Below are 57671 nucleotides of genomic sequence, written 5' to 3' on the forward strand. Positions count from 1 at the left end.
GCAATTGCGCAAACAACACTTTCAAAAGAGCTGGATATTAAATTCGAGATTTTACCCAACTCAATTGAAGACACAGAGCTTGGGGTTGCAGTTTCATTTATAGAAAATGATGAAACCAATACAATACAGGTAGATTATGTTTTAACGGCAACAGGTCGAAGTTCAAATTTATCAACTCTTGCGTTAGAAAATATAGATGCTTCATTTTCAGATTTAAAAAATCTACCTATTCATAAAAACTCAAAACAACTCGCTAATTTTCCAATATTTATTGTTGGAGATGCATTTACACAAACGCCATTACAACATGAAGCAGCGCATGAAGGGAGGAATGTTGTTTCAAGCTGTTTAAATTTCCCAAAAATTCAAGATTTAAATACGCTGGCACCGCTGGGTATTGTCTTCTGTAGCCCTGAAATGGGAATGGTCGGTCAAAATTATGCTGCACTGTCTAAATCAAATATAGAATTTATTACAGGATTCGTTTCTTATGAAAAACAAGGGCGAGCATTAGTTTTAGGAAAAAATAAAGGTGCAATTGAAGTTTATGTGGATAAAAAAACCAGAAAGTTGCTTGGTGCTGAGCTTTTTGTTGAATCTGCAGAACATATGGCACATTTACTGTCTTGGATGATCGCTGAAGATCTCACTATCGATGAAATATTAAGCAAGCCTTTCTATCACCCCACATTGGAAGAAGGCATAAGAACAGCTTTAAAACATGCAAGACGACAATTAAATTTGAGATAAAAATTCCTTTCAGTTAAAAGCTCTACCACAAGGTAGCGCTTTTATTTCTATTCTTAATTTCTTATCATTTCTATCTTTTTCTTTTCTTTATTATTTTCTTTTCTTTACGCATAAAAAAACACCCTCAACAATTAGTTGAGGGTGTTTTAAGAATTAAAAGCTGGCGATGACTTACTCTCACATGGGTAACCCCACACTACCATCAGCGCTAAGAGGTTTCACTTCTGAGTTCGGGAAGGGATCAGGTGGTTCACTCTTGCTATTGTCGCCAGCAAACTGTTATGGACTTTTTCGGGTCTTATGGGTATGCCTTACTTTGTTCCAAATGAGTTTAACAGAAGAACATTTGAGTTGGTTATTGTAACTAGCTTTACAACTAAATCAAGTTTCTTTGATCTTTTATGAATCAAATGATGCTTCACATACAACTGCTTGGGTGTTGTATAGTCAAGCCTCACGAGCAATTAGTATTGGTCAGCTTCATGCGTCACCGCACTTCCACATCCAACCTATCAACGTCGTAGTCTTCAACGGCTCTTTAGAGGACATAAAGTCCTAGGGAAATCTTATCTTGAGGTAGGCTTCCCGCTTAGATGCTTTCAGCGGTTATCCCTTCCGAACATAGCTACCCGGCGATGCGACTGGCGTCACAACCGGTACACCAGAGGTTCGTCCACTCTGGTCCTCTCGTACTAGGAGCAGATCCTCTCAAATTTCCAACGCCCACGGTAGATAGGGACCGAACTGTCTCACGACGTTCTAAACCCAGCTCGCGTACCTCTTTAAATGGCGAACAGCCATACCCTTGGGACCTGCTTCAGCCCCAGGATGAGATGAGCCGACATCGAGGTGCCAAACACCGCCGTCGATATGAACTCTTGGGCGGTATCAGCCTGTTATCCCCAGAGTACCTTTTATCCGTTGAGCGATGGCCCTTCCATACAGAACCACCGGATCACTAAGACCTACTTTCGTACCTGCTCGACTTGTGGGTCTCGCAGTTAAGCGCGCTTTTGCCTTTATACTCTACGCGTGATTTCCGACCACGCTGAGCGCACCTTCGTACTCCTCCGTTACTCTTTAGGAGGAGACCGCCCCAGTCAAACTACCCACCAGACATGGTCCTCGTCCCGGATAACGGGACAGAGTTAGAACCTCAATATTACCAGGGTGGTATTTCAAGGATGGCTCCATAGCAACTGGCGTCGCTACTTCTAAGCCTCCCACCTATCCTACACAAGTAAGATCAAAGTTCAATGTCAAGCTGCAGTAAAGGTTCACGGGGTCTTTCCGTCTAGCCGCGGGTACACCGCATCTTCACGGCGATTTCGATTTCACTGAGCCTCTGCTGGAGACAGCGCCCCCATCATTATGCCATTCGTGCAGGTCGGAACTTACCCGACAAGGAATTTCGCTACCTTAGGACCGTTATAGTTACGGCCGCCGTTTACTGGGGCTTCGATCAAGAGCTTCGCTTACGCTAACCCCATCAATTAACCTTCCAGCACCGGGCAGGCATCACACCCTATACGTCCACTTTCGTGTTTGCAGAGTGCTATGTTTTTAATAAACAGTTGCAGGGGCCTGGTTTCTGTGGCTGCCAATAGCTCAAGGAGCAAGTCCTATCACCGTCAGCAGCGTACCTTCTCCCGAAGTTACGGTACCATTTTGCCTAGTTCCTTCAGCAGAGTTCTCTCAAGCGCTTTGGTCTACTCGACCTGACCACCTGTGTCGGTTTCGGGTACGATTCCTGTGTAACTGAAGCTTAGAGACTTTTCCTGGAAGCATAGTATCAGCCACTTCACGAGTAAACTCGCTTGCTATCAGTTCTCAGCATAGAGCACCCCGGATTTGCCTAAGATGCATGCCTACAACCTTCCACCTGGACAACCAACGCCAGGCTGACTTAACTTTCTCCGTCCTCTCATCGCATTACACAGAAGTATTGGAATATTAACCAATTTCCCATCGACTACGCCTCTCGGCCTCGCCTTAGGGGTCGACTCACCCAGCCCCGATTAACGTTGGACTGGAACCCTTGGTCTTTCAGCGAACGGGTTTTTCACCCGTTTTGTCGTTACTCACGTCAGCATTCGCACTTCTGATACCTCCAGCATGCTTCTCAACACACCTTCATCGGCTTACAGAACGCTCCCCTACCACGTATACAATGTATACATCCGCAGCTTCGGCATATAGTTTTAGCCCCGTTACATCTTCCGCGCAGGCCGACTCGACTAGTGAGCTATTACGCTTTCTTTAAAGGGTGGCTGCTTCTAAGCCAACCTCCTAGCTGTCTATGCCTTCCCACATCGTTTCCCACTTAACTATAATTTTGGGGCCTTAGCTGGCGGTCTGGATTGTTTTCCTCTTGACTACGGACGTTAGCACCCGCAGTCTGTCTCCCGGATAGTACTCATAGGTATTCGGAGTTTGCATCGGTTTGGTAAGTCGGGATGACCCCCTAGCCGAAACAGTGCTCTACCCCCTATGGTATTCGTCCGAGGCGCTACCTAAATAGCTTTCGGGGAGAACCAGCTATCACCGAGTTTGATTAGCCTTTCACCCCTATCCACAAGTCATCCCCTGGCTTTTCAACGACAGTGGGTTCGGTCCTCCAGTTAGTGTTACCCAACCTTCAACCTGCTCATGGATAGATCACCCGGTTTCGGGTCTATACCCAGCAACTAAACGCCCTATTAAGACTCGATTTCTCTACGGCTCCCCTATGCGGTTAACCTTGCTACTGAATATAAGTCGCTGACCCATTATACAAAAGGTACGCAGTCACCGAACAAGTCGGCTCCCACTGCTTGTATGCATGCGGTTTCAGGATCTATTTCACTCCCCTCACAGGGGTTCTTTTCGCCTTTCCCTCACGGTACTGGTTCACTATCGGTCAGTCAGGAGTATTTAGCCTTGGAGGATGGTCCCCCCATATTCAGACAAGGTTTCACGTGCCTCGCCCTACTCGTCATCATTATATGTGCACTTTCGTGTACGGGACTATCACCCTCTACGGTAGCACTTCCCAGAGCTTTCCGCTAATACACATATAACTTAATGGGCTGATCCCCGTTCGCTCGCCGCTACTGAGGGAATCTCAATTGATTTCTTTTCCTAAGGGTACTGAGATGTTTCACTTCCCCTCGTTCGCCTCGCATGACTATGTATTCATCATGCGATACCTACCTTATGGTAAGTGGGTTTCCCCATTCAGAAATCTCCGGATCACAGGATATTTGCCGCCTCCCCGAAGCTTATCGCAGGCTATTACGTCTTTCATCGCCTCTGACTGCCAAGGCATCCACCACATGCACTTAATTACTTGACTATACAACCCCAAACAGTCGTTAATCCCTACAAGGAGGATCAACAATGTGGATTTAACCACTTCTATTTGTTGCTTGTGAACTTAATCACTGTACAGCTTCAATTTAATTCATATACCAAAACGCTTGATTCAGTTTTATCGCTAGTTCTCATTTCATTCCGCTTTAACAATTGCTTGTTAAGCTTCATAAAACGAGTTAAACAATTATTTCAACTCAAATATATTCTGTTAATGATTCACTACCGCCTCGTCAGCAAGTAGTTCACTGTGATAAATCACAGAAGTTAATAAACTCTATAAACTTCAGTTCATTAATTTCTATAATCAATTTCATCTTTCAAATGGATGCCTGCGCGAAGCACAGCTCCTTGCTTAAATTCTCGGACAAAGCGTTGCTTTGTTTTCCCTCAAATTTGGTGGAGACTAGGAGAGTCGAACTCCTGACCTCCTGCGTGCAAAGCAGGCGCTCTACCAACTAAGCTAAGTCCCCAGCTTAAGATCTTAATATATCTGCTCTTCTGTGTTCAGTAGACTTGGTGGGTCTGACAAGACTTGAACTTGTGACCCCACGCTTATCAAGCGTGTGCTCTAACCAACTGAGCTACAGACCCTCAGATACATCAATGAAGAACAACTTGTTGTGGATTCTTACCAATCGTCAATCTTTCGTTAAGGAGGTGATCCAGCCGCAGGTTCCCCTACGGCTACCTTGTTACGACTTCACCCCAGTCATCGGCCACACCGTGGTAAGCGTCCTCCTTACGGTTAGACTACCTACTTCTGGTGCAACAAACTCCCATGGTGTGACGGGCGGTGTGTACAAGGCCCGGGAACGTATTCACCGCGGCATTCTGATCCGCGATTACTAGCGATTCCGACTTCATGGAGTCGAGTTGCAGACTCCAATCCGGACTACGATCGGCTTTTTGAGATTAGCATCCTATCGCTAGGTAGCAACCCTTTGTACCGACCATTGTAGCACGTGTGTAGCCCTGGTCGTAAGGGCCATGATGACTTGACGTCGTCCCCGCCTTCCTCCAGTTTGTCACTGGCAGTATCCTTAAAGTTCCCATCCGAAATGCTGGCAAGTAAGGAAAAGGGTTGCGCTCGTTGCGGGACTTAACCCAACATCTCACGACACGAGCTGACGACAGCCATGCAGCACCTGTATGTAAGTTCCCGAAGGCACCAATCCATCTCTGGAAAGTTCTTACTATGTCAAGACCAGGTAAGGTTCTTCGCGTTGCATCGAATTAAACCACATGCTCCACCGCTTGTGCGGGCCCCCGTCAATTCATTTGAGTTTTAGTCTTGCGACCGTACTCCCCAGGCGGTCTACTTATCGCGTTAGCTGCGCCACTAAAGTCTCAAAGACCCCAACGGCTAGTAGACATCGTTTACGGCATGGACTACCAGGGTATCTAATCCTGTTTGCTCCCCATGCTTTCGTACCTCAGCGTCAGTATTAGGCCAGATGGCTGCCTTCGCCATCGGTATTCCTCCAGATCTCTACGCATTTCACCGCTACACCTGGAATTCTACCATCCTCTCCCATACTCTAGCTTCCCAGTATCGAATGCAATTCCCAAGTTAAGCTCGGGGATTTCACATCCGACTTAAAAAGCCGCCTACGCACGCTTTACGCCCAGTAAATCCGATTAACGCTCGCACCCTCTGTATTACCGCGGCTGCTGGCACAGAGTTAGCCGGTGCTTATTCTGCGAGTAACGTCCACTCATCTTGGGTATTAACCAAAAGAGCCTCCTCCTCGCTTAAAGTGCTTTACAACCATAAGGCCTTCTTCACACACGCGGCATGGCTGGATCAGGGTTCCCCCCATTGTCCAATATTCCCCACTGCTGCCTCCCGTAGGAGTCTGGGCCGTGTCTCAGTCCCAGTGTGGCGGATCATCCTCTCAGACCCGCTACAGATCGTCGCCTTGGTAGGCCTTTACCCCACCAACTAGCTAATCCGACTTAGGCTCATCTATTAACGCAAGGTCACAAGTGATCCCCTGCTTTCCCCCGTAGGGCGTATGCGGTATTAGCATCCCTTTCGAGATGTTGTCCCCCATTAATAGGCAGATTCCTAAGTATTACTCACCCGTCCGCCGCTAGGTCAATTACCGAAGCAATCTCCCCCGCTCGACTTGCATGTGTTAAGCCTGCCGCCAGCGTTCAATCTGAGCCATGATCAAACTCTTCAGTTAAAATCATTAGTGACTTAAGGTCACAATTCTGGCTCATCAATTACTGACAAATTCTCTCAAATAAACTTCGAGTAATTTAAACCAATCAATCAATGATAATATTTCGATCAATCAATCAGTAAAAATCCACACAAGTTGTTCTTCATATTCTCTTAATGATCTTCTTCATGCTTCGTCAGCATCAAGCTAGGTCGGCTATATTACTCTCTATCTCTAGAAAGTCAACTGTGATTTCAAATTATTTTTTAAACTTCCTTTCTAAAACCCAACTTAATTAATTCAACCAAGTCATTGTTTTATCAGAAGTTTTAATCTTCATCACCGCCGATGGATGTGCATTCTACAGCATTCCTAACCTAACACAACCCCCTTTTTTAATTATTTCATTTGTTTGTACAAATATTATCCATTAATCAAATTTATTCACACTTTTTAATCAAATTTGCTTTAATACATATGCAACAACTACTGTTAGAATACGAAAGTGTCTTTAATAATATTATCGACCATTTTTACTATAAGCATATTTCAAGGAATTCTATGCGTCCTTATCACGTACTTTGGGCTTGTTTACTCAGCATTGGTCTGACGAGCCATGTATTTGCTCAAGAAGAATTATCTACCCAAGAAAATTCTGACAATGCTGTTGACTCTGTTTCAGCTGATAAGTTGTCTCAAGAGAATTCTTCTGATCCAGCAATGTCTAAGCATCCAAGAATTGAAGCACTTAAAGAGCTCAAAAACATTACAAAAAATGATTTAAAAGTAAATGCAAATGCTGCTCAACCAGATGCTGTAAAAGACCCCCTACAACCGTTAAACCGTGAAATTTATGCATTTAACGATATGATTGACCGTAATGTCGCTCGACCAGTCGCCATTCAATATAAGCAAAAAGTTCCTGAAGATGTGCGCTCTTCATATAGTCTGTTTCGTAAAAATTTAAGCGAACCGTGGAATGCGGTTAATCAGCTTGCTCAAGGTCGTTTTAAGCGTGCAGCTAAATCATTGGGTCGTTTTACACTGAATACTGTTACTTCTTTAGGTCTAGCAGATCCAGCAACTCGTTTAGGTTTATCGACTGAAGAAGAAAGTCTAGGCATTACACTTGGCTATTATGGTGTACCGAGTGGTCCTTATCTCATGTTACCTGTCTTAGGACCAAGTACACTTCGCCACTCTGTGGATTACGTTGCTGAAAGCTATGCAAACCCGATTAGCTATCCAATGGATGATAACAATCAAACAGGTTTAATTTGGGGAAATCGTGTTTTAGGCGGGATCAATACACGCTCAAAACTATTAGATGTGGAAAATGTATTGCAAGGTGATCGCTATTCAGCAATCCGTGATATTTATTTACAGCGCCTTGCTTTCCAAATCGCAGAGAAAAAAGGCGGTGGTGCAGAAGCTGTTTCTTTTGTTGATGATGACGATGATGATACTGATGATTCATCTGATACAGGCACAAACAAATAATCACAATATTTTGTTAAACTTATTTGCTAGTAATCTCTTTAGTTTTACTAGCAATGTGGTGTTATCTATAGTAAATCTAGTGGGTATCGCTTTTTATATTGATTAAGGATCATTCATTTCTTCTATGTATTTCATTCAACCCAGTCGCCAGATTTCAAGTTTAGAGCACGTATTAAATACGCTTCCAAGCTTGCAGATGATTACCATTGAAGAGATTCATCTTTATGATCCAACCAGAATCGCGATTGCAGATGTACATGATTTTTTAGAATATCAATGGGCACTGCCAACGATTGTCATTGCACAAGAGAATGAAGGTGCTGAGCTTTCCCTAGCATGGGAACTTGGTGCGCTTGCTGGTTGGATATGGACCAAGCTTCCTAGCAACCTTGAAGGTTCGCTCTTTAAGATAGATGCCCAATATAAACGAAACCAAGATAGTCGCGATCTACCCTCTGCTGCAGAATTACAAAAAAAACTCCTCCCCAATCCAATAGACCTGCAAAACTATAAAGTTGAAACCCTTTTTCAGCCTTCAGCTTACTTGTCTGGTGACTGGTATGATTACTGGAAAATCAGTGATAAAGAAATCATGTTCTATTTGGCGGATGTCTCCGGTCATGGCGTAACCAGCTCTTTGTTGACTTCATGGATGGCAGCTTTTCACGGGCGTTCAAAAACACCAAGAGAGTTAATTAAGAAACTGAATGGAATGCTTGTACAAGAGAATATTGAAAAACACATCACTATGCTGGCAGGAATTCTCAACATTGAGACACATACATTAAAGTGGTCAAGTGCGGGGCACTATCCACCCCCTATTATTTTTGAACCCAATCAAGCTCCTCGTGTTTTAAATACCAGTAGCTTTCCTTTAGGACTTACAGAAGACTTAGAGGTTGAAGAATTTGAATGTACTTTAAATAAGCATGCGCGGTTCATTATTTGTTCTGATGGTGCACTTGAACCTTTTTCTGGTGGTTTGAATGAACAATTCGCTCAATTGGTCTATCATTTGCAAAATCAATCATTCCGCGCGCCAGATCACGTCGCAGATGACATTGCCATCCTCAGTCTTCGCAGAATGAATTAACATTATAATCAAATACATATAACTAATTAGACTATTAACTGATATGCAAACGCTTGAGTATAGACTTGCGCTATGTGATAATTTTCCTATCCTTCTCTGCAAATGGCATTTATATGTCAACAGGTCATGTTGAATATGCAAGCTTGAATGGAACGCATATTTTCAAACTTATTGGTGAAGTGCGAGCCCAATCTTGTATTAGTTTAGACAAACTTTTGGCAAGGATTGAACAACAGAAAAACGTCATTGGCGCAATTGTTGATTTAACCCAAACCACATTTATTGATAGTACTGTTCTTGGAATACTTGCGAAACTTGGTTTAAAGTTAAAACAAGTACACCACATCCAAGCAGTCATGCTATCCACAAATCCAGACATTACCACTCTAGCCAATAGCATGGGCTTAGGGCAGGTGTTTGTCATTTTAAATTATTGTGGTGACCCTAAAGTATGTACCAATGCTTTGATTGACGACAATGTGAATCACAGCACCATGTTGTGTACCGTTCTCGATGCACACAAAACGTTAATGAAGCTCAACGAAAACAATCAAAATATGTTCGAGCCATTAGTGAAACAACTTGAAAAGCAGCAAGATACTATGGAATGTGTATCTTCAGATCAGCAAAACGCTTAATCTTTTCAAAATTGTTATGATTAGGGATAGCACATGACTTTACTTTCTGTTGTTCAAATGAATTCTCAAAATGACATTGAAGCTAACTTCAGTGTGATTGAGTCATTGGTGCAACAAAGTAAAGCTGATGGTGCATCTTTGATTGTTTTCCCAGAAAACTTTGTCTGTTTCGCGGCTGGAAAACAACGAGAAACTGCGACACGCTTTGAAGATATTCAAAAGCGTTTAGAGCATTTAGCACATCGTTATCAAATATGGATAGTTGCCGGTACATTACCGTGCCCGTTCCGTCCAGATGGCTCTATCATTGAAGATGGTCGTGTACGTACAGTAAGCTTATGTATTAGCCCTGAACGTACTGAGGCGCGTTATGACAAAATTCACTTGTTTGATGTGCAAGTGGGCGATGCTGTTGGTGGCTATCAAGAATCAAAATTCTTTGAACCAGGCAATGATGTTGTGGTTGCAAAAACACCTTTTGGCAATATCGGCTTGATGGTGTGCTATGACCTACGCTTTCCTGAACTTGCACTGATACTTCGCTCCGAAGGTGCAAATCTTTTAACAGCGCCTGCTGCATTTACTTATACCACAGGTCAAATGCATTGGCAGTTATTACTGCAAGCTCGTGCGATGGACAGTCAATGTCAAGTTTTAGGTGCTGCTCAACAAGGTTGGCACGGTGAGAAACGCCAAACTTGGGGCCATGCTGGGGCAACCAATAGCCGAGGTCAAATTTTGGCAATGTCAAATCAGGAAGGCGCTCAACTGCTGACTGTACCTTTTGATTTAGCTGAACAAGATGCTGTTCGTGCATCAATGCCACTGATACAACATCGCCGATTGATTACTCTCTAATATTTTCCCAAATGACTTTATTTTATGAATATGACAAACAGCGTTATACTCAGTATGAGTCATATCTTTTGAGACAAGCATGCAACAAGACTATTCACATTTAAATCTTGATCATCAAGTTTGCTTTCTTGTTTATTCTACGAACTTGGCACTCAATCAACTGTACCGAAAAATACTTGCACCATTGGGCTTAACTTACCCACAATACTTAGTCATGCTCGTGCTTTGGGAAAAAGATGGTGTAACTGTCTCTGAAATAGGTGAAAAGCTGTTTTTAGAATCCTCTACGCTAACCCCTTTGCTTAAAAAATTACAAAGTCATGGTTTACTTAATAGGGAACGTTCGACCCTTGATGAACGTCAAGTGATCATTAGCCTAACTGAAGAAGGACAGCAATTAAAATTAAAAGCCGTTGATATCCCACTTCAAATCGCTCAAGCCAGTGAATGTAATTTAGACACATTGACCGAGCTTAAAGAGCTCCTTTCAACTTTACGCGACAACATTTCAAAATAATTTTTTATTAAATTTTACACAAACACTACTTGTTTAAATATTTATATCGTATACGATATATTTGAACACAATCAAAGGAAGCATCCAATGTCTTTAGAAAAAGTGGTTTATACAGCACATGCAAAAGCAACAGGTGGTCGTGATGGTCGTGCAACATCATCAGATGGAATTTTAGATGTTAAACTCGCTGTTCCAAAAGAAATGGGCGGTGCTGGTGGTGGAACCAATCCAGAACAACTTTTTGCAGCAGGTTATTCAGCTTGTTTTTTAGGTGCGATGAAATTTGTTGCGAATCGTGATCATTTAAAAATTACCCCAGATGTATATATCGAAGGTGATGTCGGTATTGGTCCTATTCCTACTGGCTTTGGTATTCAAGTGACGTTAAACATTCATTTAGAAGGTTTAGAGCAAGAAGAAGCACAGAAATTAGTCGATGCTGCTCATATTGTTTGCCCATATTCAAATGCGACTCGTGGCAATATTGATGTGACATTGAATGTGATTGTTTAATGTTATGCCCCCTACTTAATTAAAAGTGGAATTTTTATTTTTTAAGTAGGGGCGCACTGTTTTATTTCTCGTTGAACTTTATGAACGAGATAGAATTAATTGCTACTTAAGTCACACACGCAGTAAAGCGAAAGAAAATTCGAATTATACAACCAAGTCATCTCTAACTATTCAGCCGCCTCATTGGTCACACGTAATACTTCTTCCATGGTCGTTTTACCCGCCAATACTTTACGTAAACCATCATCACGAATTGAACTCGCATCTCTACGTGCATATTCTTCAAGTTCGTACTCAGCAGCATTACCATGAATTAAACGACGCATTTGCTCATCAATCGGTACAATTTCATAAATCGCAGTACGTCCCGTAAAACCCGTATGTGAACAATAATCACAACCGTTTGGCACAGGTAACTTTAGATCTGATTCTAAACTTACAGGTTTAAATACATCTTTTTCAAAATCATCTGCTTCACGCCATGTATGGCAATGAGAGCATAAAGTTCGAACCAAGCGTTGTGCAATCACACCAATCAATGAACTGGATAATAAGAAGGGTTCAATTCCCATATCTTTCAAGCGTGTTACTGCACCAATTGCAGTATTGGTATGAAGTGTAGATAAAACCAAATGACCTGTTAAAGAGGCTTGCACTGCAATTTCTGCGGTTTCTAAGTCACGAATTTCCCCCACCATCACAACATCAGGATCTTGGCGAAGCATCGCTTTCAGCGCACGCGCAAAAGTCATATCCACTTTGGTGTTAACTTGGGTTTGTCCAATACCTTCAAGTTGATATTCGATTGGATCTTCAGCGGTTAGAATATTTTTTGAACCATCATTTAAGTCAGAAAGTGCGGCATATAAAGTTGTTGTTTTACCAGAACCTGTTGGTCCCGTAACCAAAATAATGCCGTGTGGACGGTGAACCAATTGAGTCAAGCGATCATAGTCGTTTTTCATCAGCCCCAAATGCGTCATGTTTAAACGTCCAGCCTGTTTATCCAGCAAACGCATCACTACACGCTCACCATGAGATGATGGCAGTGTGGATACCCGAACATCTACCTCACGCCCAGCGAGACGTAAAGAAATACGACCATCCTGCGGAATACGTTTTTCGGCAATGTCCAGTTTTGCCATCACCTTGATACGTGATACCAACAACGGTGCAAGTTCTCGACGTGGTTGTACAATCTCACGCAACTGACCATCAACACGTAATCGCACAGATAATTTCTTTTCAAATGCTTCAATATGAATATCAGATGCACCCACACGGATGGCTTCTGACAACAAGGCATTGATCAGTCGGACAATAGGTGCATCATCCTCCTGATCCATCAAATCTTCTGTTTCAGGAACTTGATCAGCAAGGCTTAATAAGTCGGGATGATCTTCCAAGCCAGCTGCGACTTGTTGTGACTCACCTGTTTCACCTGCATAGCTTGAACTGAGCATTTGATTAAATTCAGTTTCATTGCATAATTGATGTTGTGCAACGCGACCAAGATAACGACGTGCTTCCTGAATCGCAATTTGTGCGGTATCCTGACGACGAACAATAAAAACTTGATCACCTTCATAACGCAACAGCACTCCATGCCGTTTTGCAAAACTATATGGTATTTGTAATTGTTTAAGAACTTGCATTACAACTTATATTAATCATTTAAATTGCTTTGAGTGTACTCTATGCACATGACAGCGTGAAGTCTGTTTGTTAAAGATTTGATGATGATTTTATGAATAGGATGAACACTTTTGTCTAAAAAGAAAGACCATCTTGAACCAGAACTTCCCGATTTAAAGTGGTGGGGAGAACAAAATTTTGAATTGAACCAATCCAAAGCATGGCAGTTTGGTTCAATGATGATGCGCATTACACGCGGTTTACAAGAATGGCGTCTAGAATATTATCGCCCACACTTCCAGTACGACTATGAACAGCAATGGCATAAAATTCATGATGTGAATTTTGGTTTTCCTGAACCCGTGCATGTTGAGCGCTACATGTTTAGAGAAACTCACAAAACATTTCAGTTAATGCCCCGATTGGCTGACCGTTCTGTAGTTATTCGTCCTGTCGATCCTATTTATATTCCAGCAGGACAACGTGGTACGCTGTATATCAGTACCCCCTTATGGATTTCAGGCTTTGTTCAGGCACAGAAAGAGCCACTATTTGATATTCCTGTGATTTTGCCTAAGGATACATGGTTTGGTCCAGATCACCGTACAGGTGAAATGTGTTATGCGACCTCAGTCGATGGTCGTACAGAATTGAATTTATTGCGCCCCCGTGCTTTCCGTGCTGTTACCCCGATTGATTTTCACAATGTCAGCAGTCATCAATTACGCTTCGATCGGATGAATGTGCCTGTTCCTGCATTGCCTTTATTTTATAGTGAAAGTACAGGTCGTTTATGGACCTCACAAATTAAGGTCATTTATGAAGGTAATGATCGTCCTGCTCGCGTTAGAATTGAAAATCGTACCCCACCACTGGCTGGAGAAGTGATTTATGTTCATCCACCACGTTCACCGGGTGGCGCATTATTTAACATGTTTGATTCATTTTTCTAAGGGATGAGGTAAACAATGGCTCAATCCAATATTCCCAAAGACATCGCGGACAGCTTAAAAGGCATTTTCACCAATGTAAATTTAGATCGTTTAAGTGAAATTGCCGTTGCACTGATTCTCTGCTTTGTTGGCTTTGTACTGGCGCGTGTTATTTCCAATACTTTTATTCGAACTATAGGTGCACGTTTTAATGCACATCAACGTTTGGTGTGGCGCAGAGGTATTTTTTATTTTATTTTCTTGCTGTTTGTAATTGCCAGTTTAAAAGAAGCAGGATTTAAACTCAGTGTATTTTTAGGTGCAGCAGGGATTTTGACCGTAGCACTGGGTTTCGCCTCACAAACCTCAGCATCTAACTTGATCAGTGGATTATTTTTAATCGGTGAAGGTTCTTTTGAAGTCGGTGATACAATCCAAATCACCCTCATTCGTGGGCATACGATTGAAGGTGAAGTAATTTCCATTGACCTTTTGTCCGTGAAACTTTTAACCATGGACAATGTTTATGTACGCCTACCCAATGAGCAACTGATTCGAGCACCAGTCCATAATCTATCAAAATTCCCGATACGACGATTGTCGATCACGGTAGCAATTAATTTTAATGAAAATATTAACAAAGTCCGTGAAGTATTGATTGAGGTCGCCAACGATTACCCATTGGTTTTGGCAGATCCTAAACCACGTGTGACTGTGTCCGCGTTTGGTGAATCATCCATTGAAATTTTATTTGCACTTTGGTGTATGCAAGCCAACTATCTACAAGTTAAAGATGAAATTCATGAGCTGATCCGTAATCGCTTTGTGGAAAATCAAATTGAGATTCCTGTGCCTAAAATTGGTTTTGTGGATCGTCCAAATCCAAATGAACCACTGCAAAATGCAGACATTGATGGATATGCCAATCAACAAGATTTAAAGTTAGAGCAAAAACAAGATAAACAGCTTTAAAGCTCAATGGGCAGATGAATCCTTGGTATCAAGCATTCATCTGTCCAATTACAAAACCTTCATCAATTTTTAAACAATGAGCTGATAAATTAGTCACTTCAAAACAACAAAATCGACACAAGCACAATGCAACTCAATCATTATTTAAATTTTGAAGGTCAAACAGAAGCCGCTTTTAACTTTTATAAGTCGTTTTTTGGTGGAGATTTCTCTTTTTTAAAGCGCTATTCAGAATTGCCTGATGTCCAAGTCCCTGAACAAGAGAAAAATTATATTTTGCACATTTCTTTGCCCATTAATGACTTTACTGTATTGATGGGCTCGGATACCACTGAACAGTTCTGTGCACCAAATAGTGCTCCATTCAGCAAAGGAACTAATCATTATATTTCGATTAATTTAGAAGCACATGAAGCGGATGAAGCTCAACGATTATTTACAGCACTCTCTGCCAATGGTCAGATTGAAATGGCTTTGGATAAAACGTTTTGGGGTGCTCTATATGGCGCTTTCACAGATCAGTTTGGTATTCGATGGATGGTAAACTGCCAACTCAATGAAGTTTAATCATCTCATTAAAATATAGCCTATTGATTCGACATGATATAGGCTATAGTTTACTCAAGAAAACGACATCATTTATAACAAATATGATCACAGGGCTTACCCATACACTTCTGATTATTCTCATCACGATTGCAATTTCTATCATTGCTTGGCAACAACGCAATGTCATGAATCGTTTGATTTTCAATATTTCAGCAATTAAGCATGGTCAATATGATCGCTTTTTAACACATGGTTTCATCCACAATGATGGTATGCATTTATTCTTTAATATGTTTACCTTGTATTTCTTTGGACGAAATATTGAATGGTTTTTCCGTGGTTATTTAAGTGGTATGGGCTTTGTCTTATTTTATTGTAGCGCCATCATTATTGCTGCTATTCCAAGCTATTTGCATCATCGGAATTTAAACTCTTATCGAAGTTTAGGCGCCTCAGGTGCAGTCAATGCAGTACTGTTTAGTTCGATCTTATTTAATCCTTGGGGCATGATCTATATCTATATTTTACCGGTTCCCGCAATTATTTTTGGAACAATATATTTGTGCTATAGCATGTATGCGATTCGTTCTGGGCATTCACCACTGATTGACCATCGTGCTCATATTACTGGTGCAATCTATGGTTTCTTATTCCCATTACTTTTAGAACCTTCTCTGGGCACAGCATTTTTTTATAAGTTTATTAATTCACCACTATTTTAAATTTTGCATTCACTCACTGATGTCTAAGCTATGGTTAAGCTTTAGACATCAATATTGGAAAATTGCGCAATAATTGTGAGACCAACAGTAATAAAAGCAATCCCGACCCAGCCAGCTAAATCAATATTTTGACCTAAAAATGTCTTGGCTAATAACGCAGTGGCGATCACCCCAAGCCCAGACCATAAAACATATAGAATTCCAGCTTGCATAAATTTCAACGCATAAGCAGCACATGCAAAAGAAATGATATACAAAACTAGAGCGATGCCTTGATCAAATTTATTGACCAGACCATTGCCTTTAGCAGAATAAAATGTGGATAGAACATCAGTCGCAATTGCGATCAACAGCCAAAATACCCCAGGATTAATTTTTGCAAGTAAGAAAGACATTGTCGTTTTAGTTCAAATCATCATCGTCAAATTTTATCTTGAGTAAACCTCAACAACCAGCAGAATCTTTGGATAAATAAAAAGGTGAATCCCTCGATTCACCTTTTTAGGTTTGAATTTTAAAAACTATGCTTGATCCAACCTAAATGATGTCATGGTCAAAGAACCTGCTACGGCTTGATCATTAAAAATACTCAGCTGATCATTTTCTTCCTGTAAACCTAAAGCATATAACATTGGATAATAGTGATCTGGTGTTGGAATCGACAATAAAAATTCAGGACCCTGCTTTTGCCAATCAATCAATGCTTGATGATTATGACTTAACAAAAAATTCTTCATTTTTGCATCTGCTTCTAAAGCCCAATCATAACCAAAGTGACCATCAAATTTGTCAAAAGCAACTTTTCTAAGGTTATGGACCAAATTACCACTCGCAACAATCAAAACACCTTTACGGCGCAATTGAGCTAGTTCTTTTGCCAAATCATAATGATATTGTGCATCCTGACTGTAGTCGATACTCAACTGTACGACGGGAATATTGGCTTGTGGAAATACATGACATAACACCGCCCATGTTCCATGATCCAAGCCCCACGTATGATCATGATGAACTTCAACACGATGAATCGCAGCAGTTGTTTCTTCAACCAGTGCTTTATTTCCAGAAGCAGGATATTGCATATCAAATAATGCTTGAGGAAAGCCACCAAAATCATGAATCGTTTTGGGTTGTTGCATGGCAGTAACTGCTGTAACACCCTGTGTAAGCCAATGTGCAGAAATACATAAAATTGCTGTCGGTTGTGTCTCCATTTCAGCACCAATACGATTCCACGAACGTGTAAAATCATTGGTTTGAATGGCATTCATTGGAGAACCATGCCCAAGAAACAATACAGGCATGACTTCAGTATTCGGTAAAGTTGCATTCCAACCTTTGAGTAACGATAAATCACCTGTTGTTTGATTGAGCATTTCATTCACCATAATAAATCTTTATTTCATTATGTGATCTTTCAATTCGGTAAAACAGCGACTTTTACAGCATACAACATTGCAAAAATGCAACGATCAATTTAAATTCCTGATTTAACTTTGAACATAGTTTTAGTCGGCATGAAAGCATTCATGTTTAATAATTCGACCAATCATCCAGAAAAAAGCCGAACATATGTTCGGCTTTCTAATTCAAAATCAATGCTTAAAATAATCAAGCGCCGGTTTGATAATGCGCTTTCGGTACTGCTGTAGAGGCTTGATAAGGGTGAGTAAAATCACCTAAACCAGCAGCAGCTTCTTGAATATCTTTACCTTCTTTAATTACAAAGGTATCAAAACCTGAACGCTTCATATAATTCAAAACGTCTTTAAATACATCACCAGTTGCACGAAGCTCACCTTGGTAACCTTGGCGACGCAATAATGCCGCAAAGGAATAACCACGACCATCATTAAACCCTGCAAAATCAATAAAGATTGCATCTAACTGATCAAGCGGAAACTGGTTAGTTTCTGGCGAAGCATCCACAGTGATCAATAGCGCTTTTTTACCTGTTACATTGGCAAGCTGATCCAACTGTTCAACAGTCAACAATACATCACCTTGAGGTAACACACCATCCTCACCAATAATTTGATAAGTATTGTCTGCAATAGAGCCATCTTTAGAGAGGACTTGAAGTGCGGTATTAAGCATATGCACGCTCCTTAAATGGTTTAATGCCGACACGGCGGTAAGTTTCAATAAATGCTTCACCTTCATTACGAAGATCAAGGTAAGTATTTAAAATTTCATCAATAATATCAGGTACAGCTTCCGCAGCAAATGATGGTCCTAAAATGTCACCAATTGAAGCATCGTGGTCTGCGTTTCCGCCCAAAGTAATTTGATAGAATTCCGCACCTTTTTTATCTACACCTAAAATACCGATATTACCGACATGGTGGTGACCACAAGCATTCATACAACCTGAAATATTCAAGTCAATATGACCTAAATTATAAACTGTATCTAAATCATCAAAACGGCGTGTAATCGCTTCAGAAATTGGAATCGATTTCGCATTCGCCAAAGAACAGAAGTCACCACCCGGACAGCAAATAATATCGGTAATAAAGCCAATATGTGCACGAGCCAAATTGTTCTTTTCAAGAACTTGCCACAATTCAAATAAATCTTTTTGCGGAACATCCACCAATGAAATATTTTGTTCGTGCGTAGTACGCAACTCGCCAAAAGTATATTTGTCTGCAAGATCTGCAATCAAATTCATTTCTTCAACAGTCATATCACCCGGTGCAATACCTGCACGTTTGAGTGAAATGGTGACAATACGATAACCAGCCACTTTATGTGCATTGGTATTGATATTGAACCAATGCTTGAATTTTGGATATTCAGCAAATAAGGCACTAAAGTCTTCATCCGCATAATCTTGATAATCAAACGGCATGAATTCTTGATCTAATTTTTCTAAGATCTCGGGTTGTACTTTCAATGTTTTGATGGTTTCAGCAAACTCAGCTTCCACTTTTTCAGCAAACACTTCAGGTGTTAATGCTTTCACCAAAATTTTAATACGTGCTTTGTATTTATTGTCACGGCGACCATGTAAGTTATATACACGAAGTACTGCTTCCAAATATGCAATTAAATCTTCACGTGGTAACCATTCACGAATCATTGAACCAATGATCGGTGTACGTCCTAAACCGCCACCGACTTTGATTTTATAACCCAATTCACCCGCTTCATTTCGAGTTAAATATACACCGATATCATGGAATGAAGTTGCAGCACGATCAATTTCTTCAAGTGCAGACACTGCAATTTTGAATTTACGTGGTAAGAATGCAAATTCAGGATGGAATGTCGACCATTGACGAATCAATTCACAAGTTGGGCGTGGGTCGGCAATTTCTCCAGCCACAACGCCAGCATATTGATCAGTAGTTGTATTACGAATACAGTTTCCTGAGGTTTGAATGGCATGCATTTGAACAGAAGCAAGACCTTCAAGCATATCAGGAACGTTTTCCAGTGCAGGCCAGTTAAACTGAATATTCTGACGTGTTGAAACATGCGCATAGCCACGGTCGTATTCTTTAGCAAGTTCAGCAACTTTGCGCAATTGTTTAGAATTCATTAAACCGTAAGGTACAGCGATACGTAGCATTGGCGCATAACGCTGCACGTATAAACCATTTTGTAAGCGTAAAGGACGATACTCATCTTCAGTGAGTTTTCCAGCTAAATAACGTTCCGTTTGATCACGGAATTGTGCAACACGTTCGTTGATCAGTTGCTGATCAAAATCAGTATATAAATACATGGCGTACAGCTAGTAGTTTCATTATAACGATGGACAATATAACGAGTATTGATCTATCAAAGAAATGCTTTTTTTCCATATTTTATAGCGGTTTTATTGATAAGCATCCTCCAGGGATTGAATTGGCAAGACTTCGCTTAATATCCTCAGCGTTATAATGCATTTGATGTTTTTCTTCATTACTTATCTTTATTTAAGATAATAAAAAAAGAGCATAGATTCTATGCCCTTTTTAACTGATTGAAGACTTATTAAAAGAGGATTAACCATGAAGCAATTTAAATACTTGAGTTAAACACATGATCATCTCTTGGATTCACTCGTAGATAAAGATTTAAAGAGCTAATTTAGGATTGGTCATCCGAGCTTTGCTGTTCAGTATCATTTTCCAGTTTATTTTCAGCAATTTTTGCAGCTTCATATCCTGCAAATGCACCTGCCGCTTTTTCTAAAAATCCAGCATCAGGATCTAATTTATCAACACCTTGCTCAGCAATTACAGCACCTGCAATTTTACCCAATTCATCTAATAATCCGCTCATTGCATACACTCCACAGTGTTTTGTTTGAGTTCTCATTGTATTCAGTCTCATGTTCAACATTGCGGAGACTTTGTTGTATAAACAACAGGCTTATGCGTAAGTACTGCAAAGAATTATATTGTTTGTTGCTAATTAAACCACTGTTAATCTTTTAAGGCTGAAATACTGCGCCATTTCGATGAATCAAATCGCGTTTACTGTTAAATCGTCAAGTAGGTATTTTCCCACGTACTTTCACAGAATTGACTTAAATCTGTTTTCGTATCTACTTCAATCAATTCAACATAGCGACCATGTACATGATCAATTGCAATACAATCATCGATATCTAAAACCCGATCTGTGTGCTGCTTTTGCCAATGGTTGGCAAAATGCTGTTTGCCCTTGCTTTTTGCTTCACTGGCATCTTGGGCGACAACAAGAACATAACGATGCAACTCTCCAAACTCATTTACATCGTAGCCACCTAGGTTAATTAACCACAACTTAGCGTCTAATAGATTCGGTTGAGCATCACTAAAACGGATCTGATATGTCTTATTTTCAAACTCAATGACTTGTAGCTTTTGCCAAGCATCAATATGCAAACCTTGTTGTTCACCAAACCACGCATTTTTTAATTGAGGATAAATTTCTTCAAGTGTGTCTCCAACAGCCAAAACGACATCATGGACTTCTGTATTGGCACGTGCATGGCGACCACCCAACATAACGATAAATAAACTAGACATATGCAACAACTAAATAACTAAGTGAATGTTTGAATAAGTTTTAATAGTAAAATCCCACCCACAGATAATACCGCATTATTGAGAAAATGAATGAGTAACACATGCCATATATTTCTTGTGCATAAGTAGATCAAGTTTAAAAATAATCCTGCACTCATAAAGCTGATTGTTGCGACTAGGTTCCCATCAAAATTATAATAATGAATCAAACCAAATAAAATCGAATTCAGCATGATCAAAACCATGCGCCATAACCACGGCTGAATAAATAGTTTTTGTAATAAGGTATAGCGGAACACGATATCTTCTAAAAGTGCAGTAAATAAAGGTCCAAAGCTGATGAGTAACAAACTCAGAAAAGCAATTTTTTCAGGATCAATAAATGGTCTTTCTTCGTGACTTTCACTCACAGGAAGAAATTGACGTGTGAGTGAGATAATCACTTGTAAGCATATTGCACCCACCACAACCAATATACTTGAACGCCAAAAAGCCTGTTGATATTTTTTCCAATGCGTAAACAACATATCCTTATATAAGCAGCACACTAAAATAAACAGTACGCCTCTTAAAATAGTATCGCCCAAACTGACAGCTATCGAGATTCCAAATATTTTTTCTAAAATAAGACCATTTATAACAATCAATGGGAGAATAGAAACGGCAAAAGTGTCTTTCCATCCCCAGATAATTTTTTCAGGGAAGTTTTCAGCCCAAACTTTTTGTAAAAAATGCATAACCAAGATAATCTTTTATTTTTAGTAGATTTTGCGCAAAAGAACGTAAATTCCAAATACTGTGTATAGAGTGCTTATCATCAAGATATAAAAAAGCCCCTTATAAAAGAGGCTTTCCAAATAAAAATGATGAATTACATTTCCACCATTTCCACACCATCAATACGCGCCACAGTCATTAAATCTTTATCACCACGACCTGATACAGTTGCGATAATAATTTGATCTTTTGACATCGTTGGTGCCAGCTTAGTGACATAAGCCATCGCATGTGAACTTTCCAATGCAGGAATAATTCCTTCAATATGGGTCAAATCACGGAAACCTTGTAAAGCTTCTGTATCGTTAATTGGCACATAATTTACACGATGCATATCTTTCAAGAAACTATGTTCAGGTCCTACACCTGGATAGTCCAAACCAGCTGAAATTGAATGTGTTTCAATAATTTGACCTTGTTCATCAGACATTAAGTAAGTTCGGTTACCATGTAGAACACCAACGTGACCTGCATTAAGTGGTGCTGAATGTTTACCTGTTTCTACACCCAGACCAGCAGCTTCAACGCCATACATTTTCACATCTGGATCATTTAAGAATGGGTAGAACAAGCCCATCGCATTTGAACCACCACCCACACATGCAACCAAGGCATCAGGTAAACGACCTGCCTGCTGTTGAATTTGTTGACGTGCTTCACGACCTATAATCGACTGAAAATCACGTACCAATTGTGGATACGGATGCGGACCTGCAACTGTACCAATGACATAATAAGTTGAGTCAACATTGGTGACCCAATCTCGCATTGCTTCGTTCATGGCATCTTTTAATGTTTTAGAGCCACTTTCTACAGGAACAACAGTTGCTCCGAGCAAACGCATACGATAGACATTCATCGCCTGACGTTTAACATCTTCAGCACCCATAAAGACAACGCATTCGAGACCTAAACGTGCTGCGATGGTTGCTGTTGCAACACCATGTTGCCCCGCACCTGTTTCTGCAATAATACGTTTCTTTCCAGAAAGCTTCGCCAATAATGCCTGACCGATGGTATTGTTGACCTTGTGCGAGCCTGTATGATTCAAGTCTTCACGTTTAAGATAAATCTGCGCACCACCCAACTCTTTCGACCATCGTTCAGCATAATACAAAGGACTAGGGCGTCCTACATAATAAGCGAGATCACGGTCGAATTCTGCCAAAAACTGAGCATCATCTTTCATACGGAAATAGAGCTTCTCTAAATCCTCTAAAGCTGCCATTAAAGTTTCTGACACAAAACGTCCGCCATGGATACCAAAATGCCCGTTTTGATCTGGGAATTGGGTATAGTCAATCACACTATTTTGTTGATTACTTTGCTGATCCACGTTGGACTCCTTGCATAAATCGTTCTACGAGTTGTTGGTCTTTAATACCTTTTGCGGACTCTACGCCTCCGCTCACATCGACTGCATAGGCTTGAGTCGTTTGTATGGCGTTTTCAACATTTTCAGGCTTTAAACCACCTGCCAAAATCAAAGGAATATCAAGTTTAGGGAATTGCGACCAATCAAAACTGTGCCCTGTTCCCCCTTTCAATTCAGGATGCCATGCATCTAAAAGCATAGCACTCGCGCCTGCCTGTTGGTATGGTCGAATTGTCGTAATAATTGCTGAATTGTCTGCGTCAGGTTTGATCTGAATTGCTTTATACCAACGACGCTTATTATATTGGGCAATCTGTTGGCATTGTTGTGCAGTTTCATCCCCATGAAATTGAATAATATCTAAAGGGACAGATGCTAAGACTAGTGCAATATCTTCTGCACTGGCATTCACAAACAAGCCCACAATACTGATATAGGGTGGAATGAGTTGCGCGAGTTGTTGTGCTTGTTCAATTGTCACGTAACGTGGGCTGGGTTCATAAAACACAAAACCAATCGCATCCACACCTGCATTTACGGCAGCATGAATATCCTGTGGTCGTGTAATTCCACAAATTTTGGCACGGGTACGCATAGTTTTGAACTCGAATTTGTTTAGATCAAACTGATTTTTTCAATATTTTGGACAAATCATTGTAAAGCAAATTCCTTCACTTGCGTTAAAGTTATATAGGATTATCTGTTTTACATTGTTTATACACTTAACAAACTTTATACTGCACACAAATGCAACAAGTCTAGCTTTAGGCTTTGGGAAGTTGGTGAAAATCCAACACTGCCCCCGCAACGGTAAAATGAAAATATTATTCTTTATAAGTCTCATGGCTTACACCACTGCAATATTTTGTGGGAAGGTGGAATAATCTGAATTGTTTTAGATTCTATATTTAAGTCCGGATACCAGCTTGTTGTGCCCTTAAACTCAATCATTCACGGGGAGTGAATGTATGGAGCGTATCATGTCTGTTATTTTTAAACCTACAGCGCTTGTAGGTGCTGTCGCTATTGCGATGGGGTTATCTTCTGCTGCATTTGCTGAACAGCAAGACCAGACTTCTAATTCGATAGCATCCTTGTCACCGATTGTTGTGACAGCCACTCGTTCAGAAGAAAGTCTAAAAAATATTCCTGTTCGACTTACTGTAATTGATCAAAAAACAATTGAACAAAACCCATTACTGAATGTTTCAGATGTCATCCAAAGAGATCCTGCTGTTTACATTAAACAAAGTGGTGGTATTGGACAAGTTTCAGAAATTGCTCTTCGTGGTACTAAAGCAGTACATACATTGGTTTTAAAAGACGGTGCTCGTTTAAACAGTCAAAATGAACTTGGTCCTTTATATCCTGCTTTCTTGGATACAACTGATGTTCAACAGATTGAAATATTGAAAGGTCCAGCTTCAGTGCAATATGGTAGTGATGCCATCGGTGGTGTTGTTCAGCTTATTTCAAAAAAACCAGTTAAATCTGGAGCAGAATTAACAGGTATCTATGGTGAAAATAATACTTACAAAGCGATTGCAAAAGCAGACCTAGTGACTGATCAAGGCTTTTATGCACAAGTCGGTGGACAACGTTTAGAAAGTGACGGTACACGTATTTTTGAAAGCCAACCAAAAAATGAAAAAGCAAGCTTTGATCAAAAGGGCTATAATGCAAAATTTGGTTATTCACAAGAAGATATCGTGGATGCTTACGCATCAATCAGTGAAAACAAAGGTACAAATATTTTTAGTAATGATTACATTGTCAACACATCACCACGTGAATTTGAAAATCGTGTGATCAATGCCAAAGTCTCTTATAATATTTTGCCTGAACTGATCGTAAATGCACAATATTCCAATGTTCAAGACAAACAAAATGTTCCAGCTTATGCATCGCATTACAACACAGAGAATAATCAGGGTGATTTAAACTTAAAATGGAAGTTTACACCAAATCAAAATGTCTTGGTTGGTGCAACATATAATGATGCGAACTATAAAAGTAATACCATCTTAAAAAATGATCAAAGTGTAAATAGCACAGGTTACTATTTACAACACCAATTCAAAAATGAGTTGTTTGATACCCAAGCTGGTATTCGTGTAGAAGATAATGAGCGTTTTGGTACGCATACTGTAGGACAAGGTGCCGTACGTTATCATTTCTTACCGAATGCAAGTGTATATGCCAATATCGGAAGCGCTTTCCGTGCGCCAACCTTAAATGAGTTATATTCACAATGGGGTGGTAATGAGAAGTTAGAGCCTGAAGAAAGTACCTCTTATGAACTGGGCTTTGATTATGATTTAACATCAAACATCAGCACAAATATTTCTGCTTATCACACTAGAATCAAAAACTTGATTGTTTACAATTATCCTGCGGGTAATGAGAACATTGATCAAGCTAAATTTACCGGTGGTGAAGCTGAAGTTAAATGGCATCAAGATGATTTGTTCCTCTCTACCGCATATGCTTATGTGAAGACAGAGAATGACAAAGATGGTAATGAAATTGCTTATCGTCCCCGTCAGACTTTAACGCTCACCACGGGTTTAGAAAATACTAATTATGGTATTAGCGCTTCACTCATTGCACGGGCGAAAGCTTATGCAGATGCGGTCAATAAAACTCGTGTTCCTGGTTATGCAACTGTAGACTTAAACGCTTATTGGAACGCAACACCAAATGTTAAAGTCTTTACCAACATTCAAAATGTGGGTGATGTTGAATATCGTGAAGTTTTCAATAATTATCCATCACAAGATTGGTATATCAATAATGGTCGCCAAGCTTCGGTTGGGGTAACTTTCCGTTACTAAAAGCTAGACTCAAAAAAATATCTAAAACAGCGCAGTTTATGGATAATGTTTTGACCGACATTATCCTTTTTTATTCTTTAGCTTTTCATTTTTATCTAGGACAAAATCATGGGACATCGCTTAAGTAAAATTTACACCCGTACAGGTGATTCGGGAACCACTGGATTAGGAGATGGCTCTCGTGTACCTAAAGATGACTTACGTATTACCGCTTTAGGTGATGTGGATGAACTCAATTCGATCATAGGTGTATTACGTTCACAAATCTCAATCAGTGATATTACGGATAAAGCCCATTGGGACAAATCGCTCAGTTTAGTTCAACACTGGCTGTTTGATTTGGGGGGTGAAGTCTGTATTCCCAACTACAACTTGCTGCAACCTGTTTGTGTGGAATTTCTTGAAAATGAAATTGATAAAATGAATGAAGATTTGCCGATGCTAAAAGAGTTTATTCTTCCATCAGGCACCTTGGCATGCAGTTATGCTCATCAAGCACGTGCAGTATGTCGCCGTGCTGAACGTAGCCTCATGACTGTGCATAGCAGAGACCAAAATATTCAAGCCACAGCCTTACAATTACTCAATCGCTTGTCAGATTGGTTTTTTGTTGCCTCTCGTACATTACAACGTGCAGAAGGTGGTAGTGAAGTGCTTTGGCAAAAGAACATCAACGATACAATTTAACTATCTTTGACCATTCATCTATGATTTTTTGACAGTATGATCATGTTTAGTCCTACTGAAAGAATAGGACTAAACACAAATTTTCAGTTAAAGATTAAAGTTTCGTCATCAGTCAAAATAATCTAATGGTTAGGCTTCTATGATGAGATCGATGATCTGAATATCGAGTTTATTCTATGAGAATTATCGGACATCGTGGTGCACGTGGCGAAGCACCTGAAAACACCTTGGGTGGCTTTCAATATATTCATGACTTAGGTATCCGTGCGGTTGAGTTTGATGTGCGACAATTAAAAGATGATGAACTCATTATCATGCATGACGATAATTTCTTAAGAACCACAGGAATTGATCAACCACTTTACCCTTTAGACAGCGCACAACTCGCATCGTTTAACCAAGCCAATATCTGGATGGATTGGGAAAAACAAATGACACCGACTTTGAGGCAAAGTTTAAATATCATGCATGATTTTGAACATATTGAAGTTGAAGTAAAGGCTGTTGAAACCGTACAAGATGCTGAAAAGCTCACTGTTGAATTACAGAAACAGCTCAAAGATTTTAAACATACGGCGGTCATTACCAGTTTTGACTTAAAAATACACCACGCTTTACAACAACAAAAATCAGAATTTAAACGTGGTTTACTGATTGAAGAGGACATTCAGGAACAAGCCATTGAACAGGCATTAGAACTGGGTTGTTGCCAAATTGGCTGGATGAATCAGTTGGCAAGCGATGCAATAGTTCAAGCGACTCAAGCAGCAGGTTTGAATATCAGCGTTTGGACAGTGAATGATATTCAACGTGCTCAACATTTACGTGATTTAGGTATCCAAGGATTAATAACAGACTTTCCAAAAATGATGCAAGATGCATTAGGTCAATTGCAATAATTTAAAATAAATTGAGTCGCATAAAATCGGATTTTCTTTATAGTGTTGGAAGTGATTTAACTCATAACTTTCTTGGATTCAGTCACGACCAAGTATGAAGTTGTGGCACTTATTCTGGGTAAATTTTTTTACACACTTTTGACAATCAAGTACGACTTTTTAATCATTCATTTTTTTCGATCAAATCGCTAAAATCTGTGTTTTATTCTGTTACTGTTTTATACAATACAGATGTACACTAATACTAGTGAACATCTGTTCGCTCATGATACTATTCGTGAATAGTATAGCCTAGAAAAATGCTGAAGCTATGCGTTTAACTTTACCTAATGAAGGTTCTTAGGAGTGCTGTTGGAGATGAATGCTCCCCTACCCAAAGCCCCAATAAATTGGATCGGTGTTTTTGCTCTGGTATTCTTACCACTTGTGGCATTAATTGCGATTCCATTGTATGCCTACCATCATGATTTTAGTATGGCAGCTTGGATTAGTTTATTCGTTTTACTCGGCCTCAGTAGTTTAGGCATTACTGCGGGTTATCATCGCTTGTGGGCACACCGTGCTTATGAAGCGACTTTACCTCTTAAAATTATTCTGATGATTATGGGAACATTTGCTGTTCAAAACAGTATTTTGTTCTGGGCTTCAGGTCACCGTACTCATCACCGTCACGTAGACGATGTTGATCAAGATCCATATTCAATTAACAATGGCTTTTGGTATGCACACATTGGCTGGATGTTACGTAACTATCCTGCTGCTGAATCAAACTATAAAAATGCACCAGATTTGTTAAATGATAAAGTGGTGATGTTCCAAGACAAATATTACATTCCATTGGTCATTGCAGTTCATGCAGCTATTCTCCTTCCATTGGGTTGGGCTGTAGGTGACATCTGGGGCGTATTGCTCTTAGGTGGTTTACTCCGCTTAATCATTAGCCACCATGTAACCTTCTTTATTAACTCTTTATGTCATATGTGGGGCAAACGTCCTTATACAGACGAAAATACTGCACGTGATAACTTCCTGCTTGCCATTGCGACATGGGGAGAGGGTTATCATAACTACCATCATATTTTCCAATACGATTATCGTAATGGCGTGAAATGGTGGCAATATGACCCGACGAAATGGTTGATTTGGTCATGCTCTAAAATTGGTTTAGCAAAAAATCTTCGTCGTATTCCGAGCTTTAATATTAAAAAAGCAGAATTAGCAATGAAGTTTAAATATGCTGAACAGGACTTAGCAATTTACGGTCACAATGTAAATGCTGACATTTTAGCAATGAAACAAAAAGTCTCTCAAGAATATGAAGCTTTCACCCATACATTAAACGATTGGGCAGCTTTAAAAGAGCAAGAGTTACAAGCTAAAAAAGCCTCGGTTGCGGAAAAAATTCACCAAATGGATGTCAAACTTAAAGTTGATTTTCAGTTGGTTGAGCAAAAATTGGCTTTCCACCGTGAGCGTTTAGAAACATTGATGCGCGGTATTAAAAAGAACGTTGTTTCTTAATCTATCAATCATCAAATCAGTAAAAATCCACATAAATAGAAAAGCTCCAACTGGAGCTTTTCTTTTGCCTAATTTTTATAACCATCTAAATCTAAACCGAGCAACTGACATGCAGATCAATAATATCCCTTTTGGCATCACCAACTGGACAGAGATTCCGACCACCCGTCACCAAGGTGAACAAGGTTTTGCACTTTGGCGAACTCAACAATTTGATCAAATTCGTGTTCGAATGGTCGAGTACTCAGCAGGATATTTAGCAGATCACTGGTGCTTGAAAGGTCATATCCTTTTTTGTTTAGAGGGTGAGTTATATACAGAACTTGACGATGGACGTACATTTACTTTAACCGCTGGTATGAGTTATCAAGTTGCAGATCAAGCGGAAGCACATCGTTCTTCAACCACATCAGGCGCAAAGTTATTTATTGTCGACTAAATTAGTCGACATTCTCCCACAGCATTAAAATTTTGCTATATTGATCAAGTCATGATTTATCCATTGCGATCAACTGTTATGTACTTCAATCCTCGTTATCCCACGTTGAATCCAAAACTATACCATGAGCAAATGCCCAACCCGCTTAAAGGTGTAAAAGCAGGACATTTTAATCTTACACTTGCTGATGAATTACAATGGTCGGATGAAGAAAAAGCACAGTGGGTGGAGATTTGCAGTGGACAAAAAACATTCCCAGAATTCCATCCTTTAGCGATGGTCTATGCAGGACATCAGTTTGGTCAATGGGCTGGACAATTGGGGGATGGGCGAGGTTTGTTGATTGCCCAAATTATCAATCGTCATCATCAAACCATTGATCTGCATTTAAAAGGCGCAGGCTCTACGCCCTACTCTCGCATGGGCGATGGACGAGCTGTACTTCGCTCAGTCATTCGTGAGTATTTGGCAGGTCATGCCTTAAATTCGCTTGGTGTCCCATCAAGTAATGCAGTAGGTTTTACCTCATCAACTCAAGGTGTTCAGCGAGAGAAGCTTGAACTTGGTGCAATGATGTTACGTACATCAGATTGTCACATTCGTTTAGGGCATTTTGAATGGATCAACCAATACCAACCTGACCTATTGCCAGAATTCACCCAAAAATGTATCGAATGGCACTACCCTGAATGTTTAGAGCTTCAGCAAGCAGGCACTGAAAATCATATCTTGGCTTTTGCACGCAAAGTGATTCAAAATACAGCCATCATGATTGCCAAGTGGCAACTGGTTGGCTTTGCGCATGGGGTGATGAATACTGATAATTTAAACATTACAGGTTCAACTCTCGATTTTGGTCCTTATGGTTTTATGGAACGATTCCGTCCAAACTGGATCAATAACCACAGTGATTACAATGGACGTTACACTTATCAAAACCAACCCAGTATCGCACATTGGAACTTATGGAACTGGTTAAATCATTTAATTCCACTTGCTCAACCTGAAACAAAAGAAAAATTTAAACAGGATTTGGTCGAATGCTTGGAAGATTTTGAACCTACCTTTCTTAAACACTATACAGATGGGCTATGTCAAAAACTTGGGCTTCCAAACTTTCACAAAGACAGCTTTGACTGCGGTATGAGCTTTTTAAAAATTTTACAAAGCGAACAGCTTGACTATACCAATAGCTTTATCCGTTTACAAAATAAGCAGTATGAAGCCATTCAAGATGATTGCCTAGATCGCCATCAATTTGAATTATTTTTGACTCAATATGAAAGTATTCGTGAACATCAAGATTTAGATGAATTGGATGCTGATATGAAACTTGCCAATCCAGTTTATATCTTAAGAAATCATATGGCTCAAAAAGCCATTGAGCAGGCTGAGCGTGATGATTTTTCTGAAGTTGATCGTTTATTTAAGTTACTCAGCCAACCTTTTACACGTCAAACTGATTTAGAAACCGCTGCAGATTTGGCTCCTTTAGCAAGTGATTTACCTGAAGTTATGGTGAGTTGCTCATCTTAGGTCTATTTTGAGTAATCATACTTACCCACAATTTCTGTGGATAACCATGTGTTTATCCACAGGATAAATCCACAATCACAATTCAACTACAGCTTCCCAGTTTAATTTGGGTAAAATTTAGACAATACATTGCTTTACAACATTCGTAATTTAAAATGAATAAAAAATATCTCTTTTCAATTTTTGCTATTTTCATTGTGATGATCGCTGGTGGATGGTTCTATCAAAAATATAATCAATTTATTCCAACAGCAAATGCTGCCATACATGTCAAAAATTTATCACAGCAAGACATCACTCTTATTCGTCAAAACACTCCGATTACAGAGGTTAAAGTTTATAAGTCTGCTCGCATTGTCCAATTGATGCACCATGATCAAAAAATTCAAAGCTATCCAATGCGCTTAGGCTTTACCCCCCAAGGTTATAAAGTACAAGAAGGTGATGGAAAAACACCTGAGGGACAATATATTTTAGATTGGCGCAATCCGAATAGTGCCTTTTATAAATCTCTGCATGTGTCTTATCCAAACCAGCAAGATCTCGCACAAGCCAAACGACTCGGTGTTTCCGCGGGTGGTGATATTATGATTCACGGTTCTGCAACCACTTCACAAATCGAGAAAATGCCGAGTTTAATGAACTATTTACCTCGAAATGACTGGACATGGGGCTGTATTGCCGTTAGAAATGTTGATATGGATGAAATCTGGAAACTGGTGGATGATGGAACCATGATTCGCATTTACCCATAATTGAATTAAAAAGAGAACATAATGACTGGTGAAGAAATCCGAACTTTAGCATTTAAGATTGCGTCACATTTGCCTAAATCCGAACTTGACTATCCTTTTGGTGAGGATGTTCCTGTTTTTAAAGTGATGGGAAAAATGTTTATGTTAGGCTCTGAACTGCATGGCAAAAAACTGATTAATTTAAAAGTTGAACCTGATCATAGCGAAATGTTGAGAGATCTCTACCCCTCGATTCAGGTGGGCTACCATATGAATAAACGTCATTGGATTTCAGTCTATGAAGGCGAACAGATCAGTGCTGATCTGATTCAAGACTTGGTTGAAGGCTCTTATGAGCTTGTGAGCAAGAGCCTGACCAAAGCCCAAAAGCAGGTATTGGCGGTTTATCAACATATTAAATAATTAGCGGGCTTTGGATCGCACATTAGATCAACAGAGCTAACCTCTATCTATTCACGATTCAGTCAAAATTAGAATGTATCAATAAATATCAAGTTATATGTTTATTTTTCAAACATAACTTTTTACATTTATAAACATTTACCCACAATATCTGTGGATAAACCTGTGTTTATCCACAACGATGAACTTAAAATGTCGAAAACTTAATCTTCTGGATATTCAAAACGATAGCCTACGCCATAAACAGCTTGTACCCATTCATGACGATTTCCAGTTTCCGCTGCTTCAGATATTTTACGACGTAAGTTCTTGATATGACTATCAATAACACGGTCTGCAACATCAAAACTATCTGGGTTAATATGGTCTAAAAGTTGCGCTCTAGAATAGACTTGTCCCAAATGTTCGAGGAAAAGCTCTAAAAGACGAAACTCAGTTGGTGTTAAATTCAACGATTTTTGTTGATACCAGATGCGTTGTTGTGCTTTATCAATCCGGAATAAATCATTGGCTTCAGGTTCAGCTTTACGTTCTAAACGACGTAACACAGCTTGTACACGTGCAACCAATTCCTTAGGACTAAATGGTTTACAAACGTAGTCATCAGCACCCATATTTAAGCCCAACACACGGTCAATTTCTTCAGTACGCGCTGTGACCATAATGATCGGCAGATCGGTTTGTTCACGCACTTTACGACAGATCGTGAGACCATCCATACGAGGAACCATCAAGTCCAAAACCATGAGGCTTGGCTTACGTTGTTGAAAGCTTTCATAGGCTTCTTGACCATCATGAAACATACTGACTTCAAAGCCTGCCGCTTCTAGATAATCCCGCACCAATTGCGCAAGTTCAACTTCATCTTCTACCAGCATGATATGTTTCATGTTGTGCTATTCCTTTTAAACTTTCGTATGTTTTGAAAATGTCAATTTGCAACGCAAACCGCCTAAAGGTGAATGATCAAAAGTTAATTGTCCACCCAGTGCTTGCGCAATTTTACCAGATAAAGCCAAGCCTAATCCTGTGCCACCTGTACTACGCGTACGTGAATCATCAACACGATAGAATCGCTCTCCTAAACGTGCAATCTGTTCATCACTCAAGCCAAGCGGGCTGTCATCCACAATCACACTCCAAGATTCAGCGTCTTGTTCAGTATGTACCTGAACTTCACCACCCGCTTCAGTATAACGAATACTATTTCCCAGTAAGTTGACCATAATTTGCTTAAAGCGATCTATATCTAATTGTAATTTCGCCCCCTCACCTGTTGCTGAGACATTGAGATTGGCTTGTTCAAACTTTGGTTTAAAATTATCAATCTCTTGCAAAACCACAGACCACGGATCAACTTCTGCAAAATAACATTTTAATTGCTGTGCTTCTGCCTGTGCTAAATCAGCCAAATCTTGAGTGAGTTTTTTCAAACTCGTCACCTGACGCAACATCGCAGCAAAATGTTCAGGTGTAGGTTTACGAATACCATCCTGCATGGCTTCAATTTGTGCTTGTAATACAGCCAATGGTGTTTTTAATTCATGTGAAGTATCTGCAACCCATTGTCGACGAGAGGTTTCATGCTGATCTAGAATCACTGCCAATTGATTTAATTCTGTTGATAAATCACCAAGCTCATCATTTCGTTTAATTGCAACTTGATGCTGGAAATTACCTTTGGTGAGTTCACGTGTACCATTAAGTAAGCGTTGAATTGGCGTTTTAAAATAGGTCGCTAAAAGTAATGCTGCAACCAAACTCGACAAAAATGTAAAAATATAGATCAGTACCAAATAGCGTTTTTGGCTACTAAAGAAATTGATGCTCGAAGCATCATCTTCATCCAAAACAGGTTTAAGCCCTAAGTAACCCACCACTTGTTCATTGACAATAATTGGGCGATAAGAGACTTGATCATCTGAAGGCTCACCCAATACAAACTGATGTTTGGCATCATATAAAGAAAGACGTGAACTCAATCCTAAACGGTCTGGCATGGATACAAACATCTTCTTGCCATTTTTTGGACTAACCATACGCATTGGATCACGCATAGACGATTCTTTTCCTTCAGCAGGAGGGTTTTCGTGACCTCCCGCGATATGTCCTTTGTCCATCGGGGGCTTAGCTTTGCGATCAGAAGGTTTAAATAAGTTTTGATTTGAACTGAGCGGAAATTTCAAACCTTCAAAAGGTTGGTAGGCTGAAGGCAAGTTTTCTTCAAGAATTTTTATTTCTTCTTTGTCTAATTGGGATTTTGGCGTAGCACCTTCGGTCTGCCCCAAAGTTGCCATCATCGTATGTTCTTTAAAATAACGTTGCTGCAAAGCAATATCGTACTGACGACGTAACCACCACCGCGATAACTTGTCATAATCATCAGGTGCAGCATCACCTTCGATTTGTAAAATTTGCGCCTGAACTGCATTGCCCCAGTCTTGATATACACCATAAACATCTGCCAAATTCTCAATCAAATGATCAAGTTTTTGCATTTCGACATCAGCAACATATCTGGCAAAGTTTTTCTGCATGGTCCAATGCAATACACTCAAACTCACTGTCGTGATGACTAATGTCGTCAACAACACCGTGAGAAATAAACGTAAAGCGATGGGGACTCGGCGTATTTTCAAAACTGATCTCTCGTTTTTCTTCTCATTTCAACATTGTACCCAACACTTGCTTAAAATACTCTCCATTGTTTCTACATCATTATTATTTAATCTTTACTGTATCCACAAATATACAGAACATTCATTGGAGTAGTAACAATGAAAATGATCACAAAAATCACATTATTGTCAGCAAGTATTCTAAGTATGGGGGCTTTAACTGCCTGTCAATCTAATCCAGGTCCCAAAGACGATCCAGAAGGTCGTCCAATGATGCATGGCGGACATCATAAAATGTCACCTGAGCAACGTGAAGAAATGAAAAAAATGCGTGCGCAACATAAAGAGATGCGCCAGCAAATGCAAAAAGCCTGTGACGGTAAAGCGATTGGTCAAACTGTTCAGGTCAAAGCTGGTGAACAAAGTATTGATGGAACATGTAATATTGTATTCAAAGCTGATCGTAAAGCGATGAAAGAAATGAAACATGATTTCCGTCGTGATGGAGAGGATCGTGGACGTATGATGCGTCACGATGGACCACGTATGAAAGATATGACAGATGAACAGCGTGCTCAAATTCAGCAGGAATTTGCGCAAAAACGTGCAGAGCGTAAAGCGCAATGGGATGCAATCCAAAAATCTTGTGCTGGTCAGACTGATGGAAAAGCCATTCAAGTGAAAATCGGTGATAAAACTTTAGCTGGTCAATGTGTTGTGAAATTTCAACCCGATTTTAAAGCAGACCGTGCAATGCCGACCATGCCACCTAAAGTATAAAAGATATGTGGGATAAAACGGCATAACTTGTTGATTATCCCGATCATAAAACCTGAATCTCAGCACTGAGATTCAGGTTTTGTTTTATAGATAAAACGCCTGATTTTTCATACAAGTGATTTGATTTCAATCATTCAACAATATATTCATCACATTAATTTTATTGATCAAGAGAAATTGTTTTTACTGTATGAGCTTTCAACAGATTGGCTATATAAATACCCCCCTAATGGATTTTTCCTCGAAGCATCAGTCATATTTCATCTCTCATAAAAAAAACGATCCTTTAGGATCGTTTATTCTATTTTAGCGATTCAATTACTTTGAATTGTCTGAAATCAATGCCACTTGTTGCGCGTAATTTAACAACTTCAGTTTTGAAGCTGCTAATTCTTCAGCAGAAGCCTGACGCGTAATATCACGGTGAATACGTAATACATGCTGACGTAAGGAATGCCCTTCTGCCGCATTATAAGACTTACAAAACTCTTTAATTGCAGGGTCACGTTGTTCAATCATACGTTCAACCCAACGATCAAGCTGTGCGAGCTTTTTAACGCCTTGTTTTGGCGTTAAATACGATAAAATTACAGCTTCATCTTCATTACGCAAAAGCTTTCCAATGCGTTGAAATTGACGACGGCGCGCTTCAAAAGATGTAATCAACTGCACATCTAATAAAGCCTCAATTAAGCGCTCTTCAACAGGTAAAGATTGAATTTGTTTTTTTGACAACTCAGCGAGTTGCTCACCTAAAGCAGCCATACGCTGTACAGCTTTTTTCTGTTCGGTTTTACTTGCACGCCCTTCTAAAGACTCAAAATCATCTTCAGTAAAACGTTGCGGACGACGTGCCACGATTATTCTGCCTCGTAAAATTTATCTGCAAAAAGTGCTTGAACTTCAGACAAAGCTTTTTCTTCATCTACACCGTCAATCACTAAACGCAAGGTTGTTCCTTTACCAGCTCCCAGCATAAGTAAAGAAAGGATATTCTTGGCATCAACCAACTTGTCACCTTTCCCAATTTGAATAGAACATTTAAATTTGGTAGTGACTTCGATGAGTTTTCCAGATGCACGCGCATGTAACCCTAATTTATTAATTACGTCAACAGTTGTGTCAATCATGACCAGTGCTTCATTTCTCTATGTAATACTTGAATGGTCCATTTCGACTCAAGAGCCTTTTTCAACCGATCCACAATATAAACCGAACGATGTTGACCGCCCGTACAGCCAATTGACACTGTAATATAGTGACGATGACCTTCCGCAAAAGCAGGCAACCACTTATTTAAAAACTGATAGATGTCTTGATACATCTCATTTGCTTGCTCGCTGGCTTCTAAAAAATTACGCACAGGTTCATCCAAACCCGAATATTTACGCAACTCTAAATCCCAATGTGGATTAGGCAAATGCCTTACATCAAAAACAAAATCTGCATCTAATGGAATACCATGTTTATATCCAAAAGATTGCAAAATTAAAATTAGTTTATCGGACTGTCCCAGTTTGGACAATAAGGTATCTTTTAAATCATGTACACTTTTGTCAGTGGTATCAATATGTGCTGTTGCCCGCAGTTGAATCGGCAACAATAGATTTTTTTCTTCTTGGATACATTCATTTAAACTTTGAAAACGATTTGAAAGCGGATGAGGACGTCGAGATGCACTAAAACGTGAAATTAACTCCTGATCACGGGTCGTTAAATAAATAACATCTACACTTCCATGTTTTTGTATTTGTTGAAAAACATCATCAAAACCTTGTAAATCTTCTTTTGCGCTACGAACATCTACACCTAGCGCTAACAATTCTAAATTATTTTCTCGGTCAAGTTTTTCAACAATTTCAGGAAGCAATGCCAGAGGCAAATTATCAATACAGTAATAACCCAAATCTTCCAGTACCTGCAAAGCAGAGGATTTACCTGAACCAGATTGTCCTGTCACGATAAGTATACGCTTCATGGCATAGCGATCCTAAAAGCAAAGTTTATGCAGAATATTTCACTTGTAAATTGTCAATCAGACGGGTTTTGCCTAATTTCGCTGCAACAAACAATACAACATCTTGGTCGAACTGTTCAACTTTTTGTAAGGTTGGGCTACGTGCTTCAACATAATCCACCACTAATCCTGCATCAGTCAGACTTTGACGAATCTGTTGAAGCACGTTTACAAGTGTTTTACCCGCATGTAGATCATCTGCAGCAGTTGTTAAAGAATTAAAGATAACAGGGGCTGTTTGGCGTTCCTGCTCAGATAAATATCCATTACGAGAACTTAAAGCTAAACCATCTTCAGCACGAGCAATCGGTACACCAATCACTTCAATCGGCATATTCAAATCACGAACCAACTGTTTAATCACAGCCAATTGTTGATAATCTTTTTGCCCAAAGAATGCAAAATTGGGTTGTACAATATTGAATAGCTTGGTGACCACAACAGCAACGCCATCAAAATGACCTGGACGTTGTAAACCACATAAATCATCTGTAATTTCACCAACACTAATATTGGTCAATCGTGGATATTTACCATACATTTGCTCAACAGATGGCGCAAAAACAATATCGCATCCCACTTCAGCCAATAAGTGGCTGTCATGCTCTAATGTTCGAGGATAGTTATCAAAGTCTTCATTTGGTCCGAATTGGATCGGATTGACAAAAATACTAACTACCACCACATCACACAACTTACGTGCTTCACGAACCAGATTTAAATGACCTTCATGTAAATTCCCCATCGTTGGTACAAAACCAATGATTTTACGCGCTGATCGAGCAGGATTCAGTGATGCTGATAATCCTTGAATGGTCGTTTCTGTTTTCATCTTTTACAGCTCTACTTGGAAAGTATGTTCTTTCGAAGGGAAAGATTTGTCTTGCACAGCAAGATGATATGCTTTGAATGCATCTACAATTGCTGTTTCACCTGTTTGCTCTGTCATAAAGTTGCGTACAAAACGTGCTACTTTTCCAAAAGTCAAACCCAACATATCTTGCACAACCAATACCTGACCATCTGTATCAGCACCAGCACCAATACCAATCACAGGGACATGTGGGAATAATTCAGCAATTTCTTTACCCATTTGTGCCGGAACACATTCGAGCAGTAATATTGCCGCACCAGCTTCAACCACAGCTTTACAGTCTGCAATCAATTGATCTGCAGCTTCACGTGTTTTTGCCTGAAGTTTATAACCACCGAAAACATGTACCGATTGAGGTGTTAAACCTAAGTGTACACATACCGGAATACCATTTCGTGTCAGCACTTGTACAGTTTCTGCAAGCCAAGCACCACCCTCAATTTTAACCATTTGCGCGCCTGCTTGCATGACAGTTTTAGCATTCACTAAAGCATCATTGAGCGTTGCATAACTCATAAATGGGAGGTCACATAAAATAAAGGCATGCTGATTCGCACGACGTACAGCGGCAGTATGATATGCCATATCCGCGACCGTAACAGGCAAGGTTGAATCATGCCCTTGAATGGTCATCCCTAAAGAATCGCCAATTAAAATAGTATCAATTTCGGCAACTTCCATACCTTTTGCCATACTTGCATCGTAGCAAGTCAAGCATGAAAATTTACGACCCTGAGTTTTAAATTGTCTTAAATCACTTAGACTGATCATGACGATATCCTCTATCAATGAGAGTTCTTTAGCACATCCAACAGTTCAGCCTGCCCAACTTTGATCAGCCAAAACAGTCAATGTTGAATGTTGCACAAGTTCTAGGTTTTGTAATGATTGTCCGTTTACCTTTAACTCAGTATCCAAGTCTAATAAAGGAATCACCACAAAATCACGCTGCAAAATACCAACATGTGGTACTGTGAGTCGCTCATTTATAATGTTTTTTTCAGCATAAAGCAAAAGATCTAAATCCAAAGTCCGCTCACCCCAATGGCGTAAACGCACTCGACCTGATTCATTTTCAATCCGTTGCAACTCATTTAATAAATCTAATGGCGCTAAATGGGTTAACAATTGGGCAACTGCATTGTGGTAATGCGGTTGATCTTGTGGGCCCATGGGTGGGCTGTGGTAAAGCTTGGAAACCTTCACCTCACCCAATTGTTTTAACTGCTCAACAGCTTCACGCAAAATCTGTTCTGAATCACCCAAATTACTGCCTAAACCAATATAGGTTTTATTCATCATTGCGTTGGTCCAAAGATCACTTTGCTCAAATCACGTTGTACACGTCTACGCTTGGTGATCGGGTGATCCGCTGTAATTTCACCTTTGTTGACTGCTGCTCTGCTGTCATTTCTGCTTTTAAAATCATGTGATGCTGCAGATGGAGTATGGCTGGCATTGGCTTTTTGACGAGAACGGCGACTACGTGACTCTTGTTCTTTGACTAGTGGTTCAATCTCGGTTGAAACAGTTTTCACTTCTTCAACAACAGGAGATTCAGCTAACTTTTTACGGCTTTTTGCTCGTTGACGATTATAACTACTGATTGCACGCTCTTTTTCATCACTAGACATGGTTTGGTAAGCTTCCCACCAAGCCCCCATACCGTTGGTCGTCGAATCACCAGACTTTTCTCTTAACAGTAAAAAGTCAAATCCAGCACGGAAACGCGCATGCCCTGACAGCGCTTCAATTTGTTGCGGTTTTGGATTTAACAGACGTGTCTGCATTTCCCAAACCTCACGGATAAACGTCTCCGCAAATCGAGGGATAATGGTCCGCGTCGCTTGTCGTTTTAAAACATCCAAACCTGCTTGTGCGCGGGCTTCTGCCGCAACTACACCTTTAGCCTGATAAAAATCACAACGTGCTAAAAAATTGTTCCAAAGTAACACGGCATAGAAAAAAGCAGGATTGATGGTTTTGCCAATTTGAATTCGCTGGTCAGTATTTTTTGCTGCACGCTCCATAAATTGAGTAATTTCAGGGCTAATATCAGCAAATAATTGTTTCCAAATACCAAACTCGATCAACATTGGCATGACACGATGTAAATGTCCCATCGTGAATAGTTTTTGTGATTCATCGTATAAACGGTGTGGAGAAACATCACGCAAAAGCTGCGTCATCTCTTGGGTAAAAATTTTTAAAATTTTAGGATCGATACTGAAATTTAATTTTGCCGCAAAACGCAATGTACGCAACATACGTACAGGATCTTCTTCAAAACGTAGAGTCGGATCACCCAATAATCTTAAAGTTTTGGTTTTTATATCATCAATGGCATTACAAAAATCAAGCACTTCACCCTTACGTGGTTGATAATACATCGCATTGATAGAAAAATCGCGACGTGCAAAATCTTGCTCGATGGTTCCCCAGTTATTATCACGCAGAATCATGCCTTGAGCCGAAGTGATCGCTTTCTTGGGTGGGGCACGAAATGTTGCGACTTCAATCAATTCACGACCAGAATAGACATGTGCCAATTCAAAACGTCGACCGATAATTCGACAACGACGACCGAAAACTTCTTTGACTTGCGATGGCGTTGCATTGGTCACAGCATCGAAGTCTTTCGGATTTAAGCCGAGCATTAAATCACGCACACCTCCACCGACTATATAAGCCTCATAGCCAGCTTTGGTTAAAGAATCAATAACATCTAAAATGGAAGAAGGTAATTGAGCGGTGGATAATCCACACTTTGACGCACGCAAAGTTTGCAAAAGACACTGTCTCCTACGTCAGGACGTAAAAATCATAATTGTGCTAATCATATCGCTTACACAGCTAAAGGGCAATTTGATTCTCGCAATCTTGCATTGAAATTGTGATCCTTAAATGATTGATCTCAATTTTAAGCTTGCATGTTTTTTAACAATACTTTATTTCAGATCAATGACGTTTAGCTTTGATTTTGACATCCTCATTCCCTTAAAAGAGGGTGATTCCTCCTGCGAGACGCTCATGTCCGAGCGCAAGAATATTCATTGCCGAGTTTATATCTCGATCATGGAGCGTACCGCACTCCATGCACTGCCATTCTCTTATTCCAAGACCCATCCTACCTTTCGGACTACTGAGCCGTGAGCTACAGCACGAACACGTTTGGGTGGTATACGCTTCATTGACTTCTTCAAACCACACTCCTGCGTTCTCGCATTTATACTTGAGCATTGTTCTTAGTGTTGTCCAACTGGCATCTAGCACTGATTTAGCTAATTTAGTTTGTGCGAGTGCTTTGGCATTCACATTGCCAACGAAGATTGCTGCATGTTCATTTACCAATTTACGGCTGAATTGATGCAGCATATTTTGACGGATATTTTTAATCTTAGCGTGAATTGCTTTGACACGTTTGTTATTTTTTGCTCGTTGAGCAATGCCAAGTTTTTGTTCATATTCATGATAGATTTTAGGTGCTTTGAGCTTTATGCCATCTGAACAAGTGGCTAAGTCTTTCAAACCTAAGTCTATGCCTATTGAGGTTTTAGCTTCTGATTTGATTATTGGAATAGCTTCTACAACTAAACATACATACCAACGACCACGGGCATCTTCCACAAACGAGCCTGTTTTAACATTGTATTTGCTTAATTCGTAACTATCCCAAAGCCTGAATTGATGCTTACCATACTGCACATAACCATCGGCATACTTGATTGCTACCTTTTTGAATGGTATCCAACCGAGTGAACGCCTTGCTGATTTTTTATGACTGACACGCCATTTTAATTTTGCTTTTTTGAATTGCTTTCTTCGTGTAATGAGTTCTTCTGTTATGGCTTGAATGGTTTGACTATGCAAATTACATTCTTTTGATGTGCCTTTGGTGTACTTGGCAATGTCGTATGCTGAAAAGAATTGTTGTGTGCGTTGTAGATGCTTGAAACACAAATCATTGACGAAATTCCAGACGAAATTGACTTCGGTCGCTAGTTAGTCTAGTGCCTTGCAATGTTTGTCTTTTATACGTAATTTAAGTGTTTTCATAGCATTATATTAACAAAAACTTTTCATGAAAAATGATATTATTATATTAAAACGACATTTCATGTCGTATGGTTTACGCTATTCGCTTATATCCTCGGGCTAAACCCCGAGGTTTTACGCTCCGATGGATAAAAACAATATAAGATGATTGATTATATTCCAAGTTGGTTTTTGTTTTTCTCATAAAGTGAAGGACCAATCCCTTTGACATTCTTTAGCTCTTCCACATTTTTAAACTTTCCGTACTGATTTCGATAATCAATAATGGCTTGTGCTTTCTTTGCACCAACCCCACTTAACTGCTGTAATTGGATGACATTGGCACTGTTCAAATTTATTTTTGGACTGGAAGCGGATGGAACCTGTGCTGAAGAAGCCTGTCCTTTTCTTCCCAAATGAGTTTGGGAAGGCTGGATATTGGGGCGTGAAAGATAGTAATTGTCATCTACTTTTTTTAACTGAGCATCTTGTGCTTGTTGCTCAGCTTTCCATTTTAAATAAGCCTGATCAAATTTCTGTGCATGTGACATCACAGTCATACCCAATAAAGCTAGGTATAACCCACTCAAAAGCACAGATTTATTTAATTTAACTATACAATTTATCACATATTTAAAACGACTCATGATGTTCCTAATGTTGTAATTTTTGCTTTGCTTCATCCCATAATTGATCCATTTCAGTCAAAGTCACTTCTTCTATTTTTTTGTTTTTAGAATTGATTTGTTCTTCAATATAAGCAAAGCGTGATTTAAATTTAAAAATGGTGGTTAAAAGTGCCATTTCGCTCGAGATATTCAGTTTACGCCCAACATTGATTAAAGAAAATAAACAATCACCAAATTCTTCGATAATTTTTTCAGACTCTCCCGCTTGCATGGCTTCTTCAAACTCAGCCAACTCCTCTCTGACCTTGTCATAAGCTTGCGTAACATCGGGGAAATCGAACCCCACTTTTGCCACATTTTTTTGAATATTTTCTGCCTGAGTCAACGCTGGTCCATGTTTTACCGTATCTAATCGGGATTGAACTTTACCCTGCTTTTCCTGTTTTTTTATTTCTTGCCATAATGACGATACTTGTTCTGGGGTTAAATTTTCAAATTTTTGCTTTTGGAATACATGTGGATGACGTCTAATTAATTTCTGACAAATTGCATCAACCACGTCGTTAAAATCAAATGCACCTTGTTCACTGTACATTTGTGACTGAAAAACGACTTGGAGTAATAAATCCCCCAATTCATTTTTAATCTCATCAATATTTCCAGAACGCACAGCCTCTTCGACTTCATAAGCTTCTTCAATCGCAAATTGAGTTAGGCTTTCTGGGGTTTGTTCACGATCCCAAGGACACTCTGTACGTAACTGTTTCATGATGGCTAATAACTGTTCCATTTTATGTCCTTTAAGATCAATAACAAATGACGGTACAACGCTTGTTGTTGCGAATATTTTATGTTCAACTCTTTGCAATTAAAAAATAAAATTGAAGGATGTTGTAATGAGCCAAAGTATATTCATTAGTGGAGCAGCACAAGGCATTGGGGCTGCAATCGCACGTCTATTCTACCAACAAGGTTACCAAGTTGGTATTTATGATATCAATGAAGTACAAGCGCAAGCCTTAGCAGATCAATTGGGTCATAACGCCAAAGCTGGAAAATTGGATGTTCGTGATTATGCACAATGGCAAAAAGCATTAGCAGAATTTTCTGAGTGGGCTCAAGGCTTAAATATTTTAGTCAATAATGCGGGCATTCTTTATTCAGGTGATTTTGAAAAAACAGACATTCAAGCACATCAAAGCACGATTGATATCAATGTGAATGGCGTACTCAATGGTTGCCATGCTGCATTTCCCTACCTTAAAGAAGCTAAATTTGCTCGTGTCATCAACCTTTCTTCAGCATCAGCCATCTATGGTCAGGCTGATTTAGTTTCTTATTCTGCCAGTAAATTTGCGGTACGTGGCATTACAGAAGGTTTAGATATCGAATGGCAAAAATATGGCATTCGTGTACTTGATGTCATGCCACTCTTTGTTCAGACGGCGATGGTCAAGGATATGGATTCTGGTGCGATTCAAAATATTGGTGTTAGTCTTTCTCCGCAAGATGTTGCAGAACAGGTATTTGCTCAGGTGAAAGCCAAAGGTACACTTTTCACAGCAACACATCGCCCAGTGGGATTAAAGACCAAGGTCATGTTTACACTTTCTGCAATTAGCCCTCAATTTATCAATCGCTTGAGTAATTTGATCCTTACACGAAAGCCTAAAAGTTGAGTTGCATAAAATTAAAAACGAATCAAACCATTTTGCTTAACCATTTCAATATATTCTTGTAAGCCATAAAAAAACTCGCATTTAGCGAGTTTTTTTATGGCTTCAATGAGTGAGTCTAATCAATGCAATCCTGTTTAGTTCCCTTGAACCAAACGGCGTGCACTGATAATACCTGGTTGTTGCTCCAAACGAGCGAGCAAGCGAGACAATTGCGCCAAGCCTTTAACCTCAATCAACAATTTCATATTCGCAATACCATCTGCTTCTGAAATCGTATTGACTTGGCGAATATTGATTTGGTCAGAGAAAATCACTTGAGTCAAATCTTTGAGCAATCCACGACGATCATAGGCTTCCACAACGATTTGAACACTTTGCCCACGCGTTGGTTGCATTTCCCAATCCGCTTCGACTGCACGGTCAGGTTCTAACTTAATCATCCGCATATAATCAGGACAAGCAACTTTATGGATACTTACACCACGATTTAAGGTGATATAACCTGCAATCGACTCACCATGAACAGGTTGGCAACATTGCGCAATGTGCAATTCAACATTATCCAAACCATCAATTAAAATACCATGTGCAGACAACGTATGGCTTGCGCGTGGATTTAATGTAGGTTTCAGTACAAGTTCTGGTTCATCCTGATCCAAATGCATATGGCGGTTGACTTGATTAATCAACGCATGAAGACTGATATCACCACTGACCAGTGAAACCAAAATATCATCGCCAGATTTCACATTGAAGTGATTGCAGTAATCACTTAAATCAATACTTTTTGGATGAATCGCTAAACGTGAAAGCTCTTTATTTAACAACTCACGTCCAACTTCCAAGTTCTTACTACGATCTTGTTGTCTAAACCAATGACGAAGTTTATCTCGTGCACGAGCAGTCTTGATATAGCCCAATGAATTGACCAACCAATCACGGTTTGGCTCACGGTCTTTTTTGGTTAAAATCTCAACCTGTTCGCCCGTTTTCAAGGTATAAGTCAATGGTACATAACGTTGATTTACCCGTGCTGCATAGCACTTGTTACCAACTTCTGTATGCACATGATAGGCAAAATCAAGCACTGTAGAGCCACGGGGTAACTCTTTAATATCTCCATCACGGCTGAAGACATAGATCTTTTCAAAACCCTCAAAATCTTGGATTTGTTCAAAATCTTCAGTTTCATCTTCATTAGGATGCGCACTGGTTTCAGTACGTTCCTGATAATGTTCCAATACCGCACGTAAAGAATGTAGACGATGATTAAATGAATAATCTGTCGTTTTAGAACCTTCTTTATAATTGAAATGTGAACATACCCCAAGTTCCGCTTCTTCATGCATTTCTTTGGTACGAATTTGAATTTCCAAAGATTTGTTTTCAGCAATTACCGCCGTATGCAATGAGCGATAACCATTGGCTTTCGGATTGGTAATATAGTCATCAAATTGATGTGGGATATGACGCCAAATTTGATGAACGATGCCCAAGGCGTGATAACACTCAGCAACCGATTTGACCAACACCCGTAAAGCACGAATATCATAGAGCTGATCAAAGCTTAGGTTTTTACTCTTCATCTTCCGGTAGATTGAGTAAATATGTTTCACCCGCCCTGATATTTCAGCTTCAATATCATGGTCAGCCAGTTCGCTTTTAAGTTTTTCTACCACAAATTGAATATATTGCTCTCGTTCTAAACGCTTTTCATTCAGTAATGAGGCAATTTCTTTATAGCGTTCAGGTGCCAGATAACGGAAAGCGAGGTCTTCCAACTCCCACTTTAACTGAGCAATCCCCAGACGATGCGCCAATGGAGAGTAGATGGTTAAAATTTCTCGTGCGACACGCTCTTGGCGCTCTTTAGAAGAATGTGCCAATTCACGAAGCGCAAAAGTACGTTCAGCCAATTTAATCAACACCACACGCACATCTTCTGTGACAGAAATCAGCATCTTATAAATGCCTGTCAAATGCTCACGTTGATTGTTATTAAAATGGTCTTCTAAACGTTTATTTTTTTCAATCAGTTCAGACAGTTTACCCATTGCCAAAGTGCCTTTGACAAGATTGTAAACCTGTTCCCCACACTGCTGCTGAATTTCCTCTAAAGTGGTGAGATCTTCACGCACACTACGATAGAGTACTGCTGCTGCCAGTGTGTCTTCGTCTACATGCAAGTGTGCAAGAATATCTGCCATCCCAATACCTGTAGCAAAGGTATTGGTTCGTGAATTTACTGTGGTCGCCAATTCTTTTTGTAATACTAATTGTGCAACTTCTTCTAACTGTTTTAGTTCAGCACCGTCTAAAATTCCACGCACCCGATCTAGCCAAGTTGCTAGAGCTTGTTGCGCTTCATCGGCATGCTCTACAGTCGCTTCCTCTGATAGCTCATTGAGCTGATCAGGAAGTTGCTCACGTACTGTGACCATACCCTACTCCTCTAACTCTATATTTCATTATAAATCGTTTATCTCTAGTTTCTTTTCAAATAAAGCGATGGATTCAACATGTCCAGTATGTGTAAACATGTCCATTACACCTGCCTTTTTTAGCTGATAACCGTGTTGCACCAAAATCCCTGCATCCCTCGCTAAAGTCGCTGGATTACACGATACATAAACGATTCTTTTCGCACCAAATTTAGGGAGATAATGCATAACCTGCTCAGCTCCCGCACGAGGTGGGTCAATCAATAATGCATCAAATCCTTGATTTGCCCAAGAATAATGCGAAAAGTCTTTTGTTAAATCTTGTGAATAGAATTTAACATTGCTGATACGATTGTTCAGTGCGTTTTCTGTACCACGCGTCACCATCGCCTCACTTCCCTCCACCGCAACAACTTTGCCTGTGTCACCCACACATTTTGCAAGCGGAAGAGAAAAATTACCTAATCCACAAAAAAGATCTAAAACTTTTTCACCTTGCTTTAACTCAAGCAAATCACATGCCAGTTTGACCATTTGCGGATTTACTGTCGGATTGACTTGGGTAAAATCGGTAGGATTAAACGCAAAATCAACATCAAAATCATTTAAGCGATAATGTAAATACATCGCTGCATCAACATCATCGACCCGATGGACACTTTCAACCCCTGCAGGTTGCAAATACAACTGCCATTGCTTCTGTAACGCATATTGTTGCAATAGGTTGACATCATGCTGTTTTAATTTTTCAGTATGGCGAACCAGTAAAGAAATTTCACAATCCCCTTTGGCTAATTCTATATGACCAATACTGCTTTTGCCTTTTAGACTTTCGAGTAATGCCTTAATTTCAGGTAAGGCTTGATCCAGTTGAAGGTCTAAGATTTTACAGGTCTGGATTTCAGTGAGATGGTTGCTTTGAGCTTCCCGAAAGCCCATCAATAATTTATTTTGTTTGGGCAAAAACCGTACACCAATCCGTGCTTTATGACGATAATCGACACGTGTAGAGCGCAGTGGTGACAACCATTGCGCTGGTTCTAAACCTGCAAAATGACTGAGATGGGATTTTAACACATCCTGTTTTAAGCGAATTTGCTCATCAGGATGAATGTGTTGCATATTACATCCACCACAAGTCCCGAAATGCGGACAAATGGGTTCAATACGATAATGGTTTGGCTCACTCAGTAATTCAATACTGTCAGCTTCTTCAAGTTTTGAAACCTGACGTGTGATTTGAGCTTTAACGGTTTCACCAGGCAATGCGTAGCGAATAAAAACTTTTTTACCTTGTTTTTCCGTTGGATGGGAAAACTCAGTCCCGTAATGTGCAATCCCTCGCCCCTCATGTGACAATCGTTCAACTTTAAAAACATATTGAGGAAGTTGAGATGGTCGAGGTTTGGCTCTATGCTTCAAAGGAATACCTAATTGGGTGTGGAGGAAAAATCTGCCTGAGTAAATTCAGTAAGTTGTGACATTTCACGCCAAACATTTAAAAACTCATGTTGCTGAGGTTGTCCTTGTAAATAATGAATCGAAGCTTGAACCCACAAACGGTGATCTTGCAAAGTGATCTGTCCTTTTAACAAGGACCAACGCAAATAAATCAACCAGGTATTTAAAACATCACCCTCGCAATAACTGGTCAATTTTAGCCATTGCTGGGTCTTCACATATTCAGGGACAAAATAACCTGAGATACCACGTTTGCCGGGATAACCTAGCAAATGCGCAACATCATCCAATTTCTGAAAATGACGCCCATTAAACATCGCCATCACATCCATTAAATCAACATGACGGTTGTGGTATCGATTCTGGTAGTTATTATACCTTTTTTGCGTGTCAATCTCACCTTGATCGAACAAACTTGGTGCAGATAATCCGTGATACATCGAACGGAATAAAATCACAGGTAAATCAAACTGTGAGCCATTCCAACTCACCAAAGTCGGATGACGCTTATCAAAAATAGATAAAAATTTTTGTAAAATTTCGGCTTCGGTATAATGTTCTCGGCTAAATGAAAAGAGCTTCATCGCCCCATTTTCATCAATCCATAAACCTGAAATGCAGACAATTTCATGCAAAGCCAAACGTTGAAAATCCATACCAGATTCTTGACGGCGTAACTTGGCAAGTGCTTGCTCTAAATCATCTTCAGCTAAGTCCAATCCATACAAATGCGCCCCAGATTTGAGATCTGTTAGGGTTTCAATATCAAAAACTAAAACAGGAAGACGCATATAACTTACTCAATTACTCTCTAGTGATCATGAAATCATGGATCGACTTAAAACCATTATTCATCATCTTCAACAGAGAATAAACCTGTAGATAAATAACGATCACCACGATCACACACGATACATACAATCACCGCATCTGGATTTTCTTCTGCAATTTTTACTGAAGCCCACACTGCCCCACCAGAAGATGTTCCTGCGCTAATACCTTCCTGACGTGCTAAACGGCGAGCCGTTTTTTCCGCTTCAATTTGCGGAATATCCATAATTTGATCAACACGCTTTGGATCAAAAATCGTCGGTAAATATTCTTGAGGCCAACGACGAATCCCTGCAATATTTGAACCTTCAGAAGGCTGCAAACCAATAATTTGAATCTCTGGATTTTGTTCTTTTAAATATTTTGAAATACCCATAATCGTGCCTGTAGTTCCCATAGAACTCACGAAATGGGTAATTTTGCCGCCTGTTTGTTGCCAAATTTCGGGACCGGTGGTCAGATAATGCGCTTCGACATTATCAGGATTACCAAATTGATTGAGAACCAAACCCAAACCTTCAGTTTGCATTTGTAGAGCCATATCTCGTGCAGCTTCCATATTCGGTGCTTCAATCAATTCTGCACCATAAGCACGCATTGCGTCCTTACGTTCCTGACTTGAATTCCCCGGCATGATTAACTTCATTTTATAACCACGCATGGCAGCCACCATTGCCAATGCAATCCCTGTATTTCCGCTTGTCGCTTCGATCAACGTATCGCCTGGTTTGATTTGACCACGTTGTTCAGCTTTCATAATCATGTTATATGCTGGGCGATCTTTTACCGAACCTGCAGGGTTATTCCCTTCCAGTTTAGCCAATACTGTTGCTTGAGTATGACTTGCCAAACGCTGTAGACGTACTAATGGTGTTTTCCCAACATAGTGATCTAACAAAAATTCGTCGGCTAAGAAATCAGGTTGTGTGTTACTCATGGACTGCACCTATATTGAGGTGGGCATATTGTATGAAAAAATAAATGTCACTGCACATCTTTCCATTTGATTTTTACGAGAATGATCAAACAAACCCCATTCTAAACAATTCAGTTAAAACCAAGAAAAAATTTGTTTATCTAATAAAATTAGATAGATATAAAAAAAACATCAAGACTTAGAATTAGAAGTGATAAGGTTATCTCTAAAACAGCATAGCTGGAACGTAATTTGCAAGATTTTTAATCATATTGTCATGCAGGATCATTAAAGCATGTTAATATCTTGCGCATGGTCAATGAGTTGCTGGAACCATGTCGAATTTCAATAAAAAGCTCTTTAAACGTTTAAAACTCAATCACGCTTATGGTCAACTCATCGCGTTAATTTTCGTGCCGATCATGATTTTGGCATGTGTCGGAACAGCGCTTGTACTTTCCGAAACATCTGCAGCTGCAAAGTCTAAACAACGCTTTCAAGCCATTGCAATATTGAGCCGTTATCAATACACCGCGGAACAACTCACCGCAGTGATGGAGAAAAGTCCACTACAGCACACCAAAGCTGAAAATATTCTACAAAAAATATTTAATGAAAAACATTTGCTCAGTGCGGCAATCTTAGATGGAAACAATGTCAATCATTTAAGTGTCGGTTATCAAAATCAGCGTGAATGGCCCAAAATACCTAAAACAGGAACATTTTTTGGACCTATTCATAATAAGTACAACAATATTTATGGAATCAAACTCAATCCAATCAATAATGTGCAAAATATGTGGTTAGTGATTGAATTAGATAATCAACCTTTAGAAATCTCACATTATCGCGTCATGATTGTTTTGATTACGACTGCGCTACTGACATTGCTTTTGCTTTTATTGTGTTTGAATTTTTATTCACGTCGCTGGATCGCCCCGATGTACGAAATTCGGATGCAATTACAACGTTTAAATGCCGATACTCTTGATCAACACATGGTGATTAACAGTACAGGTGAGTTACGTTTGTTACAACGTGACATTGCCAATGTGGTTAAACGCCTGCATTTCAGCTTTCTAGAACTTAAAGAACATACTGAACAAACAGAAGATGATTTAAGACGTACTTTAGACACCTTAGAAGTTCAAAACATCACTTATAAACAAGCACGTGATCAGGCAATTTCTTCAAATCAGGCAAAATCCGTATTTCTTGCAAACATCAGCCATGAATTAAGAACACCATTGAACAGTATTGACGGTTTCATTCATCTGATGCTACGTCAGGATAATCTGAGCAATGATCAAAGTTTGTATTTACAAACCATTCGAAAATCTTCTGCACATTTATTGGCATTGATTAATGATGTGCTCGATTTTTCTAAAATTGATGCGGGTAAATTAGAGTTAGAAACAGCACCATTCGATCTTGAAGAAGCGATTTTCGATGTGATGGATATGTTGTCGCCATTAGCCGCGCAAAAACATATTGAAATGGCATTCTATTTTGCCGATAACGTGCCAAAACATGTGATTGGTGATGCTTTACGCTTTAAGCAAGTCCTGACCAATTTAATTTCCAATGCGATTAAATTTACTCCTGATGGTGAAATTATTGTTCGTGCGCGTATGGAACATGATGATATTGGGCAATGCTTATTACATTTCAGCGTACAAGACAGTGGTATTGGGCTGAGTGGTACAGACCGTAAAAAACTATTTGAATCATTCTCGCAAGGTGATGCATCTGTTACTCGTCAGTTTGGTGGTACAGGTTTAGGGTTGGCAATTTCTAAACAATTGGTTCACTTGATGCATGGTCAGATTGGTTTTGAAGATAATCAAGAGCGTGCGCCTACAGAAAAAGGCTCAACATTCTGGTTTACCGCGATGTTGACGACCAATGAAAATGAAGAGATTATCCATCCATCCTTTAAAGATTTAAATGTGGTGTCCTTCTTGGCACACCCCGCCACAGCCAATGTTTTACGACACTATTTAGAAAATTATCAAGTTCAGCACACTGAGGCACAATCAATTTTAGATTTGTTCAGCCGTCTAAATAGCTTGGAAAAAAATATTGAAAATACGTGGTTAATCGTTGATCACAGTGGCGATACAGAAGCCTTATTAAAAGAAATTCGTGGTCGCTATCAAGGACATCTGGCTGTTTATGGTTATCAGATGTCACTTGATCCTAATATGTTAAACGAATATATGGCGCGTCCATTGTATCAACCTCTTAGTCGTAGCTCAGTGATTCAATTACTCAGCAATAAACCGATCTTTGAGCAGGAACAACATAAAGACTTTAAAGGTCAAGATTTACATATCTTGGCAGTTGATGATCATTTACCGAACTTAATTGTACTGGAAGCACTACTTGGTGAATTGAATGTAAAAACCACCAAGGCACAAAGTGGTCAAGAAGCGCTCACCATTATTCAACAAGCTGTTGAACAAGGTTCAAAACCATTCGATTTAATCTTTATGGACATTCAAATGCCTGTCATGTCAGGCATTGATACCACACGAGCGATCCGATCATTAGAATCGACTTTAGATGGCATGCGCATGCCAATTATTGCCTTAACTGCCCATGCATTGGCAGATGAAAAACAGAAATTACTTAAAGTTGGCATGGATGACTATGTCACCAAACCGATTCAAATCGAACAAATTATTCAAATCCTCACCAACTGGACATCGGATAAGTTTATCCAACATCAAACACCTGTTGAAAATACAATTTATATTGAGGCATTTGACACCGATATTCTCGATTGGAAACAAAGTCTTGCCCTCGCAGCCAACAAAGAGGATCTTGCACAAGATCTTTTAAAAATGCTGGTCGACAGTTTCCCAACTGAACTGGATGAAATTTCACAGCTGATCGAGCTTGAGGACTTCCCTCAGCTTGAACATGTATTACATCGTTTATATGGTGCGACCCGTTATGTTGGCACACCAAAATTGCAGAGAGTTACAGGTGATTTTGAACAATTTATCTCAACCTTACGCAAAGAACGTCGGAAGGCAGATGAGGCATTCATTCAGGATGTGATGCAACGTTTGGATGATTTGCAATTGGTGATTCATGAAGTCGAAACTGCGGCGCAGCAAATCTTAGTAAATTAATTTCTATATCAGTCGCCCATGATTACCAAGTAGCTATAAATCATCTGCTATCGAATTTCTAATGCCGAATAAATGTAGAGATATATCGTTCATCTAAATGATGCTTAATCAAGCTTAGAATTCAGCATTGACTTCCGCTTTAACTTTCTGTGACTGTACTGTCATGTAACTCTTCCATCCACATGCTATGCTGATGACCAAGGAAAAATGAGTCAAGATCATGGCACTATTACATATAGAAAAAAACAATGGTATCGCAACAGTTACATTAAATCGCCCAGATAAACGCAACGCCATGAGCTTTGCTTTACTGCGTGAACTCGTCAAAGTCGCAGAGAAAATTAAAAAAGATCGCAGCATTCGAGTAGTGATTTTGACAGGCGCAGCCAATGTATTTAGTGCAGGGATTGATTTAGCTGATTTAAATAGTCCTAAAAATACTGCATTTGCAGCTTGGGAATTGATTAAACCGGGGCAAAGCCTGTTCCAAAAAGCATTCCTAATTTGGCAAGAATTGCCTGTTCCTGTCATCGCCGCCATTGAAGGATTTTGCTTTGGTGCGGGAATGCAACTGGCTTTAGCTGCTGATATTCGTATTGCGCATCCAGAGACTAAAATGTCAATCATGGAAAGTCGTTGGGGGCTTGTACCAGATATGGGGCTTACACGTTCTATCAAAGGCGTAATCGGCATCGATTTAGCCAAAGAGCTTACACTGACTGCACGTATTTTTGATGGACATTATGCCAAAGAAATTGGTTTGGTTACGCATCTAAGCACCTCACCCTTAGAAAAAGCCCAAGCCATTGCTGAAGAAATGTTACAACGCTCTCCTGATGCTTTGATGGCTGCCAAACGTGTTTTAGATGCCATGGAGCACCAGCCTAAAAAAGCGCTACGTTTAGAAAAGATTTGGCAGTTAAAATTACTTCTAGGAAAAAACAGTCAAATTGCGCGTAAAAAAGACAAGAATCCTGAAGTACAATTCTTACCACGCCAATATAAATAGTTTAAAAACATTTCTGTACAAGGCTTGGGAACAATAAGATGAATTTTGATCGTAACAGTAAAATTGCATTTCTTGGTATGGGCTTGATGGGAAGTCGCATGGCAGCTCGATTAATTCAGGCTGGATTTGATGTGGCAGTATGGAATCGCACAGCAACAGCATGTGAACCCCTGATTGATATGGGTGCGCATACTCTAGAGTTCGGTCAAATTGCAGACTACCCCATTATTTTGACCTGCCTCGCGGATGACCAAGCCGTTCAACAGGTTTACCAACACATTGAACCTTACTTACGCGCTCAACAAGTTATTGTGGATTTTTCAAGTTTATCTGTGGTAGTCACCAAACAACTTGCAAGTCAGGCAGCAAACAAACAGGTGATTTGGATTGACTCACCTGTTTCGGGTGGTACGGCAGGTGCAGAAAATGGTACGTTGGTGATTTTCGCAGGGGGGCATCGCGAAACCATCCAAGACTTGAGTTTGGTTTATAACGTTCTTTCGCAAAGAGTGACTTGCATGGGGGAAACGGGCACAGGACAAGCAACCAAAATATGTAATCAATTGATCGTTGCTGCAAACAGTACACTGATTGCGGAAGCCGTTGCACTTGCTGGTCAGGCGGGTGTTGATACTACTCTGCTTGCACCTGCATTAGCCGGTGGATTTGCAGACTCTAAACCCTTTCAAATTCTTGCGCCACGTATGGCGAGTCATACCTTTGAACCCGTACAATGGAAAGTGCAAACCTTATCCAAAGATCTCAATAATGCCGTTCAATTAGCCCAACAATTTGGTTTAGACATTCCTGTTGCTCAACGCGCCTTAGACCAGTTGCACAGCCACCAAAGCCGGGGTTTTGCAGAAGCAGATCTTGCTACAGTCATTCACCAAGTCGAGAAAATTTAGGCATATAGGCGCTTTACTTCATACAGAAATAAGTTGAAAAATAATCTATTGCCGTCTACATTGAAGATAAAAGCCAAGAAGAGCACGGAAGATTGCCATGACTAAACTCGCAGTAAACCTATCGATGATTTTTACTGAAGTTCCACTCATTGAACGCTTTGCTTTGGCACATTGCCACGGCTTTCAACATGTAGAAATTCAATTTCCCTATGAATTGAGTATTGAAGAAATTCAAGCACAATTGGAACAATATGATTTGCATATCTGTCTCATCAACGCACCTGCCGGAGATTTGATGCAAGGCGGTAATGGACTTGCAGGCGTACCCGGTAAAGAACTTGAGTTTCACCAAGCTTTAGAACAAGCACTCGAATATGCCGATGCACTGAATGTTCCAAACATCAATATATTGGCAGGTAAACAACCTGAAGATGCAGATTTACTGCCATGTTTAAACACTTTAGCAAACAACCTCAAACTGGCATGCCATATGTTGTCTGAATACGATATTCAACCAGTTTTTGAAATGATCAATGGAACAGACATGCCTCGCTTTCTGGTACAGAATATTGCCCAAGCCCAAGAAATGCTTGAGGCAGTGCAATACCCTGCTTTAAAAATGCAGTTTGACTGCTACCATATGGCGATGATGGGCGAAGATGTTCTTCCTGCTTTGCAAGAAAATATTGACTGGATTGGACATATTCAATTTGCAGATTGCCCAGGGCGACATGAACCAGACACTGCACAGATTGATTATTCATCCATTTTTTCATGGTTAAAACAAAGTCATTACACAGGTTTTATTGCGGCAGAATACAAGCCACAATCTCATTCGAATCAATCTTTTGCATGGAAAGAAAAATACTTTTCAAACAATCATAGCTATTAATTAAACAATATCTTGCATCATTATTGGCACTGAATAATTGTATTTTTTAGCCAAAAGCGCTATATTAGAAGATGAGATATTTTCTGGAAAATATACCTTATATGAATTTAGAACCATCGCCCAGCGCTTCTAATTCTCACGAACTTGCAATGAACACTCAAAATCAAGACGTACAGACCTGTTTAAATGTCGTACAAGAAGCTCTACTTGATGTAAAAGCCAAAGATATTATTCAACTTGATGTAAGCAAAATCAGTAACGTAGCAGATGCTATTGTTATTGCGAGCGGAACATCAACTCGTCATGTTAAAGCCCTTGCTGATAATGTTGCTGACGAAGCACGTAAAGCAGGTTTTCGCCCAATTGGTGTTGAGGGTGAAAGAGATGCTGAATGGATCCTTATTGATCTCGGTGTTGTGGTTGTACATGTAATGCTTCCAACAGCACGTAAATTTTACGATTTAGAAAGTTTATGGCGTGCAACACCTGAAAGTGTAGCCTAAACTTTTTCTGAACTTGTAAAAATAGAAAAAGCGACTTTATGTCGCTTTTTTTGCATCTATAATCTTCATTAATAAGCGCTAGTCGATCTATTAAACCCCATAAGATACTATAAATTTTTTCTTGATCTCTCACATCAATCCAATGAATCTATCATCAAATGATCTAAAGCGTTCATTGTCACACTTTAGCTCTAAAGTTTAAATAAATTTGCTTAGGCAATATCTTACTTTGCTTCACCCATTTTTTGCTTTACTCTTTTTTGGCTTTACTTTTTTTTTTAACCACATTGTTGAGCAGCAAACACAATTAAGCTTTGTTTTTGTTCATATACTCTGTTTGACGTTACAACATCTATGTCGCCTCACCATAGAAAGATTATCAATGATTTAAAAGTACGCAATAAATGAATCACTTATGATTTTAGCAATCTTTACAAAAGTATAAAGCCGATTGAATATGAATGATTGAAATAAAATCATGCATATCAATCATCAGGCAGTTTGAG

Annotated in this window: 51 protein-coding genes, 2 tRNA genes, 3 rRNA genes, 1 pseudogene and 1 riboswitch (1 of these 58 only partly in view); of the genes and pseudogenes, 26 read left to right on the forward strand and 31 right to left on the reverse strand. The window is 39.7% G+C overall.

Annotated features, from left to right (window positions below; all coding sequences use genetic code 11):
- Positions 1-750 carry the 3' portion of a dihydrolipoyl dehydrogenase gene (locus F938_RS17150; protein WP_005033788.1) on the forward strand. 630 nt of this gene lie to the left of the window's left edge, so the window shows 750 of its 1380 coding nt (coding positions 631-1380); its start codon lies off the left edge, out of view; it ends in the stop codon at positions 748-750.
- 158 nt (positions 751-908) lie between these two features.
- On the opposite strand, the gene rrf is transcribed toward F938_RS17150, so the two are convergent.
- The 5 genes from rrf to F938_RS17175 all read right to left on the reverse strand — a co-directional run bounded on the left by rrf (position 909) and on the right by F938_RS17175 (position 6293).
- Positions 909-1023 (reverse strand): 5S ribosomal RNA (gene rrf / locus F938_RS17155).
- A gap of 170 nt (positions 1024-1193) precedes the next feature.
- Positions 1194-4084, reverse strand: a 23S ribosomal RNA gene (locus F938_RS17160).
- 414 nt (positions 4085-4498) lie between these two features.
- Positions 4499-4574: transfer RNA gene (locus tag F938_RS17165), tRNA-Ala, on the reverse strand.
- Between the two features lie 44 nt (positions 4575-4618).
- Positions 4619-4695: transfer RNA gene (locus F938_RS17170), tRNA-Ile, on the reverse strand.
- A gap of 59 nt (positions 4696-4754) precedes the next feature.
- Positions 4755-6293 (reverse strand): 16S ribosomal RNA (locus F938_RS17175).
- The 16S, 23S and 5S rRNA genes sit together here with 2 tRNA genes alongside, the layout of an rRNA operon.
- 540 nt (positions 6294-6833) lie before the next feature.
- Here F938_RS17175 and F938_RS17180 point away from each other — a divergent pair.
- From F938_RS17180 to F938_RS17205, 6 genes are all read left to right on the forward strand, one after another.
- A complete protein-coding gene (locus F938_RS17180; protein ID WP_005033791.1) occupies positions 6834-7772 on the forward strand; it encodes an MlaA family lipoprotein in 939 nt (312 codons plus the stop codon).
- Between the two features lie 124 nt (positions 7773-7896).
- On the forward strand, positions 7897-8865 hold the full coding sequence (gene gigA / locus F938_RS17185; protein WP_005033793.1) for an RsbU family protein phosphatase GigA: 969 nt from the start codon (positions 7897-7899) through the stop codon (positions 8863-8865).
- A 113-nt stretch (positions 8866-8978) separates the two neighbouring features.
- Positions 8979-9503: an anti-anti-sigma factor GigB gene (gigB, locus tag F938_RS17190; RefSeq protein ID WP_009586265.1), complete on the forward strand. Its 525-nt coding sequence runs from the start codon at positions 8979-8981 to the stop codon at positions 9501-9503.
- Positions 9504-9536: 33 nt separating this feature from the next.
- Positions 9537-10361, forward strand: coding sequence for a carbon-nitrogen hydrolase family protein (locus F938_RS17195; RefSeq protein ID WP_005033796.1), 825 nt, complete (start codon positions 9537-9539; stop codon positions 10359-10361).
- 79 nt (positions 10362-10440) lie between these two features.
- Positions 10441-10878: a MarR family winged helix-turn-helix transcriptional regulator gene (locus F938_RS17200; protein WP_005033798.1), complete on the forward strand. Its 438-nt coding sequence runs from the start codon at positions 10441-10443 to the stop codon at positions 10876-10878.
- Positions 10879-10965: 87 nt separating this feature from the next.
- Complete coding sequence (locus F938_RS17205) at positions 10966-11391, forward strand: organic hydroperoxide resistance protein (protein ID WP_005033801.1); 426 nt, start codon at positions 10966-10968, stop codon at positions 11389-11391.
- Positions 11392-11558: 167 nt separating this feature from the next.
- Here the strand turns inward: F938_RS17205 and gspE are convergent, their stop codons facing one another.
- Positions 11559-13046 carry a type II secretion system ATPase GspE gene (gspE, locus tag F938_RS17210; protein WP_005033803.1) on the reverse strand — a complete coding sequence of 496 codons (1488 nt, stop codon included), beginning with the start codon at positions 13044-13046 and terminating at the stop codon, positions 11559-11561.
- Between the two features lie 111 nt (positions 13047-13157).
- Here gspE and F938_RS17215 point away from each other — a divergent pair, with 111 nt between their 5' ends.
- From F938_RS17215 to F938_RS17230, 4 genes are all read left to right on the forward strand, one after another.
- Entirely contained in the window at positions 13158-13979 is an 822-nt protein-coding gene (locus tag F938_RS17215; RefSeq protein ID WP_004824948.1) for a hypothetical protein, read from the forward strand.
- A 15-nt stretch (positions 13980-13994) separates the two neighbouring features.
- Positions 13995-14930: a mechanosensitive ion channel family protein gene (locus tag F938_RS17220; protein WP_004824949.1), complete on the forward strand. Its 936-nt coding sequence runs from the start codon at positions 13995-13997 to the stop codon at positions 14928-14930.
- Positions 14931-15056: 126 nt separating this feature from the next.
- The gene (locus tag F938_RS17225; protein ID WP_005033806.1) at positions 15057-15497 is read left to right on the forward strand and encodes a VOC family protein; all 441 of its coding nucleotides are present in this window, start codon (positions 15057-15059) and stop codon (positions 15495-15497) included.
- A gap of 83 nt (positions 15498-15580) precedes the next feature.
- The gene (locus F938_RS17230) at positions 15581-16201 is read left to right on the forward strand and encodes a rhomboid family intramembrane serine protease (protein ID WP_005033809.1); all 621 of its coding nucleotides are present in this window, start codon (positions 15581-15583) and stop codon (positions 16199-16201) included.
- Positions 16202-16242: 41 nt separating this feature from the next.
- Here the strand turns inward: F938_RS17230 and F938_RS17235 are convergent, their stop codons facing one another.
- The 9 genes from F938_RS17235 to F938_RS17275 form a co-directional block, all read right to left on the reverse strand.
- Positions 16243-16596 carry a DMT family transporter gene (locus F938_RS17235; RefSeq protein ID WP_005033812.1) on the reverse strand — a complete coding sequence of 118 codons (354 nt, stop codon included), beginning with the start codon at positions 16594-16596 and terminating at the stop codon, positions 16243-16245.
- Positions 16597-16722: 126 nt separating this feature from the next.
- Entirely contained in the window at positions 16723-17589 is an 867-nt protein-coding gene (gene ygiD / locus F938_RS17240) for a 4,5-DOPA-extradiol-dioxygenase (RefSeq protein ID WP_005033814.1), read from the reverse strand.
- Between the two features lie 223 nt (positions 17590-17812).
- Positions 17813-18298 carry a DUF934 domain-containing protein gene (locus F938_RS17245; protein WP_004824955.1) on the reverse strand — a complete coding sequence of 162 codons (486 nt, stop codon included), beginning with the start codon at positions 18296-18298 and terminating at the stop codon, positions 17813-17815.
- The gene (locus tag F938_RS17250; RefSeq protein ID WP_004824956.1) at positions 18291-19934 is read right to left on the reverse strand and encodes a nitrite/sulfite reductase; all 1644 of its coding nucleotides are present in this window, start codon (positions 19932-19934) and stop codon (positions 18291-18293) included. The genes F938_RS17245 and F938_RS17250 overlap by 8 nt, the downstream gene beginning before the upstream one ends.
- Positions 19935-20281: 347 nt before the next feature.
- Positions 20282-20476 (reverse strand): hypothetical protein, encoded by a 195-nt coding sequence (locus F938_RS17255; protein WP_004824957.1) that lies wholly within the window; start codon positions 20474-20476, stop codon positions 20282-20284.
- A 200-nt stretch (positions 20477-20676) separates the two neighbouring features.
- A complete protein-coding gene (locus tag F938_RS17260; RefSeq protein ID WP_004824958.1) occupies positions 20677-21207 on the reverse strand; it encodes a DUF1543 domain-containing protein in 531 nt (176 codons plus the stop codon).
- Between the two features lie 17 nt (positions 21208-21224).
- On the reverse strand, positions 21225-21944 hold the full coding sequence (locus F938_RS17265; protein ID WP_005033819.1) for a CPBP family intramembrane glutamic endopeptidase: 720 nt from the start codon (positions 21942-21944) through the stop codon (positions 21225-21227).
- A 134-nt stretch (positions 21945-22078) separates the two neighbouring features.
- Positions 22079-23320 carry a tryptophan synthase subunit beta gene (trpB, locus tag F938_RS17270; RefSeq protein ID WP_004824961.1) on the reverse strand — a complete coding sequence of 414 codons (1242 nt, stop codon included), beginning with the start codon at positions 23318-23320 and terminating at the stop codon, positions 22079-22081.
- Positions 23304-23954 carry a phosphoribosylanthranilate isomerase gene (locus F938_RS17275; protein WP_005033821.1) on the reverse strand — a complete coding sequence of 217 codons (651 nt, stop codon included), beginning with the start codon at positions 23952-23954 and terminating at the stop codon, positions 23304-23306. The genes trpB and F938_RS17275 overlap by 17 nt, the downstream gene beginning before the upstream one ends.
- 142 nt (positions 23955-24096) lie before the next feature.
- A riboswitch (cobalamin riboswitch) is annotated at positions 24097-24303 on the forward strand.
- A gap of 24 nt (positions 24304-24327) precedes the next feature.
- Between F938_RS17275 and F938_RS17280 the strand changes: the two genes are divergently transcribed.
- The 8 genes from F938_RS17280 to F938_RS17315 all read left to right on the forward strand — a co-directional run bounded on the left by F938_RS17280 (position 24328) and on the right by F938_RS17315 (position 32432).
- A complete protein-coding gene (locus F938_RS17280; protein ID WP_005033825.1) occupies positions 24328-26193 on the forward strand; it encodes a TonB-dependent receptor plug domain-containing protein in 1866 nt (621 codons plus the stop codon).
- Between the two features lie 108 nt (positions 26194-26301).
- Positions 26302-26880 (forward strand): cob(I)yrinic acid a,c-diamide adenosyltransferase, encoded by a 579-nt coding sequence (locus tag F938_RS17285; RefSeq protein ID WP_005033827.1) that lies wholly within the window; start codon positions 26302-26304, stop codon positions 26878-26880.
- A gap of 176 nt (positions 26881-27056) precedes the next feature.
- Entirely contained in the window at positions 27057-27779 is a 723-nt protein-coding gene (locus F938_RS17290) for a glycerophosphodiester phosphodiesterase (protein WP_005033828.1), read from the forward strand.
- Between the two features lie 357 nt (positions 27780-28136).
- Positions 28137-29300: an acyl-CoA desaturase gene (locus tag F938_RS17295; protein ID WP_005033830.1), complete on the forward strand. Its 1164-nt coding sequence runs from the start codon at positions 28137-28139 to the stop codon at positions 29298-29300.
- A 109-nt stretch (positions 29301-29409) separates the two neighbouring features.
- Complete coding sequence (locus F938_RS17300; protein ID WP_005033833.1) at positions 29410-29739, forward strand: DHCW motif cupin fold protein; 330 nt, start codon at positions 29410-29412, stop codon at positions 29737-29739.
- Between the two features lie 78 nt (positions 29740-29817).
- Positions 29818-31275, forward strand: a complete 1458-nt coding sequence (locus F938_RS17305) for a protein adenylyltransferase SelO (RefSeq protein ID WP_010591079.1) — start codon at positions 29818-29820, stop codon at positions 31273-31275.
- Positions 31276-31430: 155 nt separating this feature from the next.
- Positions 31431-32030, forward strand: coding sequence for a L,D-transpeptidase family protein (locus F938_RS17310; RefSeq protein WP_005033839.1), 600 nt, complete (start codon positions 31431-31433; stop codon positions 32028-32030).
- A gap of 21 nt (positions 32031-32051) precedes the next feature.
- Entirely contained in the window at positions 32052-32432 is a 381-nt protein-coding gene (locus tag F938_RS17315) for an MmcQ/YjbR family DNA-binding protein (protein WP_004824971.1), read from the forward strand.
- Positions 32433-32635: 203 nt separating this feature from the next.
- Here the strand turns inward: F938_RS17315 and F938_RS17320 are convergent, their stop codons facing one another.
- Positions 32636-33322 carry a response regulator gene (locus F938_RS17320; protein ID WP_004824972.1) on the reverse strand — a complete coding sequence of 229 codons (687 nt, stop codon included), beginning with the start codon at positions 33320-33322 and terminating at the stop codon, positions 32636-32638.
- Between the two features lie 15 nt (positions 33323-33337).
- Entirely contained in the window at positions 33338-35071 is a 1734-nt protein-coding gene (gene baeS / locus F938_RS17325; RefSeq protein WP_005033843.1) for a sensor histidine kinase efflux regulator BaeS, read from the reverse strand.
- A 138-nt stretch (positions 35072-35209) separates the two neighbouring features.
- On the opposite strand from baeS, the gene F938_RS17330 reads away from it, so the two are divergent.
- The gene (locus F938_RS17330) at positions 35210-35830 is read left to right on the forward strand and encodes a hypothetical protein (RefSeq protein WP_005033846.1); all 621 of its coding nucleotides are present in this window, start codon (positions 35210-35212) and stop codon (positions 35828-35830) included.
- Positions 35831-36148: 318 nt separating this feature from the next.
- Here F938_RS17330 and yjgA read toward each other — a convergent pair whose 3' ends face one another.
- The 10 genes and pseudogenes from yjgA to mazG all read right to left on the reverse strand — a co-directional run bounded on the left by yjgA (position 36149) and on the right by mazG (position 44175).
- On the reverse strand, positions 36149-36688 hold the full coding sequence (yjgA, locus tag F938_RS17335; RefSeq protein ID WP_004824975.1) for a ribosome biogenesis factor YjgA: 540 nt from the start codon (positions 36686-36688) through the stop codon (positions 36149-36151).
- A 2-nt stretch (positions 36689-36690) separates the two neighbouring features.
- Positions 36691-36960: an HPr family phosphocarrier protein gene (locus F938_RS17340; RefSeq protein WP_004824976.1), complete on the reverse strand. Its 270-nt coding sequence runs from the start codon at positions 36958-36960 to the stop codon at positions 36691-36693.
- Positions 36957-37808 carry an RNase adapter RapZ gene (rapZ, locus tag F938_RS17345; protein ID WP_005033850.1) on the reverse strand — a complete coding sequence of 284 codons (852 nt, stop codon included), beginning with the start codon at positions 37806-37808 and terminating at the stop codon, positions 36957-36959. The genes F938_RS17340 and rapZ overlap by 4 nt, the downstream gene beginning before the upstream one ends.
- Before the next feature lie 25 nt (positions 37809-37833).
- A complete protein-coding gene (gene panC, locus F938_RS17350; RefSeq protein ID WP_004824978.1) occupies positions 37834-38679 on the reverse strand; it encodes a pantoate--beta-alanine ligase in 846 nt (281 codons plus the stop codon).
- A 3-nt stretch (positions 38680-38682) separates the two neighbouring features.
- Complete coding sequence (gene panB / locus F938_RS17355) at positions 38683-39492, reverse strand: 3-methyl-2-oxobutanoate hydroxymethyltransferase (RefSeq protein WP_005033852.1); 810 nt, start codon at positions 39490-39492, stop codon at positions 38683-38685.
- A gap of 45 nt (positions 39493-39537) precedes the next feature.
- Entirely contained in the window at positions 39538-40023 is a 486-nt protein-coding gene (gene folK / locus F938_RS17360) for a 2-amino-4-hydroxy-6-hydroxymethyldihydropteridine diphosphokinase (protein ID WP_004824980.1), read from the reverse strand.
- On the reverse strand, positions 40020-41510 hold the full coding sequence (gene pcnB / locus F938_RS17365) for a polynucleotide adenylyltransferase PcnB (RefSeq protein WP_004824981.1): 1491 nt from the start codon (positions 41508-41510) through the stop codon (positions 40020-40022). The genes folK and pcnB overlap by 4 nt, the downstream gene beginning before the upstream one ends.
- 208 nt (positions 41511-41718) lie before the next feature.
- Positions 41719-42777, reverse strand: a pseudogene (locus F938_RS17370) (RNA-guided endonuclease InsQ/TnpB family protein).
- A 152-nt stretch (positions 42778-42929) separates the two neighbouring features.
- Positions 42930-43403, reverse strand: a complete 474-nt coding sequence (locus tag F938_RS17375) for a ComEA family DNA-binding protein (RefSeq protein ID WP_005033857.1) — start codon at positions 43401-43403, stop codon at positions 42930-42932.
- Between the two features lie 7 nt (positions 43404-43410).
- Positions 43411-44175: a nucleoside triphosphate pyrophosphohydrolase gene (mazG, locus tag F938_RS17380; RefSeq protein ID WP_005033860.1), complete on the reverse strand. Its 765-nt coding sequence runs from the start codon at positions 44173-44175 to the stop codon at positions 43411-43413.
- 106 nt (positions 44176-44281) lie between these two features.
- On the opposite strand from mazG, the gene F938_RS17385 reads away from it, so the two are divergent.
- Positions 44282-45064, forward strand: coding sequence for an SDR family oxidoreductase (locus F938_RS17385; protein WP_005033862.1), 783 nt, complete (start codon positions 44282-44284; stop codon positions 45062-45064).
- Positions 45065-45198: 134 nt separating this feature from the next.
- On the opposite strand, the gene F938_RS17390 is transcribed toward F938_RS17385, so the two are convergent.
- From F938_RS17390 to cysM, 4 genes are read right to left on the reverse strand one after another with little or no spacing between them, the layout of a single operon-like run.
- A complete protein-coding gene (locus F938_RS17390; RefSeq protein ID WP_004824987.1) occupies positions 45199-47505 on the reverse strand; it encodes a RelA/SpoT family protein in 2307 nt (768 codons plus the stop codon).
- 27 nt (positions 47506-47532) lie between these two features.
- The gene (gene rlmD / locus F938_RS17395; RefSeq protein WP_005033864.1) at positions 47533-48927 is read right to left on the reverse strand and encodes a 23S rRNA (uracil(1939)-C(5))-methyltransferase RlmD; all 1395 of its coding nucleotides are present in this window, start codon (positions 48925-48927) and stop codon (positions 47533-47535) included.
- 8 nt (positions 48928-48935) lie between these two features.
- A complete protein-coding gene (locus tag F938_RS17400; RefSeq protein ID WP_005033866.1) occupies positions 48936-49757 on the reverse strand; it encodes a 3'-5' exonuclease in 822 nt (273 codons plus the stop codon).
- A gap of 56 nt (positions 49758-49813) precedes the next feature.
- Positions 49814-50734, reverse strand: coding sequence for a cysteine synthase CysM (gene cysM / locus F938_RS17405; RefSeq protein WP_004824991.1), 921 nt, complete (start codon positions 50732-50734; stop codon positions 49814-49816).
- 314 nt (positions 50735-51048) lie between these two features.
- On the opposite strand from cysM, the gene F938_RS17410 reads away from it, so the two are divergent.
- From F938_RS17410 to rsfS, 5 genes are all read left to right on the forward strand, one after another.
- Positions 51049-53853: a GacS-like sensor histidine kinase gene (locus F938_RS17410; protein WP_005033868.1), complete on the forward strand. Its 2805-nt coding sequence runs from the start codon at positions 51049-51051 to the stop codon at positions 53851-53853.
- A 220-nt stretch (positions 53854-54073) separates the two neighbouring features.
- Positions 54074-54862 (forward strand): crotonase/enoyl-CoA hydratase family protein, encoded by a 789-nt coding sequence (locus F938_RS17415; protein ID WP_005033870.1) that lies wholly within the window; start codon positions 54074-54076, stop codon positions 54860-54862.
- Positions 54863-54900: 38 nt separating this feature from the next.
- The gene (locus F938_RS17420) at positions 54901-55770 is read left to right on the forward strand and encodes an NAD(P)-dependent oxidoreductase (protein ID WP_005033872.1); all 870 of its coding nucleotides are present in this window, start codon (positions 54901-54903) and stop codon (positions 55768-55770) included.
- Positions 55771-55867: 97 nt separating this feature from the next.
- Entirely contained in the window at positions 55868-56662 is a 795-nt protein-coding gene (locus F938_RS17425) for a hydroxypyruvate isomerase family protein (protein WP_005033875.1), read from the forward strand.
- Between the two features lie 101 nt (positions 56663-56763).
- Positions 56764-57165 (forward strand): ribosome silencing factor, encoded by a 402-nt coding sequence (gene rsfS, locus F938_RS17430; RefSeq protein ID WP_009584388.1) that lies wholly within the window; start codon positions 56764-56766, stop codon positions 57163-57165.
- Positions 57166-57671: the final 506 nt, after the last annotated feature.

Origin of the sequence: Acinetobacter bereziniae LMG 1003 = CIP 70.12 (genome assembly GCF_000368925.1) — a bacterium.
GTDB classification, from domain to species: Bacteria; Pseudomonadota; Gammaproteobacteria; order Pseudomonadales; family Moraxellaceae; genus Acinetobacter; species Acinetobacter bereziniae.

What these genes read in the sequence shown, in the direction of transcription:
- F938_RS17180 (WP_005033791.1), top strand. Translation starts at nt 6,834, where the DNA reads ATGCGTCCTTATCACGTACTTTGGGCTTGTTTACTCAGCATTGGTCTG.
- gigA (WP_005033793.1), top strand. Translation starts at nt 7,897, where the DNA reads ATGTATTTCATTCAACCCAGTCGCCAGATTTCAAGTTTAGAGCACGTA.
- gigB (WP_009586265.1), top strand. Translation starts at nt 8,979, where the DNA reads ATGTCAACAGGTCATGTTGAATATGCAAGCTTGAATGGAACGCATATT.
- F938_RS17195 (WP_005033796.1), top strand. Translation starts at nt 9,537, where the DNA reads ATGACTTTACTTTCTGTTGTTCAAATGAATTCTCAAAATGACATTGAA.
- F938_RS17200 (WP_005033798.1), top strand. Translation starts at nt 10,441, where the DNA reads ATGCAACAAGACTATTCACATTTAAATCTTGATCATCAAGTTTGCTTT.
- F938_RS17205 (WP_005033801.1), top strand. Translation starts at nt 10,966, where the DNA reads ATGTCTTTAGAAAAAGTGGTTTATACAGCACATGCAAAAGCAACAGGT.
- gspE (WP_005033803.1), bottom strand. Translation starts at nt 13,046, where the DNA reads ATGCAAGTTCTTAAACAATTACAAATACCATATAGTTTTGCAAAACGG.
- F938_RS17220 (WP_004824949.1), top strand. Translation starts at nt 13,995, where the DNA reads ATGGCTCAATCCAATATTCCCAAAGACATCGCGGACAGCTTAAAAGGC.
- F938_RS17225 (WP_005033806.1), top strand. Translation starts at nt 15,057, where the DNA reads ATGCAACTCAATCATTATTTAAATTTTGAAGGTCAAACAGAAGCCGCT.
- F938_RS17230 (WP_005033809.1), top strand. Translation starts at nt 15,581, where the DNA reads ATGATCACAGGGCTTACCCATACACTTCTGATTATTCTCATCACGATT.
- F938_RS17235 (WP_005033812.1), bottom strand. Translation starts at nt 16,596, where the DNA reads ATGTCTTTCTTACTTGCAAAAATTAATCCTGGGGTATTTTGGCTGTTG.
- ygiD (WP_005033814.1), bottom strand. Translation starts at nt 17,589, where the DNA reads ATGGTGAATGAAATGCTCAATCAAACAACAGGTGATTTATCGTTACTC.
- F938_RS17245 (WP_004824955.1), bottom strand. Translation starts at nt 18,298, where the DNA reads ATGCTTAATACCGCACTTCAAGTCCTCTCTAAAGATGGCTCTATTGCA.
- F938_RS17250 (WP_004824956.1), bottom strand. Translation starts at nt 19,934, where the DNA reads ATGTATTTATATACTGATTTTGATCAGCAACTGATCAACGAACGTGTT.
- F938_RS17255 (WP_004824957.1), bottom strand. Translation starts at nt 20,476, where the DNA reads ATGAGCGGATTATTAGATGAATTGGGTAAAATTGCAGGTGCTGTAATT.
- F938_RS17260 (WP_004824958.1), bottom strand. Translation starts at nt 21,207, where the DNA reads ATGTCTAGTTTATTTATCGTTATGTTGGGTGGTCGCCATGCACGTGCC.
- F938_RS17265 (WP_005033819.1), bottom strand. Translation starts at nt 21,944, where the DNA reads ATGCATTTTTTACAAAAAGTTTGGGCTGAAAACTTCCCTGAAAAAATT.
- F938_RS17275 (WP_005033821.1), bottom strand. Translation starts at nt 23,954, where the DNA reads ATGCGTACCCGTGCCAAAATTTGTGGAATTACACGACCACAGGATATT.
- F938_RS17280 (WP_005033825.1), top strand. Translation starts at nt 24,328, where the DNA reads ATGGAGCGTATCATGTCTGTTATTTTTAAACCTACAGCGCTTGTAGGT.
- F938_RS17285 (WP_005033827.1), top strand. Translation starts at nt 26,302, where the DNA reads ATGGGACATCGCTTAAGTAAAATTTACACCCGTACAGGTGATTCGGGA.
- F938_RS17290 (WP_005033828.1), top strand. Translation starts at nt 27,057, where the DNA reads ATGAGAATTATCGGACATCGTGGTGCACGTGGCGAAGCACCTGAAAAC.
- F938_RS17295 (WP_005033830.1), top strand. Translation starts at nt 28,137, where the DNA reads ATGAATGCTCCCCTACCCAAAGCCCCAATAAATTGGATCGGTGTTTTT.
- F938_RS17300 (WP_005033833.1), top strand. Translation starts at nt 29,410, where the DNA reads ATGCAGATCAATAATATCCCTTTTGGCATCACCAACTGGACAGAGATT.
- F938_RS17305 (WP_010591079.1), top strand. Translation starts at nt 29,818, where the DNA reads ATGTACTTCAATCCTCGTTATCCCACGTTGAATCCAAAACTATACCAT.
- F938_RS17310 (WP_005033839.1), top strand. Translation starts at nt 31,431, where the DNA reads ATGAATAAAAAATATCTCTTTTCAATTTTTGCTATTTTCATTGTGATG.
- F938_RS17315 (WP_004824971.1), top strand. Translation starts at nt 32,052, where the DNA reads ATGACTGGTGAAGAAATCCGAACTTTAGCATTTAAGATTGCGTCACAT.
- F938_RS17320 (WP_004824972.1), bottom strand. Translation starts at nt 33,322, where the DNA reads ATGAAACATATCATGCTGGTAGAAGATGAAGTTGAACTTGCGCAATTG.
- F938_RS17330 (WP_005033846.1), top strand. Translation starts at nt 35,210, where the DNA reads ATGAAAATGATCACAAAAATCACATTATTGTCAGCAAGTATTCTAAGT.
- F938_RS17340 (WP_004824976.1), bottom strand. Translation starts at nt 36,960, where the DNA reads ATGATTGACACAACTGTTGACGTAATTAATAAATTAGGGTTACATGCG.
- rapZ (WP_005033850.1), bottom strand. Translation starts at nt 37,808, where the DNA reads ATGAAGCGTATACTTATCGTGACAGGACAATCTGGTTCAGGTAAATCC.
- panC (WP_004824978.1), bottom strand. Translation starts at nt 38,679, where the DNA reads ATGAAAACAGAAACGACCATTCAAGGATTATCAGCATCACTGAATCCT.
- panB (WP_005033852.1), bottom strand. Translation starts at nt 39,492, where the DNA reads ATGATCAGTCTAAGTGATTTAAGACAATTTAAAACTCAGGGTCGTAAA.
- folK (WP_004824980.1), bottom strand. Translation starts at nt 40,023, where the DNA reads ATGATGAATAAAACCTATATTGGTTTAGGCAGTAATTTGGGTGATTCA.
- F938_RS17375 (WP_005033857.1), bottom strand. Translation starts at nt 43,403, where the DNA reads ATGAGTCGTTTTAAATATGTGATAAATTGTATAGTTAAATTAAATAAA.
- mazG (WP_005033860.1), bottom strand. Translation starts at nt 44,175, where the DNA reads ATGGAACAGTTATTAGCCATCATGAAACAGTTACGTACAGAGTGTCCT.
- F938_RS17385 (WP_005033862.1), top strand. Translation starts at nt 44,282, where the DNA reads ATGAGCCAAAGTATATTCATTAGTGGAGCAGCACAAGGCATTGGGGCT.
- F938_RS17390 (WP_004824987.1), bottom strand. Translation starts at nt 47,505, where the DNA reads ATGGTCACAGTACGTGAGCAACTTCCTGATCAGCTCAATGAGCTATCA.
- F938_RS17400 (WP_005033866.1), bottom strand. Translation starts at nt 49,757, where the DNA reads ATGCGTCTTCCTGTTTTAGTTTTTGATATTGAAACCCTAACAGATCTC.
- cysM (WP_004824991.1), bottom strand. Translation starts at nt 50,734, where the DNA reads ATGAGTAACACACAACCTGATTTCTTAGCCGACGAATTTTTGTTAGAT.
- F938_RS17410 (WP_005033868.1), top strand. Translation starts at nt 51,049, where the DNA reads ATGTCGAATTTCAATAAAAAGCTCTTTAAACGTTTAAAACTCAATCAC.
- F938_RS17415 (WP_005033870.1), top strand. Translation starts at nt 54,074, where the DNA reads ATGGCACTATTACATATAGAAAAAAACAATGGTATCGCAACAGTTACA.
- F938_RS17420 (WP_005033872.1), top strand. Translation starts at nt 54,901, where the DNA reads ATGAATTTTGATCGTAACAGTAAAATTGCATTTCTTGGTATGGGCTTG.
- F938_RS17425 (WP_005033875.1), top strand. Translation starts at nt 55,868, where the DNA reads ATGACTAAACTCGCAGTAAACCTATCGATGATTTTTACTGAAGTTCCA.
- rsfS (WP_009584388.1), top strand. Translation starts at nt 56,764, where the DNA reads ATGAATTTAGAACCATCGCCCAGCGCTTCTAATTCTCACGAACTTGCA.